Origin of the sequence: Kitasatospora sp. NPDC001603, from assembly GCF_040298365.1 — a bacterium.
Taxonomy (GTDB): Bacteria; Actinomycetota; Actinomycetes; order Streptomycetales; family Streptomycetaceae; genus Kitasatospora.
Window position 1 is genome coordinate 1 of sequence record NZ_JBEPAA010000015.1, and the last position, 56,666, is coordinate 56,666.

The window sequence follows — 56,666 nt, forward strand, 5'->3', positions numbered from 1 at the left end:
GATCGCCGACCGGGACTCGCTCTACGCGTCCCCGATGCACCCGTACACCACCGCGCTGATGTCCGCGGCGCGGGCCGCCCCCGCGCCGCCGCGCCGGAAGACTGGGCTTGACCCTCACGCAACGGGAGGCGGGAGAGTCGTGGCCAACGAGAAGGGAGCGCCCGGATGAGCGGCGGCTACTCGGTCGGTGCCGTGGCGAAGATCGCCAAGGTCACCGTCCGCACCCTGCACCACTACGACGAGATCGGACTGCTCGCCCCGCAGGGGCGTACCCCGGCCGGCTACCGCCGGTACCAGGACACCGACCTCGACCGGCTGCAGCAGATCCTGTTCTACCGCGAACTCGGGTTCCCCCTGGAAGAGATCGCGGCCATCCTGGACGACCACTCGGTCAGCCCGAGCGAGCACCTGCGGCGCCAGCACCGACTGCTGACCGACCGCATCAGCCACCTCCAGGACCTGGCCGCGGCCGTCGAACACGCCATGGAGGCACAGAAGATGGGAATCCAGCTGACCCCGGAGGAGAAGTTCGAGGTCTTCGGCGAGTCCTACCGGGAGGAGTGGGAGGCCGAGGCCGAGCAGCGCTGGGGCGACACCGACGCCTGGGCGCAGTCCCAGCGCCGCACCGGTGGTTACGACAAGGGCGACTGGCAGCGGATCAAGGCCGAGACGGACGCGCTCAACGCCCGTCTGGTGGCGGCCTTCACCGCCGGCGAACCGGCCGACGGCGGTCCGGCCATGGACCTCGCCGAGGTGCACCGGCAGCACATCTGCGACAACTTCTACGACTGCACCTTCGAGATCCACCGCGGCATCGCCGGGATGTACGTCGCGGACCCGCGGTTCACCGCCACCTACGAGGAGCTCGCCCCGGGCCTCGCCCAGTGGCTGCACGACGCGATGCTCGCCAACGCGGCCTTCCGCACCGGAGAGCAGGCGTAGGGCCGCCGGCCCGGGCCGTGTCCTGGCCCGGGCCACGCTGGGCTCCGGGCCACGCCCGGCTTCAGGCCACGCCGCGTCCGAAGCCGCGCCGGTAGGCGGTCGGGGAGGTGCGCATCACCCGGCCGAAGTGGTGCCGGAAGGTCGCGGCACTCTCGAAGCCGACGGCGGTGGCGATCTCCTCCACCGACCCGTCCGGCGATTCGAGCAGCGGCAGGCTGGCCGCGACGCGCTGGCTGATCACCCAGCGCATCGGGCTGGTGCCGTTGCGGGCGGTGAAGTGCCGCAGGTACGAGCGGTCGGACATCCGGGCGGCCCGGGCCAGCAGGGAGATCGTCAGCGGGGCGGACAGGTGGTCCAGCGCCCACTGCATGGAACGGGCGATCCCGTCGTCCTCCTCGTCGACCGGCCGGACCGCCGCCTCGATGAACTGGGCCTGCCCGCCGTCCCGGTGCGGCGGCACCACGAAGCGGCGGGCCACGCTGTTGGCCACCTTGGCACCGTGGTCCCGGCGGACCAGGTGGAGGCAGAGGTCGATCCCGGCGGCGCTGCCCGCGCTGGTCAGGACGGAGCCGCTGTCCACGTACAGCACGTCCGGATTGACCCGGACCGACGGGTGGCGGCGCTGGAGCAGTTCGGCGTACCGCCAGTGGGTGGTGGCCTCGCGGCCGTCCAGCAGACCGGCGGCGGCCAGCGCGAAGGCGCCGGAGCAGATCGAGACGATCCGCGCACCGCGCTCGTGCGCCGTGCGCAGCGCGGCGACCAGCCCGGGGGAGACCTCGCCGCTGAAGGCGTTCGGGACCCCGGGGACCACCACGGTGTCGGCGGCGGCGAGGTCGTCCAGACCGTGGTGCGCCGTCAGCGAGAAGCCGCCGACCGACCGCAGCGCGGTGTCCGGCCGGTCGGCGCAGACCTTGAGCCCGTACCAGGGGGCGGCCAGCAGGCCGCTCAGCTCGGGCCGCGCCAGCCCGAACACCTCGACCACCACGCCGAGTTCGAACGGCGTCATGCCGTCGAAGGCGTACACCGCGACATCGTGCACCGGCGCCGGCCGCCGTCCGATCGCGACGGCCACCGGGCCGGTGGTCTGCTGGTCGGCCATGAGGTCCCCTCGGACTGGGCGGCGGTGGCGGGATGCGGGTGAGTGTAGCCGTTCCGGCCAGGTCGAAATCTTCTGCGAAGCCACCTGCAACCTCCGCCCTCCTCGCACGTCCATCACCAGTGGGGGGCGGGGTCCGCCGGCGGTCGAGGCGATGGCAGGATTCCCGCCGATCACGATCTTGATCATGTGTCATGACGGTCCGGTCCACGCCGGGAACCGTCCCTGGGGGAAAGCAGAACGCGGATGTCCATGGCCATCGGGCCGCTCGTGGGAGGCGGGAGGAGCGGCGGCTTCCTCCGCGCCGGGCTGGTCGGACTGCTCTTCGGCGCGCGGGAGGCGGGCGGGGCGGCGGCTCCCCGGGACGCCTCGTCGGACGGCGCCCCGTCGAGCTCCGAGCAGGAGGCGGTGCAGCGCCGGGCGGGGCTGCGGCTGCTGCGCGGCGGGCGCAAGCAGGAGGCGGAGGAACGCCCCACCCTGACCGGCCTCTACCACGCGCACCGGCTGGGCCTGGTGCGGATGGCCGTCCTGCTGGTCGACCACCAGGACCTCGCCGAGGATGTCGTGCAGGAGGCCTTCACCCAGCTCTACCAGCGCCACGGCGAGCAGCTGGACGACCTCGACAACGCCCTCGGCTACCTGCGCACCAGCGTGGTCAACGGCGCCCGCTCGATGCTGCGCCGCCGCAAGACCGCCCGCGAGTACGTCCCCCCGCACGAGGCCGACGCACCGTCGGCCGAGGACCACGCGGTACTCAACGACGAGCACCGGCGCGTCCTGGTCGCCCTGCAGGAGCTGACCTCCCGCCAGCGCGAGGTACTCGTCCTGCGCTACTGGTCGGACATGTCCGAAGCACAGATAGCGGAAACCCTGGGGCTCTCCCGGGGCGCTGTGAAGTCCACCGCCAGCCGGGCCTTGGACGCCTTGGAAAAGCATCTGGAGAAGGTTCGATGACCGACAAGCTTCCCCGCCGGACCGGCGGTGACGGTGACGGGCCGGACGACACCCCGATGGAACGGCTGCTCCGCGAGGCGATGAACGCCCGAGCGATGCAGATCACCGCACACGACCTGCGCCCGGCCGCACCGCCCAGTCGGCGGCTGCGCCGGCTCAAGCCGGTCTACCTGGCCGCCGTGCCGCTGTTCGGCCTGGCCGCCGCGATGGCGTTCGGCGTGCTCGGCTTCCGCGGCGACACGGTGGCCGACCGGGGCGATCCCGGCCCGGCGGCCACCGTCACGGCCTCCGCCAGCCCGAGCCCCAGCGCGGTCCCGACCGTCGAGCCGACCCCGTCCGAGAGCCCGACGGCGACGGCCACGACCACTTCGCCGACGGCCGGTCCGACGGGGGGCGGCACGACCGAGGCGCCGGTCGGGGTCCCGAGCACGACGGGAACCGCGACCACCAGCACGTCCCCGACGGCGCCCGCGACCCCGTACACGTTCCGCGGCGTGAAGCTGAGGATCCCCGAGGGCTGGCGGGCCGTCACGGAGGGCGCCCAGGGCATCCGGCTCTGCTTGCTGAGCCCGGGCGCCCCGGACGGCGCGGCCTTCAACGACTGCTCCCCGTACGGTGCGGAGCTCACGGTGTACGACGCGGAGCCCGTCACCTGGCCGTCGACGGGCGACCTCGACGCCTCCGGCGGCTGGGGCCACCAGCCCAACTGCCCGGTGTGGGGCAATCCGCATCCCGCGGACGGCCAGCTGAAGAGCGTCGGTCCGGCGAAGAGCACCGTCACCGTGGCCGGCCGCCCCGCGCGCAAGTCGCAGTGGCAGGTCACCTGCAACGCGAAGGACTCCTTCACGGCCCAGATGTGGGTCCTCCCGAAGGACCAGGTCTACGTGTCGGCGATCGGCCTCAAGGCCGACTACCAGAGCGGACTCCAGGCGATCGTCAACAGCCTGGACGTCAGCGGCCACACCTCGCCCTACGCGAACGACGTGAGCGCCTCGGTCACCGGTCTCACCGTCGGCCAGAAGGTGCCGAACGACGGGACCCCGGTCGAGTTCGCGGTCACCTTCAAGAACACCGGCAAGACGAACTACACCGCGACGAAGGCCGTGGTGTACGCGGACCCCTACCCGGGCGCGCCGCCCGGGGTGAAGCGGACCTCCACCCTGGACCGCCGGCAGGGGGGCGCCTGGAGCCCGATGGAGCTCTGGGGGCTCGACGCCTTCTCCGGCCTGGAGAGCGGTCTTCCGGTCTCCGTCGCCCCGGGGCAGAGCGTGACGGTGAACTACCGGCTGACGCTGACCCCCGACTACGGGCCGGGCACCCTTCCGCTGGTCATGCGGCTGGAGGTGCCGGACGGCGCGGGGAGCTTCCGGTTGGCCGGCGAAGGCACCCTCCAGATCCAGGTGGTCGCCAAGTAGCGCACGCGCCACGGGCCCGGCCCCCCACCGGGGAGCCGGGCCCGTGGCGTGCCGGTCGGGCTCAGGCCAGCGAGGCCATCCACGCCTCGACGTCCTCGGCGCGGCGGGGCAGGCCCGCCGAGAGGTTCTCGTTGCCGTCGGCGGTGACCAGGATGTCGTCCTCGATCCGGACGCCGATGCCCCGGTACTCCTCGGGCACGGTCAGGTCGTCCTGCTGGAAGTACAGGCCGGGCTCGACGGTGAGCACCATGCCGGGCACCAGCAGCGCGTCGACGTGCTCCTCGGTGCGGGAGTGCGCGCAGTCGTGGACGTCCAGGCCGAGCATGTGGCCGGTGCCGTGCAGCGTCCAGCGGCGCTGCAGGCCCAGCTCCAGCACCTTCTCCAGGTCGTACACCGAGGCGTCCAGCAGGCCCCAGGCGAGCAGGCGCTCGGCCAGCACGCGCTGCGAGGCGTCGTGGAAGTCACGGAACCGGGCGCCGGGCTTCACCGCCGCGATGCCGGCCTCCTGGGCGTCGTACACCGCCTGGTAGATCTTGCGCTGGAGCTCGTTGAACCGGCCGTCGATCGGCAGCGTGCGGGTCACGTCGGCGGTGTAGAGGCTGTGCGTCTCCACGCCGGCGTCCAGCAGCAGCAGCTCGCCCGGGCGGACCTCGCCGTCGTTGCGCACCCAGTGCAGGGTGGTCGCGTGCGGGCCGGCGGCGCAGATGGAGCCGTAGCCGACGTCGTTGCCCTCGACCCGGGCGCGGCGCCAGAAGGTGCCCTCGATCCAGCGCTCGGAGGTGGCGACGGCCTGGCCGAGCTCGCGCACCACGTCGGTGAAGCCGTTGACGGTGGCGGTGCAGGCGGCCCGCAGCTCGCCGATCTCCCACTCGTCCTTGACCAGTCGCAGGCCGCTCAGGAACTCCTTGAGCCCGGCGTCCTTGTCGGCGTCCAGCACCTCGGCGAGCGCGGACTCCAGGCCGGCGTCGTAGCCGCGCACGATCCGGGTCGGCACGGCGTCGGCCTTGGCGCGCCCGGCCAGCTCCTCGGCGGCCTTGCGGACGTCGCGGACCGGCAGGCCGAGCAGCTGCTCCTGCTCGGTGAGGCTGTGGCGGCGGCCGACCCACAGCTCGCCGTAGCCGTCCAGCCAGAACTCGCCGTTCTCGCGGTCGGAGCGCGGCAGCAGGTAGAGGCCGAAGTCGTGGCCGGCCGCGCCGGTGGGCTCGGCGACCAGCACCGCGTCCTCGGTCTGGTCACCGGTGAGGTGCACGTACTCGCTGGCGGCGCGGAAGTTGTAGTCGGTGTCGTTGGCCCGGACCCGCAGGGTGCCGGCCGGCACGACCAGGCGCTCGCCGGGGAAGGCGGCGGAGAGCCGGGCGCGGCGCTCGGCGGCGTACGGGGCCTGGGCGACCGGGGTGAGGCCGTGCAGCTCGGTGTCGGCCCAGCCGGACTTCATCGAGGCGGCGAGCTCGTCGGAGACCTCCGAGTACAGGCCGTTCTTGCGGCCCTTGAACTCCTGCGGCTCCTCGCCGCCGGCGGCCTCGGGGTTCTCGGCCACTGCCGGGGTGCGGTCCTCGGTCACGTACGTCGCCTCCTTGCGCGGGTGCCGCCCATGGGGGTCCCCCGGGCGAAGGGCCGGGGGGCGTCGGATCGCGACACACGTGGGCGGCCGTGCGTCCATGGTACGGACGCCCGGCCGCCCGGCCTCCGGCGGCCTCGGCCCGGGAAGCCCCGCCGCGGGGCCGCGGCCACGGGCGCGGCCGGCTACTCGAAGCGCGCGGCCAGCACCATCAGGTCGTCGGTGGCGGGCCCGGCCTCCCGGGTCGCGCAGACGGCCAGCAGGTGGGCGCAGAGCCGGTCCGGGTCGATCCGCACGTCGCGCGGGGCGTCGGCGGCGGCCCGGCGCAGGTTGGCCTGTCCGGCGTGCAGGGTCGGGCCGCAGCGGCGGGCCAGGCCCTCGGTGTAGAGCACCAGGGTGTCGCCGCGCCCGGCGGTCAGCTCGACGCCCGGCGCCTCCCAGCAGGAGAGCATGCCGAGCGGTGCGGAGAGCGAGGTCTCCACGAACTCGGCGCCCTGCCGGGTGACCAGCACCGGCGGGCAGTGCCCGGCCCCGGCCAGGGTGATCCGGCGCTCGTCCGGCTCGATCCAGGCGTAGAGGGCGGTGGCGCTGCGGGCCGGCTCGGTGGTCTTGAGCAGCAGCTCCAGGTCCCCCAGGACGGAGACCGGGTCCTCGCCCTCCAGGACGGCGTACGCCCGCAGCGCGGCCCGGACCCGGCCCATCGCGGCGGCCGCGCCGGGGGCGGAGCAGGGGCCGGCGCCCGGACCGTCGCCGGAGACGCTGCCGACGGTCAGGCCGACGGTGCCGTCCGGCAGCGGGATGGCGTCGTACCAGTCGCTGCCGGCCGAGCGGTCCAGCCCGGCCGGGACGAGCCGGGCGGCCAGCCGCAGGCCGGCGGGCTGCGGGAGGCGGTCCGGGAGCAGGCCGCGGCAGAGCGCCTCGGTGGTGCGCCGGACCCGGTCCGCTTCGAGTTCCTTGGCCAGCAGCGGGGCGGCGACGTCGCAGTACCGGCGGACGAGCTCGCACTGGCGCTCGGTGGGCTCGGCGGGCTCGTCGTAGAACCAGAGCACGGCGGCCAGCGGGCCGTCCTCCGCGGTGGCGAGCGGCAGCCCGTGGCAGCCGCCGAGGCGGAGGTGGCCGGCGAGCTCGCGCAGCCGGGCGCCGATCGCGGGGTCGGTGGCGAGGTCGCGCGACTGCAGCCGGTCGGGCCGGTCGTGCTCGCGCAGCAGCCGGGCGAGCGGGCTCTGCTCGGTGGGCACCGTCTCCAGCGCGCCGAGGCTGGCGCGGTCGAGCCCGTACCCGACCGGCTGGCTGGGGCCGCCGCCGGGCAGCGCGGTGACCAGCAGGGCGCGGTCGGCGCCGAGCAGCGCGGCGCCGGAGGCCAGCACGGCCTCCAGGGTGGCCGTCAGGCCGCGGGCGCGGGCCAGCCGCTCGGAGTGCTCGTGGAGGCTGGTGAAATCGGACAGCCGTCCGGCCAAACGGTCCTGCAGCCCGGCCGGGGGTGCCGGGCGGGCCTCCGGGGCGCCGGGCGGTTCGGTGCCGCCGGCCGGTTCGGTACGGGCCGGCGGCTCGTCGGCCGCGCAGCCCGGCTGCCCGGCCGGTCCGGCGGGGGGCGTGGGGAAGCCCGGATGGTCGAGCACCGAGAGCCCGCGGGGGCGACGGGGATCGCCCGGCTCGGAGGCTGTCGACGACGGGTGGGACTCAGTCATGCCGCCACTCCTGACGCGGTGGTACGTGTCATGCGGATCCCCCAGGTACGGCCGATGGGAGCGAGCACGGCCAAAGGGCGTGATTCGCCTCGATTCGCTACTACTCGTCATTGATCGACAGCAATGCCACCACTTCTACACAGGCCATTCGGGGCATGTCCAGATCCATGACGACGCGGGTGGCCGGTTCTCCGCCCCGCCGGGCCCGGCCGGGGCCCGCTCCGTTCGTGCGCGCCCCTGCCGGGCCCGCGGGCATGGAGCGCCGGAGAACGGGCAGAACGGTCAGGACGGCTCTCGCGGCCGTCCGGATCGTATGCTTTCGCCGCCCGTCGGCCGGGTCGGCCGGAAGTCACTCACTCGTACGGTGGAACCAACCGCGCCCGGGCGGCGTCCATCCGGTCGCATACGGGATTCTCGTTCCAAGGGCTGTTCGCATCGCGGCTCTTTCATGTCGTGCTCCACACCGTGCTCCATCCCCGCCACGCCGTCCGCCAAGCCCACCGGCCCGGAACGGGCCCGTGCGGCGTCTCCCCGGCCCCTGGCCGGCGGGGCCGGAGCGACCCGAGCGGTCACGGAAAGGAACGAGCGCCATGCGCGAGAACTCAAGGAGCCGGTCGACAGTCCGTTCCGTCCGGTTGGCCGCGGCCCTGGCCGCCGCCGTCGACCACCGCTGGCCGGTGGTGCCCGGCACGCTGCTGGTCGGCGGCCACTGTTCGTGCGGGGACGCGGACTGCTCCGTCCCCGGCGCCCACCCGCACGACCCGTCACTGCTGGCGGCCACCACCGACGCCCGGATGGTGCGGTGGTGGTGGGAGCGGCAGAGCCCGGACGCGCCGGTGCTCGCGGCGACCGGCGGGACCGTCTCGGCGGTCAGCCTGCCCGCGGCGGCCGGTGCCCGGGCGCTCGCCTACCTCGCCGCGCTGCGGCTCCCGCTCGGCCCGGTCCTGTCGATGCCCGGCCGCTACGCGATGCTCGTCGCCCCCTACTCACTGGAGGCGCTCGGCGAGATGCTCGCCCAACTTCCCTGGGTCCCGGGCTCGTTGCGCTACCACGGCTCGGGCGGCTTCCTGGCGCTGCCGCCGGGCGGCGGCTCGGGCGGCGGGGTGCGCTGGGTGCTGCCACCGCGTCCGGCGGCCGACGGCGGTGTGTGGCTGCCCGAGGTCGGGCCGCTGCTGGGGGAGTTGGTCGAGGCGACGGTCCAGCTGGACAGCGGGCGCTCGGCGTACTGACCGGGGCTTCCGCGCCTCGTCCGGCCCCTGTCGTTCGGCCCCGTGGCCGGTGCGGCGGGGGCCGGTGCGTCGGTCGCGGCCGGGCCGGCGGGCCGATCGGCCGGGGTACTGATCGGGCACGGTCCACCCGTCGGAGCGGGCCGGGGCCGGAAAACAAAAGATCCGGCCGCTGGCGACGGGGGATGCACCAGCGACCGGACTCTTTAGACAGTAACAAGGATCCGCGCCCGCGCCAATTTCCAAGAGCCCCTGCCCGCCCGGAAATTGCGGTACCGGCGGCCAATGTGACGCGTATCACCCGGATCCGAGTCCCCTTTAGTTCAAAGTGACCTGACGGTTCACCAGGTTGGCGCGGGCCCGCCGCTCCTCGCCGGTCAGCGGCGCCGGGTCGGCCAGCGTCGCGGCGAGCCGCTCGGCGAACTCCGCGGCCGGCTTCTCGCAGTCGGTGGCGGTCATGGCGAGCGGCAGGTCCCAGACCGGGACGGTCAGGCCGTGCGCACGGAAGGAGCCGACCAGCCGGGTGTCCGGGCCGAGCGAGGACAGGTCGGCGGCGGTGAGCCGGGCCAGCGCGTCCAGCAGCTCCTCCTCCGGCACGGTCATCACCCAGCGCAGGTGGTTCTTGTCCGGGGTGCCGCACCAGTACGCGGAGTCCACGCCGGTGAGCTTCTCGGTCGGGATCGCCGAGGCGTTGGCGCGCTCCAGGGAGGCGGCCACCTCGCCGGTGGCGGTCTCGGCGTCCTCCAGCCAGAACTCGAAGCCGGTGTGCACGGCGGGCGTGAACTCGGCCGTGGTGTCCAGCAGGTCCTGCAGGCGGCGGCCGCCCGGCACGGTCCGGCGGGCCGGGACGGGCGAGCCGGGCTCGGCGGCCAGCGCCAGCTCCAGGGCGTCCGCCAGGTCACGGCTCAGGTCGCCGGAGGCGGACTGGGTCTGCAGGCCGAGCAGGATCGAACCGTCCTGGCGGCGCAGCGCCGGCCAGGCCAGCGGCAGCACGGTGGCCAGGGTCACGGACGGGACGTCGCCATTGGCGGCCTCGGCCACCCCGGCGGCCAGCGTCAGCGGCACGGTCGCGGCCGGGACCAGCTCGCGCAGCGCCACCCAGTCGGCCTCGCCGGACAGCCCCTCGAACGGGCGGTGCACCAGCTCCTGCACGGCGTGCGAGGCCTCCCGGCCGTGGCAGGCCTTGTACCGGCGGCCCGAACCGCAGGGGCAGTTCTCGCGGGCCCCGACCACGGGGATCTCGCCCGTGACGGCGGTGGTGGACTGGCTGCGCTGCGGCGCCTTCTTGGCGGCCTTCTTGCCCATGGTGCGGCTCTCCCGGTGGCGGTTTCGGTGTGCTCCGGGCAGCCTACTGACGTTCCCCCGGCCCGTGGGCACGCGCCGGGGCGGGGAGCACCCCGTGGGGGCGACGCCCGGACCGCCGTGGGCGGCGCCCCGCGGAGGCCCCACCGGGCCCCGCTCCGACGGCCGCGGGCGACGCTCAGGCGCTGCGGGCGTCACCGCCGGTGCGCCGGGCGTGCCGGGCCCGGGCGGGCAGGGCGGCCCAGACCGTGACCTCGCCGGGCGCGTCGCGCACGCCCCAGTCGCTGGACAGCTGGTCGACGATGCTCAGCCCGCGGCCGCCGCGCGAGGTCAGCGACGGACTGGCGGGGGACGGCCGGGTCTGCGCGCCGCCGTCCGTCACCTCCAGGGTGAGGACCCCGTCCGCGTGCAGCTGCCAGCGGACCAGCACCCCGCCGTTGTCCTCGCCCTCGTCCGGGTGGGCCTGCGGCCGGGCCTGTCCCGCGTCCCGGCTCCTGGCGTGGACGGCCGGGCCGCCCGTCGCGGGAGCACCGGCCGGCCTGGCCGGCTCGGCCGGACCGGAGGGGACGCCGACGAGGATCTGGTCGACGATCTCGGCCCGGGCGCTGCGTCCGAGCACGGGCAGCAGGCCGAGCGGCCGTGCGTAACGACATGCATTGCTCAGCAGTTCGGAAAGGATCAGAACAGCATCATCGATGACCGGTTCCGGTATCTCCCGATCACGTAGATCTCGACGCAGTCGGCGCCGTGCGACCCCGACACTCGATGGGCCGTGCGGCACTGCCATGGTCGATGAAGTCGGCACTTCACGCGCCACCATCAACGCCACCCCCGGACCTCCTTCAGCGTATGCCGAGGGATGGATGCCCCTTGGTAATGGGTCGGAAACGACCGTACGGCGATCCCGCGCGGACATTTCAAGCCGGGCGACACACGGTGCGCTGCAGGTGATTCCCCGCTCACCCTCTGTCGTGAGAACGCGTGATTTCCGTCAGAAAACGGCGGATGAAGGTTTGAGCCCTACCCAAGCGATCGCGGTCCGCCGGGGCGGAAGTGCCGGGTGATTCCGGAGCGGGGCGCGCGGCCACCGGGGCTCAGGGGGCCGGAAATACCCGGAGAAACCCGTGGGGCGCGAGGAACGGCGTTCCGCGGCGGACCGGTTCAGCGACCGAGCTGGGCCAGGACCTCCGCCGGGCGGTTGGTGATGATCCCCGAGACCCCGAGCTCCAGGCAGAGCTCGACGTCGGCCGGCTCGTCCACGGTCCAGACGTGCACCTGGTGGCCGAGCTCCCGCAGCCGGGTCACCAACCGGGGCCGGGCCCGCACCAGGTCGATGCCCGGGCCGGCGATCCGGGCCCCGCCGGGCAGCGAGGCGCCCGGGCGCAGCCGGCCCTGCAGGGGCAGCGTCCGCTCGAACAGGAAGACCCGCGGGTACTCCGGCGCGGCGGCGGCCACCCTGGTCAGCGCCAGCGAGGAGAAGCTCATGATCCGGGCCTGCGGGCGGTCGCCCTCCGGCGCCCCGCCGATCTTGAACCGGTCGAGCATCCGCAGCAGCTCGGACTCCACCCGGCCCCGGAAACGGACCGGGTGCTTGGTCTCGATCGCCAGGTCCACCGGCCGCCCGCAGTCGGTGACCAGCTCCAGCAGGCTCTCCAGCCGCAGGACGCCGCGCAGGTCCGGGTCCGCGCTCGGCTCGCCCGTCTTCCAGGCGCCGAAGTCGTGCGCCTCCAGCTCGGCCAGCGTCATCGAGGAGACCGTGCCGCGGCCGTCCGAGACCCGGCCGATCCGGCGGTCGTGCACGCAGACCAGATGACCGTCGGCCGTCACCCGGACGTCGCACTCGACCGCGTCCGCGCCCTCGTCGAGCGCCCGGCGGTAGGCCGCGAGCGTGTGCTCGGGCAGGGCGTGCGAGGAACCGCGGTGGGCGATCACCTGGACGGGCCGCGCGGTGCGCGCCGCCGCCGGGGAGAGGTCAGGGCTGGTCACGCCGTCCACGATAGGCGGCGGAAGTGACACCCGGGCGAAGACGGCCCCAACCTGCGGGGCCGTCTGCGCCCGCGCGCCTCGTCGTCCGGCCCTCCCGGCGCGCTGCCGCGGGCCCGGGTCGGGCCTCGGGCCTCTCGGGCGTCAGGCGGCGGGGGTCCGGCGGGTGAGCGGGGTGAGCGCCCAGGTGACCAGGGCCGGCACCAGGAAGCCGAACAGGGACGCCGAGGTCCACTCCTGGGGCGTGAAGTGCAGGGCCTCCTGCACGGAGGTCCAGAAGTCCGTCCACCAGCCGGCGATCGCGGTCGGCGCGATCAGCTGGTAGACGGCGAAGCCGAGCGCCCAGGGCAGCAGCATCAGCCAGCGGGACGGGGCGTCGGCGGCGAGGTTCCAGCCGCGCCGGCCGGCGCCGAGGAAGTAGTCGACCGCCAGCACCGCGAACATCGGCACGAACACCGAGCCGATCAGACCGAGGAAGGCGTAGTAGGAGTCGGTGAACTCGGTGATCTGCAGCGCCAGCACGGTGATCAGCAGGCCGGTGGCGCCGGTCAGCGCCCGGCGGTCCACCTTCGGCAGCAGGTTGTGGACCGACATCGCGGTCGAGTAGACGTTGGCGAAGGACTGGTCGGTCTCGCGCAGCACCAGCACCAGCAGGAAGAACCAGCCGGCCCAGACGCCCAGGAACGAGTCGAAGATCCGGGAGGCGTCGCCGTCGGCCTGCAGCAGCGCGAACAGGCCGAGCACGTAGCACCAGACCTGGGCGACGGTGTAGCCGGAGAAGCTGCCCCAGAACGCGGAGCGGGCGGTGCGGGAGTGCCGGGTGTAGTCGGCGGCCAGCGGGACGAAGGAGATCGACACCGCGATCATCGCGTCGGTGGCCCGGAGGAAGCCGTGCCAGTTGCCCGCGCCCGGGTCGGACACGCCGCCCCGGCCGAGCTGGACGGTGAAGTAGACCATCGCCACCGCGACCGCCGCCGCGACGAAGCGGCGCAGCACCGCGATCGCGCCGAGCGGCCAGATGGTCAGCGCGGTGGTCACCGCGCCCGCCAGGACGACGAAGAGCCAGCGGTAGCCGTCGGTGTGCGCCACCGTCTGCGCGCCCATCGCGATGACCAGCAGCTCGTACACGCCCCAGCCGACGCACTGGACGATGTTCAGCACCGTCGGCACGTAGGAGAGCTTCGTCCCGAACAGTCCGCGCAGGTTGGCCATCGCCGGCGCGCCGGTCCGGGCCCCGATCAGCGCGGCCACGCCGAGCATCGCGGTGCCGACCACGGTGCCGACCACGATCGCGGTGACGGCGGCGGCCAGCGACAGCTCGCTGCCGGGTGCGCCGAGCACGGTGGCGGCGGTGGTGAAGCCGATCAGGCTGACGCCGAGGTTCATCCAGAGCGCGAAGTGGTCCCGGAAGCGGAGCGTGCGCGGCGGCTCGGTGTCGAGGACGAACGGGGCCTCGACCCGGTCCGCCCGGTCCGGACGGTCCGGACGGTCCAGGACGGCGGTGCCCGCGCCGGTGGAACCGGCCGCCCCGCCGGTGGCGTCGCAGGGATCGGTCGCGGACGATTCGGGGAAACCCTTGGACGCGGGCGCGCCCGAAGAAGAGGATGGCGAAGCAGGCGGCATGGCCGATACTCCCTACGCCGGCATTACCCGGACAGGTTCCGGCGGTCTGCGCCCCCTCGACGGTCCGTCCACGGAGCTCGTGGCGTACGGTCGACCGGCGCACTCTCAGCCTGGTGGGTCCAAGCTCCCGCGTGTCAGTTTGGAGCGACAGGCTAACCGGCGCGGGAGTGAACGCCAAGGCCAGGCGTCCGGCGGTCCGCATCGCGGGACGCCGCGGGGCGGCCTCGCACGGGGTGCCGGGGGGCCGCCGCGGGGGCCTGCGTGGGGGCCGTTGTCGGGCCGGGCTAAGGATTCTTATGACTTCTTCAGAGGGGTCCTTACGGCAATCGAATCGAGTGTGCGAAAAACTATGGTTGTTGGTCCTGTCAGCTATGGAGGTCGTCCGTGAGCACCGAGCGCGAGGTTGGGCCCACCGGGCCACAGGGGGAGCAGCCCTCCGACGGCCAGGGGGTAGTGGGTCCCGCTCCTGACGGTCGGGCGCAGGTGGCGCCCGGTCCCGTCCAGGCGGCGCCCGAGGCGGACCGGACCGTGACGGACACCGCCGCCGGGGCCGCTCCGGCCGCGCCCGCGTCCGGCGGGTTCACGCCGACGCTGGCGTTCAGCAAGGTCGGCGCCCCGGACCCGGCGCCCGCCGTGCCCGCCGAGCCGGTGGCGGCTCCGGCCGCCGAGGCCGGGTACATCGACGCACCTCCGCCCGTCCTGCCGCCGGCCCCGGCCGCGCCGGCCGCCCCGGTGGCCGCGCCGGTCACCAACCCGTACGCCACACCGGGCGCCCCGGTCGCGGCGGCGTCCCACGACCCGTACGGCGCTCCGGCCGCGCCGGCGCCGCACCACCCGTTCGGCGCCGGCCAGCCGCTCGGCGGCTGGGGCGGCCACGAGGCCCCGCCCGGTGGCCCCGCCGCCCCCGGCGGCCCGGGCTACCCCGGCGGGCCGCTCGGCTACCCGGCCGAGTACCCCGGCACCCCCGGGCCCGGCGGCCCGCGCAAGAAGCGCGGCGGCCTGATCGCGCTGATCGCCGCCGTCGCCCTGGTCGCCGGTGTGGCGGGCGGGGCGCTCGGCGTCGCCGTCGCGGACCGCAACGACAACGGCATCAGCGCCGCGGACGACCACCGGAGCACCACCGTCCAGGCCAGCACCCAGAAGAACGAGCCCGCCCCCGGCTCGGTGGCCGGCATCGCGCAGAAGGCGCTGCCCAGCGTCGTCACCATCAAGGCGCAGGGCAACGGCGAGTCCGGCACCGGTACCGGTTTCGTCTTCGACACCGAGGGCCACATCCTCACCAACAACCACGTCGTCGCGCCCGCCTCCAACGGCGGCAAACTGACCGTCAAGTTCGCCGACGGCACCTCCTACAGCGCCTCGGTACTCGGTCGCGCCGAGGGCTACGACGTCGCCGTGGTGAAGCTCGACAACCCGCCCAAGGACAAGCTGACGCCGCTTCCGCTGGCCGACTCCGACAAGGTCAACGTCGGTGACTCCACGATCGCCATCGGCGCGCCGTACGGCCTGGAGTCCACCGTCACCACCGGCATCATCAGCGCCAAGGACCGCCCGGTCGCCTCCGGCGACGAGACCGGCGCGCAGTCCTCGTACATGAACGCGCTGCAGACCGACGCCTCCATCAACCCCGGCAACTCCGGCGGCCCGCTGCTGGACGCCGGCGGCGCGGTGATGGGCATCAACTCGGCGATCCAGTCCAACGCCTCGGCCAACGGCCGGGCCGGCAGCATCGGCCTGGGCTTCGCCATCCCGATCAACCAGGCCAAGTGGGTCGCCGAGACCCTGATCAAGACCGGCAAGCCCGTCTACGCCAAGCTGGACGTCCTGCGCAACGACGACTACAAGGGCGACGGCGCGCAGATCCAGACCCGCGACATCCAGGGCACCCCGGCCGTCACCCCCGGCGGCGCCGCCGACAAGGCCGGCCTCAAGCCCGGCGACGTCATCACCAAGCTCGGCGGCAGCCCGATCGAGAACGGCCCGGCCCTGGTCAGCAAGATCTGGACGCACAAGCCCGGCGAGACCGTCGACGTCGAGTACACCCGCAACGGCCAGACCAGCACCACCAAGGTCACCCTCGCCGAGCGCGTGGGCGACTGACCCCCACCCCGAAACCGGTGCACCGAACCCCGCCGGACCCGTTAGGCTGACCTCCGCCTGGAGAGCTGCCCGAGCGGCCTAAGGGAACAGTCTTGAAAACTGTCGTGCGGTGACCCCGTACCGTGGGTTCGAATCCCACGCTCTCCGCTGGTGGCGGAAGCCCAGATCAGGGCGGGTATCGGCTACATGCCGATACCCGCTCTTTTCGATCCCGTCCCGGGCTGTCCCACCCGGATGCCCCTCCGGACCACCCTGTGTGGAACGCCTGTGGAACGGATTCGGGCCCTACGCGGCAGGCTCCTCGCCGTCGAGGAACCGCTCGATCAGGCCATTCGCGCGCTCCTGCCGCCCGTTGATGACCTTCGCGTAGAACCGCAGCAAGACCGCCACGCTGTGCCCCGCCCGCCGGGCCACCTCGGTCTGGTCGACGCCGGCCGCCAGCCACCCCGAGACGGCGGTGTGGCGGCAGGAGTACGGCACCTCGGCGAGCTTGGTCCTCAGCTCCTTCGGGGTGAGGGCGATCTCCCGGGCCCGCTTCCAGACGGCCGCGGTCTCCTTGGTCAGCAGCCGCCCGCCCCGCGCCGCCCGGAACAGCCGGCCGTCCGGCGCCACCCCGTAAGCGTCGACGTGCTCGCGGATCAACTGGACCAGCACGGGCGGGATCGGCACCTCCCGGGTGGCGTTCCGGGCCCGCCGCTTGAGGCCGCGCTCCTCGTGCGACTGGCCGTCGTTCGTCCAGCGCGACCCGACCCGGGGCGAGCTGCTGCCGAGCACCAGCTCGCCCCACCCGCTCTCCGGCAGGGTGCAGTCGACCAGCCGCAGGTTCGTCGCCTCCGCCGGCCGGGTGGCGGCGTACAGGATGCACCCGTAGAACGCCCGAAGGTGCCGCCCCCGGGCCGAGATCTGCCCGGCGGCGTCCAGTAGCGCACGGCCCTGCGCCGGGCTGGGCACCCACCGGAAGTCGATCTCGTCGCTCGTGGCCGGCGGCGTCCAGTCGACGAACTGGAGCGGGTTGCTGGGCAGCCGCCGACGCTCGACCGCGTACCGCAGGGCGTTGTTGAACACCATCCGCTTCCGGGTGAGCGTGGTGTCCGCAGCGACGCTCCCGTCCATCAGCCGGGCGATGGCGTCCAGTCCGCGGCGGACGTTCTCGGAGTCGTCCAACTGGTCCAGGGAGATCGACTTCTTGGTCACCCAGGCCAGGGCCGAGGTGATCTCCTCGGGTGGCTCGGCGAGGTGCTCGGAGAAGTTGAACGCCCAGCAGGAGAGCGCACGGCGGAGCACCTTGCGGTCCGGCCTGCCGCGGCGATCCGTCACCAGCGCCTCGGTGAGAGTGGCCAGGGCATCCGCCCGGGTGGCGCGGTTCTTCGCCGACGAGCGGGTCCACTTCGCCTCGGCGTACTCCTTGGCGTGGGCGAACCACGACACCTGGTTCAGCTTCCGGAACTCGGACGCGGGCAGTCCGGTCTCGGTCTCGAACTGCTCGCCCTTCCGCATGGCGGTCAGCAGTTCAGCCCGCCGGCCGTCGGCGAGCGGGAAGGTGGCGAAGGTCGCGGAGTGGGGGTTCTTCCCCACGCGCCAGCGGAGTTGGTGCGGCCGTCGACCGCGTCCGAGATCGCGGATGGCGTGGATCTGGACGTCGTAGGAGAGCAATGGGGCTCCAGAAAGAGAGCAGCCCCCGGCCGAGTCGGCCGGGGGCTGCGAGGGAAGGGCGGGGCGCGGGTCAGGCGGCGGCGTTCTGCTCCTGCACGGCCCACCAGGCGTCGAGGTCGCTGCGGCGGACGCGGATCTGGTGGTTGGGGAGCTTGATGAGCTTCGGGGCCTTCCCGCGGGCGACCATGCGGTAGAAGGCGGAGCGGGACATCTCCAGCTCTTCGAGGACGGCGGCGAGCTTGAGCTTCGGGTCCTGCGTGGCCATGGCGGCGACTCCATCGGCGGGTGCGAATGGTGGTTGCGGAGTGTTACCGGCCCTCTCGCGGGCGGAGGCGGAGGGCGGAAAGTGTCAGGGATGTCAGGGAAAATCACTGACCTGCGGCTTTGGCCCCTGGCAGGGCGTCAGGGATTGTCAGGGATGTCAGGGAAATTCGGCGTTTCCCTGACATCCCTGACGTGCCCTGACAGGCCGTCCGGCGGTGTTTCGGCTGGTCAGGGATTTCCCCTGACATCCCTGACGGTTACGGGGCTTCGGCCCCGTCCGTGGGGGTGCTCACGGCCGGGTGGACACGGAACGTGATGGCCGGGGCCCGGCCGCGCTGACCGCTGGCGGGCGGCTGGTCGGTGCGGAGCCACCCGTGCTGTTCGAGCAGAGCGAGGGCCGGTTCGACGTCGGCGACCTTCTTGAAGCGGCGGCTGCTGGCGACGGCGTCGTGGGCCTTGATGTGGGTGCGGTGGGTGCCGTCCTTCTTCGGGCGCCGGAGCCACTGGAGGAGGGCGTGGGCGTCCTCGGTGGCCGGGTCGGCGGCGATGAGGTCGAACACGGCGAGGGTGTGCGCGGTGTAGTACTCGGCGATCTCGGCGGCCCGGTCGACGGTGGCGGCCTGGAGGGGCGCGCGCCAGTCGCCGCTGACGTTGTCAGCGAGGTGGAGCAGGACGGCGATGCGGGCGATGTGGCCGACGAGCTTGCCTGCCCAGTCCTTGATGTGGGCGAGTGGCTCGTCCGGGCGGAGCTGGACCTCGAACTTCTCCTGCAACTTCTCCACCGCGAGGTCGGCGGCCTCGGTCATGGTGACGGTGACCGGCTCGTCGAGGGCGGTGAGCGTGTGCAGGAGCGAGGTGAGGCGCAGGTCGTAGGCGGCGGCCACCTGCTCCGGGACAGGGGTGGTGCGGATCTTGCGGTAGCCGAGGTTGGACGGGGGCAGGGAGTAGAGGAAGCGGGCGAGCAGGCCGCGGTCGCGGGCGCCGGGGGCGGCGCCGAGTTCCTGGAGGACGGCGGGCTGCGGGGTGACGCCGATGGTGAGGGCGGGCTTGTCGACGGTGGGCTGTTCGCGGGTGATGCGGTCGGCCTGGAGGCGCTCGCCCTTGTGGGCCTGGAGGAAGACGCCGAGGTTGGGTTTGCTGCTGTAGCGGCCGACGATGCTGTCGAACAGGTCGCCCTCGGGGGAGAGCGCGGCCAGGCAGCGGTGGACGCCGAGCTGGTGGGTGACGGTCTCGGGGGTGATGTCCCCGGACAGGGTGAGGCGCGGGCTGGGCGGGACCACGATCTCGTCGGCGAGCATCCGGGCGCCGGCGATCTCGGCGACCAGGTGGGCGCGGTCGAGGTCGGGGTTCTTGCGGGCCTTGGCCATCAGCGCGTCGACCTCGGCGAGCGCGGTCTCCTTGGCGGTCTCGGCCTCGATGATCCGGGCCCGGGCGTTCGTGCGCAGTTCGTCCTCGACGCGGTAGATCGGCGCGGTCATGAACGCGAAGACGTCGGACTTGCGGCTGGCCGGGGGCATCGCGCACACGAGGTAGAGGTTGGACTGCTCGCGCCAGCCGGGCCGGATTTCCACGCCGACTCGCCCGCCGGCCGCGGTGGAGAGGGCGGCGAGGGCCATGGTGGCGGCCATGTCGGGCGGGGTCTGGGTGAACTCCGCCACCGCGTCGACGTAGGCGCCGACCCACTTCGGGAGGGCGTGGACGGGGAAGGTGGGCAGGGTGCCGTGTGAACCGAGCGGGACGGGGTCGAGCCAGGTCTCGCCGGTGGCGAGGTCGGCGAGCGCGGCCAGGGCGGCGGCGCGCACGTCGTCCAGGTCGGCCTGGCCGTCGCCGGCCATGTGGGCGAGGCGGCTGGTGGCGGTGTTGATCCGGCGGCGTTCGGCGGCGGCCCGCACGATCTCGGCGTAGTAGTCGCCGTTCGCCGCGGTCGGGGTCGCCTCGACGCAGGCATGCAGGTAGCCGGGGCCGCCGATCCGGCCGAGGTCGCCCTGCGCGCGCAGGACACCGGTCAGCAGCAGCGGGTCCACCGGCCGCTCGCCGTCCGCCATGCGGGTGATGGCCCGCCAGATCGTCTCGTGCGCGGGGTGGTAGAACACGCCCGGGTCGCCGAGCTGGGCGGCCAGCGCCGGGATCTGGACGGGGTCGAGCAGGGCTGCGCCGATGACGGCCTGTTCGGCGGCCTTGATCTCGGCGGGTTCGGGCCGGAACGGGATCACGTTCGGGTGGGTGGGCTGGGTGCTCAACGCGGCTTCTTTCGTGCGGAGCGGGAGGCCCGCGCCCGGGCGGTGCCGGGCGCGGGCCGAAGAGGAGGGCGGCGGGTCCGGTGCCCGAGGCGGGCTGGGGCCAGGTCCGTTCAGGCGGCGGTGCTGCGGCCGACGATGATCGTCCGCGCCGGGTTGTCGGGGTCGGTCTGCATGACGAACCCCTCTCGGGTGGACCACTCCCGGGTGTTGTTGGCGTTGGCGTTGGCACTCTGACCTGGGCCAACGTTGGCAACAGCGGGGGTCTCGGAGGGGGAGGGGAGCGGGGGGACGTCCTGGTGGTGGACGCCGGGCCCGTTGCCGTCCGGGGTGCGGACCCCCTCGCGGACCGGGACGCCGGCCTGCGAGAGGAGCGCGCGGACAGCCTTGGTGGAGCCCGTCCAGGAGGGGTGTGCGGCACCCAGATCGGCGGCCAGCCGGGTCAGCAGGACGGAGCAGCCGGAGGCCGTCAGGGAGGCGGTCAGGGAGTGGGTCTCGACGGGGGTCGGGACGGTCGCCCGGGGGGCCTCGACGGGGTCCTCCTCGGCGGGCTCCTCCTCGACCGCGGGCACCGCCTGCTCCTGGTCCTCCTCGCCCTCGGCCGGGGCGGCCTTCCTATGGGCGGGGGCGTGGATGAGCGCGGCGATCCACCAGACCCCGAGGAGGAGGCCGATGCCGGGCTGGATCCAGGGGCGGGCGAGGGACCAGATCAGCGGGCCGCCGACGATCAGCAGCAGGGCCGCGGCGCCGGCGGTGTCGCCGAGTTTGGTCCGCTGTTCCTTGCGGGCGGCCTTGGCCTGCTCCAGCTCGATCTGGCGGGCCGTGACCTCGGCGGCTTCCCGGGCCTGGAGCATCGCGGCGCGCTTGACCGGGTCCGCCTCCGCCATGAGCTTGTGGGTGAACGCGGCCTCGGCGGCTTCGGCGGCCTGGGCGGTGATCTCGTCGCGTTTGGCCCTGAGTGCGGCGGCCTCGGCCCGGCGCTCGCGCTGGGGGGCCGTGAGCTTGCGGAGGAGGACGGGCGTGCCGGCGGCGAGTCCGGTGACCGGGTAGAGCAGGGTGGGGATCAGCCTCTCGGTGGGGAAGATCTTCTCGGTCATGGCGGTCAGCCGATGAACGAGGTGAGCACGCCGCTGAGGATGCTGGCCGGTAGGGCCCAGAGTCCGCCGGCGGCGGCGAACAGGGACGGCGCGATCGCGCCGCACAACGCGTCCTTCCACGGCTTCGGCTTGAGCCCGAACACCGCGATCGTCAGGACGGCGGCGGTCGCGCCGGTCTGCCACTCCCCCAGGGCGGCGTTGCCCTGGAAGGAGCTGCTCAGCTGCTGGCCGATGCCCGCCAACTGCTGGAACGCGGTGCCCGCGTTGGCCGACAGCAGGCCGATCCCGAACGCCCAGTAGGGGACGTGCTCGTCGGCGACGTTGATCCTGTTCTTGCCGCGCACGCCGACGTACAGGTACATCGTGGTGACGGTGGCGGCGCCGCCCGTGCCGAGGGCGATGAGGCTGCTCATGGGGTGTCTCCTTCGATCAGTGGAGGGGGAGGGCGGCGAGGAGGCGGTCGAGGCCGGCGGCCACGGCCAGGCCGGAAGCGACCGGGACACGCAGGGCGACGAGGGTGATCAGCGGGAAGGGGCCGGTGACCTCGGAGACGCGTTGGCGGCCCCGGTCGCGGACCTGGAGGTCCAGGGCCCACCCGAAAGCGGCGACCAGCAGGCCGACGAAGGGCCCGCCCGGGGCGATCAGCGGCACCAGGCCGGTCGCCCAGCCGCCGGTGGCGCTGATCGCGGTGAGCACGCACCAGCGGCGGAAGCGCCGGACGCGGTCGGACGGGCCAGCGGTGCGGGCGGCGCGGCGGCGCTGGCGGCGGGCCCGGGTGCGGGCCTCGCGCCGGTCGGCGAGCAGCTGCTCGCGGTGGCGGCGGGTGCGCTGCTCGGGGGTCTCCCCGGCGGCGGCCAGGGCGGCGTCCTCCGGGCGCGGGCCCGCTGCCGGTCCAGCTCGTGTTCGGCCCGGCGTCGGGCGGTCCGCTCCTCGGGGGTCTCGCCGATCCGATCGGCGAGCAGATCGACCATGCCGACCAGGTCGTCACGGCGGTGGCCGGGTGCGAGGACCTGCTCGACGCGGTGGCGCTCGGCCCGCTGCTCGGTGCTCTCACCGGCGGCGGCGAACTGGCTGTCCCGCACAGCGCGCTGAGCGGCGACGACGGCCTCGTACTGGACCTGCTCGCGGGCGTGGCGCTGGGCCTCGGTCTCGGTCATCAGCTGGGTGACCTGCTGCCCGACCTGCTCGGCGATGTGGGGCACCTGCTGGGTGAGGATCTGGCCGACGGGAGCCCAGAACGCCTGCGCGGCGGCCTCGAAGGACAGCCGTCCGGCGGGCTGGTCGCCGCCGAGCGGGACGGGGGTGTGCACGACGGGCCCGGACTTGCGCCACCACTCGTCGACCACCGGCCCGGTGCCGGCCGCAGCGGCGGGCGGGCTCTGGGGCGGGACCGTCGGCATCGGCGGCGCGGAGGGCATCGGCGGAACGTGCGGGGCGGGGGCAGGAGGGGCGAGGGTGACGAGTCTCTGCAGGACGTCGGCGAGGTCGTCGTCCCAGTCGCCGTTGTGCGGGGTGGTCATCGGTTCGACCCCCGGCGGATCAGCTCGCGCACGGCGACGCCGGCGATCGCGGCGTCGAGGAGCACGAGGAACAGGCTCAGCAGGTAGCCCATGGAAACTCCCAGGTCGGAGAGGATGCGCGCCCCGCACACCGGGGGTGTGCGGGGCGCGCGTCGGGGAGTGGGTCAGGAGGAGCGCCACCAGGCGCGGGGGGACTCGGCGCGGTGCCAGGCGGTGGTGGACCGGCTGGTGCGGTGGGAGTCGATCTGGCGCTGCCCGGCCCGGTCCGCCTCACGGCCGGCCTTCGCGCGCCGCTGCTGGCCGGACTCGGGCGGCTTCGGGTCGCGGCCGAACATCAGTCGGTCCTCCGTCCGATGCGGCCGACGAGGACGAACGGCTGGCCGTCGACCACGCACATCGCGGTGAACTCGCCGGGGCAGGCGCCGCCGCTCCGGGCGTCGGTGACGACCAGGCGCGAGCACCACGGCTCGCGGATCAGACCGCTGACCACGTCCAGCGGTACCGGGTCGGCGACGCGGTAGGCGACGCCGTCGCGGCGGACGGTGCCGACCAGCGGCAGGGAAGTGATCGCCTTCACCTCTTCTCACCCTCCCAGGCAGCCTTCGCGGTGAGGAAGACACGGTGGATCGGGTCGCCGACCGGGCACGGCCGCCCGTCCCGGCACAGCTCGCACGTGGCGGTGTGCTCCGTGGCGGCCCGGAAGGCGGCCATGTAGGTGATGAACTGAGGGTCGGACACGGACTCGGTCACGATGCCTGCTCCTCGGCGGTCGTGGCGGGGACGGCGTGCAGGGCGGGCCGGACGGCGGGGTGCTCCTTGTAGCGGGCGGCGATCCAGCCGACGGACCAGCCGGTCAGCTCCACCGCCTGACGCTGCGGCAACCCGGCCTCGACAGCGGCCCTGACCACCTCGCGGGCCCGCTCCTCCGGCATCCGCTCGGCGGCCGGACCGGCGGACAGCAACTCGGCGCGGGCCCGCTCGGCGGCCTCCCGCTCACGGCGCTCACGCTCGGCCCGAGCGGCGTGCTCACGGCGCTCACGCTCGCTCGCCTCCCGCTCACAACGCTCACGCTCGGCCCGCTCGGCGGCCTCCCGCCGGGCCTGCTCCTCGCGCGCCGCGGCCTCCCGGCGGGCGCTCTCCTCGCGCCGGTCGCGGGCCATGCCCGCATCGTGCTCACGCTGCTCACGGGCGAGGCGGGCTTCGTGCTCACGGCGCTCACGCTCGCCCCGCTCGGCGGCCTCGAAGCGCTCCATGCGCTCGGCCCGCTCCTCCCGGCGCCGGGCCTCCGCCCGCTGCTCGCGCAGCTCACGCTCGGCCCGCTCAGCGGACTCACGGGCAGCCAGCGCGGCGCCGATCGCCCGCCGGTAGGCCAGCGACGTCTCCGCCGTGACGATCAGCAGCAGCGGCGCCACCGAGTGGACCGCCACCCCGACCGGATCCCGGTCCAGGGCGGACAGACCTACGTTGAGCAGGACCGTCATGAGGCCGGTCATCCAGCGCAGGACCACCGGCCAGTGCCCGCCGTCGCCGTTCAGGCGGGCGAGCGTGGCGTCCATCCGCACCACGATCACCACCGCCGCGTCGACCACGAGCGGCAGGATCGGCGCCGTCCACTCCCAGCCCTTCGGGGTGTGGCCGGCCATGAGCGGGGTCACCGTGAGCACGCTGTAGAGGACCGCGCCGAACGTGATCGCCCACGTCCCGACGGACAGTGCCCGCTCGGCGGAGCGGATCTGCGCGGGGTTCATCGCCGTCTTCATCGAGGCCCCCGACCCGGTCGCGGTGAGCGGCCGGTGAGCGCGCTCACGGCAGCCGTGAGCGCGGCGAACTCGTTGGCGTTCACGCCGCCACCCGGACGGTGCTCGCGATGCAGCGGACGGCGACCGGGCGCCGCAACGGCACCGGCGCCGACCGCAGCAGGCGCGCGGCGTAGGCCGCCAGCTCCGGGTCCTCCCGGCGCAAGTCCGCCAGCATCGAGTGCGCCGCGTCCATCCGGGCCGCGCGCTCGATCTCGCCCTCACCGGCGACCCCGGCGAACAACTGCTCGTCCACGCCGAGCGCCAACTCGGTGAACTCGTCTTCGTCCGCGGCCGTCTGGCCCGCAATAATCAGCCTCATGGGCCTACCTCTTCTCTGGGGTGTGGGCCCGCGGGGGGTCGCCGCGCTCCGGCCAAGGAAGGCGCGGCGGCCCCGTTCTCACAGGCCCGGCCAACGTTGATCAACAGCACTGGCCGTCCCGGTTGCCCAGGACGGCCAGCAGGTCTGCGCCCTTGAAGGCGGGCGCGGCCTTTTTGATCTAGGTCTCCGATCTGACAAGGCGCCGGGATGCCTCGGCCCGATCTGTCCCGGACCCCTTCGCCCTGGGCACGGCGGAAAGCCGGCCATTTACGGGCGCATTCGTGCAGGTCAGAGCAGCCCAAAGAAGGCCCCTCCGTGTCACTCCTGTCTCACTCGGTGCGACACTCACAACATAGAGAACCTGCCTAGGCAGGTCAAGAGAGTTGGGTTTCTCGCGCCTGTTGGGCACCTGCCCTAGCATTGGCCCATGGCCTTGGACCCGGACGACTCGCGCCCCCCGTATCAGCAGGTCGGCAGCTCTCTGCGGGCCTCGATCCTCACCAAGAAGCCGGGCTTCGAGACCGGCGACAAGCTCCCCTCAGGCCCCGAGCTGGCGAAGCACTTCGGCGTGGCGCGCGGCACGGTGGACAAGGCGCTAGACCTGCTCCGCACCGAGGGGCTGATCGTGACGCGGCAGGGGAGCGGGTCCTTCGTCCGGGAGCGGACCTCTCGGCCGGTCGGGCTGCGGCCTCACCTCGAGGCCGCCTTCGAGCAGCAGCAGGTGACCCTCGACTTCGCCGGGTTCTCCAGCGAGACGCTGCACAACGCGTTGCAGGAGCCGCTCGACAAGGTCCGCTCCGGCCGGCTGGCCCCTGAGTCCATCACGGTCCGCCTGCTGCTGCCGGACACCACCGCGCCCATGGCCGTGCCGGTGCTCGTCGACGGGCTCCAGGACGAGGCCGCCCTCCGGCAGCGCGCACGCCACATCGCCCTGACGAACGCCGGCGGCATCGCGCACTCGGTAGAGATGCTGGCCGAGCTCGGCCTCGTCCAGAAGGCCAGCGTTCAGGTCAAGGTGCACCGGGCGTCCAGCCTGTTCAAGCTCTACATCCTGAACCGGCAGGAGGCGTTCTTCGGCTTCTACCCGCTCCGCGAGCGCACCGTAGCGATCGACGACACCGACCACACCTTCTACGACGTCACCGGCAAGGACACCACGCTGTTCCACCATGCCGCCGGCCCGGACGACGCCTCGCTCGGATCGCAGTACGTCCAGCAGGCCCAGATGTGGTTCGACAGCGTGTGGAGCACGATCGCCTACGAGCGGCAGCCATGACCGCCACCTCTCAGCAACTCGCCGACGTGCTGCGGCCGGTGAAGCACGTGCTCCTCGACTTCGACGGCCCGGTGTGCTCGGTCTTCGCTGGCCTCCCTGCCCCGGAGGTCGCACGGCGACTCCGTGAGGGCCTGCTCGCCACCGGCGCGCAGCCCCCGGCCGGGGCAGAGGGGCAGGGCGACCCGCTGGCCCTGCTCCGCCTGGTCTCGGATGCGCGCCCCGATCTCACGGAGATCGCGGACGCCGCGCTGGCCGAGCTGGAGACCGAAGCCGTCCGAGTTGCCCGCCCAACCCCGGGCGGAGAATCGGTTCTCCATGCGTGTGCCCGCTCTGGCCGCCTGATTTCAGTGGTCAGCAACAACGCGGGCGCGGCCATTGAGGCGTACCTTGCCGAGCACGGCCTCCGCGACTATGTGGTGGGCATCTTCGGCCGCGCCCCCGGTGACCCCTCATCTATGAAGCCGAACCCGAGACTCCTGCTCGAAGCCATTGAGACCGTAGGCGCAGGGCAGGAGCACTGTGTCTTCATTGGCGACGCTGCCCGAGACGTGGAAGCAGGGAACGCGGCTGGCGTTCCCACTATCGGTTACGCAAACAAGCCAGGAAAGAACCTCAAGCTCGCTACTGCTGGAGCAGTCGCCGTGGTGGAGTCAATGTATTTCGTGGCAGAAGCTCTTATCGAGAGCAGGAGTTAAGAGACCGGGCGGCCTGTGGTAGCTCTTCATTCTAAACTAATCAGATGGGCATCCCGCTGTTGTGGCGGGATGCCCATCTGATTGGGAGCTATGAGAGATCCGAGATATCGCGTAACCTCGCGCCCTCCGGGCCGTCGAACCATGACCAGGCTAGGTCGCGACCGTATGGAACCTCTGGGATAGCTGAAGTTCTTAGAATTTCACCAAGGGGAAGAACCTTATCGTTCTTCCATGAGGGCGATGAAATGCGAAGAGACGCCGACCATCGGTAGCGTCCAAGCAATGTTTCCCCGACAATTTTCAGCAAGTGGATCTCGCCGGGCTTCAGATCTATTACGTGATCTTCAAAGTATGGCCTGATGGCGATTGTTTCAACTCCGTCGCCATAGGTTATTTCTCGGGCGATGGGGTCGCTTTCGTCTAGATTTACCAAGACTGCGGTGACTCGCGAAGCGCCCCCGCCAGGATAGCCGATGGATACAGCGTCCAACGGTCGCCCCTCGCTGATCTTTTCGATTTCAATTGATCGAATCTGAAAAGCCGCGTCTGTGGTGTTTTCTATGTCGACTGTTATTGCGCTGCGTTCCACGTCGTATGGAGTGAATCGTGCGAACCAGCGATAGAGCGCCACATATGGAGGTTCGTCGTCAGGAGTTCGGGAGATAGCTGTAACCTGTGGCGGCACCTGGTGCTGCAGAAATTCGGTGTCGGCTACGGTCAGTCTCCAAGTCTTTGATATCTGCTGGCGAACTGATAGTGCAACCGGTGACCGCAGGCTCCGCCGACGTCGCTGAATAGCCCAAAGTGCCAGAAATGTGGCTACGGCGAGCGATGCTGCGATACTCGCAGCAGTATCGCTGGCGAACGAGTCAAATTTCAATCGATAATCCCTCTGGCGCAGCCGCGAAATATCCGTTCGTGGGTTTAGACTATTCCGGATGCCCTATCCTTTGACAAGGTGGAGACTTGGCCTCTCTCGTAGGGTCAATTCTCCGCCACCATCGATCGCCAGAGGAATCAGGCCGAATACATATTCATTCAACTCTTCGGGGAATACATTAATCGCCTCGGCGACTTCGGCGGGAGAGAATCCCTGAGAGCGGAGAGCCTCGAATACTTTAGCGAGAAGCTGGCTGCTTTCGCGTACCATGTGGGAGCCAGGCTCCGAGCGCCTGAAACCCATCTGAGAGAGCTGCTTTGCCGTCGTCCGATAGCTCCACTCGGAGATCAAGCCAAGGTCGTTCAGGCGATACGTAAGAGCCATTGCGGCAACGCCCCATTTGCGCTTGGCGCTGAGAATTCGTTCGATTGTTGCCCCGTTGAGTTTCTGGGCCAAGATTCCGGAGCGCGGCATTAGGAACGAGGAGGCGAATTGCTGAGCTTCCTGCTCGGCTTCTACGCCGTGCGGAATTCGATGCTCCGAGTGCATTACGAGGTGGCCGAGTTCATGAGCGGCATCAAATCTTCCTCGCTCACCACTCTTGCGTGTATTTAGAAAGATAAACGGAGTGCCGGAGCGAGTGGTAGAGAATGCGTCGGCATCAAGGCAGTCGCTAGGCAGGGAAAAGACCCGGACCCCATTGGCTTCAAGCAGGTGGACCAGGTTTGGCACTGGGGCCTCTCCGAGCCCCCAGTGTGCCCTGATCCTTTCCGCTGCTTCATCTGGCCTAAGGTGCGGGTATGTTGGAACATTTGGCCGGGGGAGTCGAAACTTTCCTTCAAGCCAAGTGTTTAGAGATGCGGCTACCGCGCCCGAGCTGAGTGCGCTGTCCCGTTCTAGTGCACTCATTTTGGAAGGGGCGCGGAAGCTCACGGCGTCCGCTTGCATAACTGGAATTGCAGGCGCCTCAAGAAAGGACTCGGGGACTTTCAGCGCTGCGGCGAGTGTGGAAAGTGTCTCCTGGGATGGCTTCTTATGGCCGTTCTCATGTGCCGTCAAGCTTCTAACGGAGATCCCGGATTCTCTACTGAGAGCTGCTAGCGTCATCCGTCGACGCTTACGAGCCAGGATCAGCCGAGCCGGCGTAAACACTTTCCTCAACTCCTACCAGTAGTTGCCTGCTTTAGCTCCCCCCGAGGAACTCGACCAAAACGTCAGGGCCGTCGTTGTCCCCCGGGTCATCGAGAAGCGAGATGTCAGAGCCCGGGTCGTCAATGTCCGGCAAGTCCCAAACGTTTCGGTACTTCCACTCATCGACGAACTTCCCGTTCATCTTCACGGGGAGCGACAGTTCGGCCGAGATGCCCGACCGCTTGCTTCGCTTGTAGAGGAAACACCAAGTCGGCATCTCCTCAAGCTGCCGACCGTACCTGACCTCGTCGGCAGTGAAGAAGGCGCCCTGACCGTTGCGGTCGACAAGTCGCGCCATAGCGGGGCCCTTCGGGTTCTTCGACCGCGGGCGAGCCTCCAGATCTCCGACGCCTCCTGCCCCACTCAGGGCGGTGACAGCAAACTCCAGGCTGGGATGGATGACCCGAAGGATGCTGTCGCGCTGCGTGTGCTTCCAGCCGCGAGGGATGAGCTCTTCCGCCAAGTAGCGGTTGCAGCGACTCCAGAACATGAACCCAGGAGCTGCCGGAGCGTCGAGCTCGGTGCAGCTCCGTACGTCTGCCACGGTACGAGCCAAGATGTCGTTCAGCAGCTCGGCCGGCAACTCCAGATCCTCGAGTCGGTGCCGCTCGGGCTCCCCAAAGGTGGTACGCGTTGCCACAACCCCTCCCCAGCTAGTCGGTTCCAAAAACTGTACCTCAACTGAGGCGCAGATTTTGGAACCGCGCCAATGATCGCACGTCAGTTCGATATTGTCATCGGGGAGGCGAAGTCAGCTCGGGTGGGGCTGTGGAGCACTCCTGGAACGCGCTCGGGGGTCATGCGGGGCCGCATCAGTGTCTGTGCAGCTGGCGGGCCGGTTGGGGTGGAATGCTCTGGCGATCTTGAAAACTGTCGTGCGGTGACCCCGCACCGTGGGTTCGAATCCCACGCTCTCCGCTGGTTGGAGAACCACCTGCTCAAGGCGGGTGCCGACGTCGAGTCGGCACCCGCCTTCTGCGTTTTCGGGGGTGGAATTCACCTGAACGGGGGGTTTGGGGTGGGGGTGTGCTCGTGAGGGGGTGAGGGGTTCGTGTGTCGGGCGTAAGGGGCGGACTGCCCTGGGCCCGGCGAGGAGAGACTGATGGCCTGGTACCCCGGCGCTGAGAAGCTGGAGCTTCAGCCCGAGTCGGACGACCAGCCGGCGATCGTGCCGACGCAGGTGATCTTCCACAGCATCGCGGCGCCGTGGGCGCCGCGCCGAATCTACGAGTACTGGCGGGACTCGACCAATCTGGAGTCGCACTTCGGGGTCGGATACGACGGCAGTGTGGGCCAGTTCATCGGGACGGAGACCCGGGCGGACGCCAACATGGGGGCGAACCGCAGGGCGGACGGCACGGGGGCGGTGAGCGTCGAGTCGGCCAGCAACGACCAGAACACCGATCCGTGGACGGACGCGCAGGTCGCCGCCCTCGTCGCGCTCGGCGTCTGGCTGCACGGGCGGCACGGGATCCCGGTGCGGGCCTGCCGGAGCGCGAACGACCCGGGCTTCGGCTTCCACCGGCTCTTCCCGGAGTGGTCGGACGGCGGTACGTCGTGCCCCGGGGACGCCCGGGTGCGGCAGTTCTACGACATCGTGCTGCCCGGGATCGCCGCCGCCGCGGGCGGCGGTCCGTTGCCGCCGCCGCCCCGGTCCGACACCGCGCCGGTCCGCCGGCGGGTGACGATCAACGGCCTGGAGTACGGCTACGGCGCGCACGGGCCGCAGGTCCGCGAGGTGGGCGAGGCGCTGGTGGCGGCCGGGCACGGTGCGCACTACACGACCGGTCCGGACGAGGACTGGCGGGACGCCGACACCCTCAACTACCAGGAATACCAGCGCAGTCTGGGGTACTCGGGCAGTGACGCGGACGGCGTCCCGGGCGAGCAGTCGTTGCGCCGGCTGCTCGGCCGGCTGCCCTCGCCGCGCCGCGTCTCGCTGGCCCACGTCGTCGCGGCGGCCCGGACCGACCCGGGCGCCGAGCAGGGCCACCAGACCTACGGCGGCGAGGTCCGGATCGTCGAACAGGCGCTGGTCGACGAGGGGTTCCTGGAGCAGCGCTGGGTGGACGGCTCGCTGGGCAGCACGACGGTGCAGGCGTACGCGGCCTTCCAGCGCAGCCTCGGCTACGCGGGCTCGGACGCCAACGGCATCCCCGGTCAGCGGAGTCTGCGGGAGCTGGGGCAGCGGCGGGGGTTCGACGTGACGGACTGACGGACTGACGGGGCGGACGGACGGAAGCGCGGACGGGCGGACGGCCGGGCCGGGTTGCCCGACCCGGCCGTGGGCGCCGGTGCTTGACCATGACACGGTGTGAGGCTCTGCACTGGAGGCATCATGTTCAACATCGGAGACTTCGCCAAGCACGGCCGGGTGTCGGTCCGGATGCTGCGCCATTACGACGCGATCGGGCTGTTGCACCCGGCCCGGGTCGACCCGGTCAGCGGCTACCGCTCCTACGAGGCCGCCCAGCTCGCCCGGCTCAACCGCGTCATCGCCCTCAAGGACCTCGGCTTCACCCTGCAGCAGGTGCGGGCCGTCCTGGACGAGCGGGTGGACGCGGCCGAGCTGCGCGGGATGCTGCGGCTGCGGCAGGCCGAACTGGCCGCCGCGATGGCGGCGGACGCCCAGCGGCTGGCCCGGGTCGAGGCGAGGCTCCGGACGATCGAGAGCGAGGGAACCATGCCTGCACAGGACGTCGTGGTGAAGCGGGTGCCGTCGGTCCGGGTGGCGGAGCTGACCGCCGTCGCGGCCGGCTACGAGCCGGAGGACATCGGACCGGTGATCGGGCCGCTGTTCCAGGAGCTCTGCCGACGGCTGGCGGAGGCCGGGGTGGCGGAGGCCGGGCCGTCCGTGGCCCGCTACGAGGACATCCCGGAGGGGGACGGCGCGGTGCTGATCCGGGTGGCGGTGCCGGTCGGGGCGACGGTCTCCGGCGCTGCGGAGCACGGCTTCGAGGTGGTCGACCTGCCGGAGATCCCGGAGGCGGCGACCATCGTGCACCGGGGGTCGATGGACGACGCGCTGGGCGCCTTCCAGACGCTGGCCCGGTTCATCGACGAGAACGGCTACCGCTCCACGGGCTACGCGCGGGAGCTGTACCTGGAGTGCCCGGACGCGCCGGCGGACTGGGTGACGGAGTTCCAGGAGCCGGTGGTCCGCCTGTAGTCAGGCGAGGAGGGAGGGGAGGGGAGGGGAGGAAAGGTGAGGGGAAGGGAGGGGAGGGGGCGCGGCGGGGCCGTCGGCGGCCTTGCCCTCGACCTGGTCGAGGCCCCTACGGTCGGCGGCCATGGCCACCGACACCGGCACCACGCCCGCCGACCCACCCGCGACGGACACCGGCACCACGCCCGCCGACCCACCCGCGACGGACACCGGCACCACGCCCGCCGACCCTCCCGCCCGGGCCGCGCTCCCGGGCCCGTACCTGCTCTGGCTGGCCGGCACCCAGGCCGGTCTGCTCGGCGACGCCGCGCTGTACCTCGCCCTGGGCTGGGCGGCCTCCGCGCACGGCGGGAGCGCGGCAGGTCTGGTGCTGACCGCGATCACGCTGCCCCGCACCGTCCTGGTCCTGCTGGGCGGCGCGGTGGCGGACCGGTTCGGTGCCCGCCGGGTGATGCTCGCCGGGGACGCGGTGATGCTGGTGGCCGCCCTGGCCCTCGCGGCCGCCGCGGCGCTCTGGGGCACGCCGCTCCGGCTGCTGCTCCTGGCGGCTGCCGTGATCGGCACCGTCGACGCGTTCTACCTCCCGGCGAGCGGATCGATGCCCTGCCGTCTGGTGGGCGCGGCGCAGCTGCCGCGGGCCCTCGCGCTGCGGCAGGCCGGCGGGCAGACCGCCGCCCTGCTGGGCGCACCGCTCGGCGGTGTCCTGGTCGCGGCGGGCGGCCTGCCGGGGGCGGCCCTGGTGGACGCGGCGAGTTTCGGGGTGCTCCTCCTGGTGCTGCTGAGGATCCGGCCGGTGGAGCCGGCGGCGGCGCGGCCGACCGACCGGGAGACGGCGGGGCGCGGACCGTCCGCGCCGGGGCTGCTGCGCGAGGCGGCGGCCGGGGTCCGGCTGGCCCTGGCGGATCCGCTGCTGCGCGCCGCGCTGCTGCTCACCGGTGCCGCGGCCGGGGCGCTGCTGCCGGTGGTCCCGCTCCTCGCGCCGCTGCTCGCCCGCGCCCACGGCTGGGGCGCCTGGTCGGCCGGGCTGTCCGCCGGTGGACAGGGGGCCGGGGTGCTCGCGGTGGCGGGGCTGGTCTCCTGGCGGGGCGGCCTGCGCAGGGCAGGAGCCGGGGCGGCGGCCGGGCTCTGCGTGGCCTCGGTGGGGACCGCGGTGCTGGCCTGGGCGTCCGCACCGGCCACGGCGGTGGCGGGCAGCGTGCTGGCCGGGGCGGGGTCGGGGATGTTCGCCTGCCACCTCGGACCGCTGGTGCTCCGCGGTGCCCCGGTCGACCATCTCGCCCGGGTCCAGGCCCTGTTGACGCTGGTCCAGAGTGCGGCGCTGGTGCTGTCCACCGGACTGCTCGGTCTCCTCGCCGAGGTGGCCGGCGCCAGGTGGCCGACGACGCTCTGCGCGCTCGCCGCCGGCGGAGCGGGGCTGGCGGCCTGGGCGTCCTCCGCACTTCGCCGGGTCTGAGCCGCGGCCCGCGCCGTCGCTTCGTGGACCGAGGGCCGAGAACCGGACAGGGGCGGGCCGGAGCGGCGTACTTGCCGGTCGTGCGGTGGCGGGGCAGAGTGCGGGCAGAGGCGATGGGCGGCGTACGGCTCGATCTCCTACGACTCGGCGGCGTGCGGCGCGACCGCGTACGACCGGCGGCGTGAGGCCGGGGCGGCGTGTGCCGGGCGGCGATCGGAGGCGGCGATGAGTGATCTGACGGACCGACTGGCGACGGGGCTCCCGGGCGGGGCCCTGGTGGTGGACCCGGACGTGATGGCCGCCTACAGCCACGACATGGCGGGCTTCTGCGCGGCCGGCAACCCCGCCGTGGTGGTCTTCCCGGAGACGGTCGAGCAGGTGCAGCACGTCCTGCGGACCGCCACCGAGCTGCGCGTACCGGTGGTGCCGCAGGGCGCCCGGACCGGGCTCTCCGGCGCGGCCAACGCGGTGGACGGCTGCATCGTGCTGTCGATGGTGAAGATGAACCGCATCCTGGAGGTCGATCCGGTGAACCGGATCGCGGTGGTGGAGCCGGGCGTGGTGAACGCGGAACTGTCCAGGGCGGCCGGAGAGGTGGGGCTGGCCTACCCGCCGGACCCGTCCAGCTGGGAATCCTGCACCATCGGGGGCAACATCGGCACCGGCGCGGGCGGGCTCTGCTGCGTCAAGTACGGCGTCACCAGTGAGTACGTGCTGGGCCTCGACGTGGTGCTGGCGGACGGGCGGCTGCTGTCCACCGGTCGTCGGACGGCCAAGGGGGTGGCGGGCTACGACCTGACCAGGCTGCTGGTCGGTTCGGAGGGCACGCTGGGCGTGGTGGTGGGCGCAGTGGTGGCGTTGCGGCCGGCTCCGGCACCGCAGTTGGCGCTGGCCGCGGAGTTCCCGAGCGCGGACACGGCGGGCGCGGCGGTCTGCGAGGTGATGGCGCGCGGCCTCACGCCGTCGCTGATGGAGCTGATGGACACGGTCTCCGTGCGGGCGGTCAACGAGCTGGGGCAGATGGGGCTGCCGGAGTCGACCCAGGCCCTGCTGCTGGTGGCCTTCGACGGGCCGGACCCGGCGGCCGAGCTCGCGGTGGTGGGCGAGATCTGCCGGGCGGCGGGCGCGACCGAGGTGGTGCCGGCCGAGGACCAGGCGGAGTCCGAACTGCTGCTGCAGGCACGCCGGCTGGCCCTGCCCGCGATGGACCGGCTGGGGACCACGATGATCGACGACGTGGGGGTGCCGCGCTCGCGGCTGGCCGAGATGCTGAACGGCGTCGCCGCGATCGCCGAGCGGCACGCGCTGACCATCGGGGTGGTCAGCCACGCGGGCGACGGCAACACCCATCCGATCGTCATCTTCGACGCGGACGATCCGGAGGAGTCGGCCCGGGCGCAGCGTTCCTTCGACGAGATCATGGCGCTGGGGCTGGAGTTGGGCGGCACGATCACCGGGGAGCACGGGGTCGGGCTGCTGAAGCGGGAGTGGCTGGCACGCGAGCTGGGGCCGGTGGCGCTGGAACTGCAGCAGCAGCTGAAGGCGGTCTTCGATCCGCTGGGCATTCTCAACCCCGGCAAGGCGGTCTGACAATCAGCCCTGAGCGACTTTCCAGGGCCTTCGGCTGCCGCATTCCCCTGGGCTAAGTAGGATAGTGGAATAGTCGCAGGATGGCTGGATATATCGACAAGGTCGAGTGGCCCTCCGCAAAGGGGGCGCATTCGCCTATGTCGTGCGCCAGGGTGGTGCGCCTGGTTCTTCGTGTGCTCCCCGCGCGCCGCTCCCCAACGTCGCGCCAGGCGCCACCGTTCGGGCGAAATGCCAGGTGAGTGCCGGTGTGTCGGCGCACTGTCCGCTGGAGCGCTCGTTATTCACCGTCGCCCTGGATATCACGCTAACGGGCGAAAACGGGGGCGCTAGGTGGCGCTTTGTCGATTTGTTGCGGAAGTCTGTCTCTCGGCGTCGCAGCCCGCAGGGGTTCGTCTGGCCGACGAACTCCCGCACACAATGCACGATTTACAGCTTTCTTGGAGGCTTTCATGGTTCGCACTCGCCACCGCCGGCTGGCCGGTCTTCTGGTCGCGGCCCCGCTTGCGGCCGGTCTGCTGCTGGCGGGCGCCGGCGCCGCCGCCGCCGACAACGGCGCGCTGGCCAACGACGGTTCCAACAGTGGTGTGGTGTCCAACGTCGGCACGGGCAACGTCTTCGGCTCCGTCGACGGCAACTACGTGTCCACCCAGCAGACGGCCACCGGGTCCGGTGCCTCGAACCAGGCCAACACCCTCGCGGTGAAGGACAACTCGGGCACCATCCTGGCCGGTCAGTCCAACAAGAACTTCAACATCGTCTTTGCTCCGGTCTTCAACTGACGGGAACGGGTGCCACCGCCGGCGGGGGCGCCGAAGGTGGGTGACCGCGAGTGGGTCGAGCGCTCGCGGTGGGGCTCGAAGTGAGACAACTCGATGCAGGGAACCGGGTAGCGGAAAGGGTCACCGCAAACCGGCCTCGTGGGCGGTGCCGTCGATCGGCACCGCCCACGAGCGCGTTCACGCACCCAGCCCGGAAGGCGCGGCCCCGGAAGGCGCGGCCCCGGAGCGCCGCGCCCCGGAGCGCCGTGCCCGGAGCCCCGGACGGAGCGCGGCCGCCACCCACGCGCGCCGGAAGCCGCCTCCGGCCGGCTCGCGCCGGTCCCCACGCCCGCTCCCGACGAGGGCGCGCACCGAGCGGTCACCCGTCGGCGGTACGGTTGCGCTCCGACAGCGCACCTCGCGCCCGGGGCCCCGACGGCCCCGACGGCGAGGGGCTGCGTCCGCGGCAACCGGAAGGAAGGGCGCGATGGCAGCGGAGGAGGAGGGCCTGAGCGGCCCGGGCGAGGCCAGGCCTGCCCCGGGACCGGAGCCGAGGCCCGAGTCGAGGCCGGCGCCCAGGTCCGTACCCGAGCTGTTGCTCGGCCGCCCGCCGATGGCCCGCCCGCTGCCGTCCTTCGATGCCGAGTCGGCACCGGCCGAGCCCGGCCTGCTCTTCGCCGAGTGGCTGGCGACCGCGCTCGCGGCCGGTGTGCTGGACCCGCAGGTGGCCACGCTCTCCACGGTGGACGCCGACGGTCTGCCGGACGCCCGGGTGCTGGTGCTGCGCGATGTCGACGCCTCCGGCACCGGCTGGGTCTTCTCGGCCGCCGCGGACAGCCCCAAGGGCCGCCAGCTCGCCGATCACCCGGCCGCCGCGCTCACCCTCTACTGGCCGCCGCTGGGCCGTCAGGTCCGGGTCCGCGGCACGGTCGAGCGGGCCGCCGACCAGGTCGCGGCGGCCGAGTTCGCCACCCGCTCCCCGGCCGCCCGGGTCGGTGCGCTGGTCGGCCGGCAGAGCGAGCCGCTGGCCTCGCTGGCCGAGTACGACGAGGCGGAGGCGGTCGCCCGCCGCCGGCTGGAGACGACTCCGGACACCGTCGCGGCCGGGCACGCCGTCTACACGCTCTGGGCGCACGAGGTGGAGTACTGGCAGGGCGACGCCAACCGCCGTCACGTCCGGCTGCGCTACACCCGGACGGGCCCGGTCCGCACCCCGGAGTGGTCGCGGACCCTGCTCTGGCCGTAACGGACGCCCGACGGGGCCCCTCCGTGCAGGAGGCTGCCCCGTCACTCCGCCCCCGTCACTCCGCCCCCGTCACCGCCGCCCGGTGAGCGTGGCCCCCACGCTGGCGGCCACCACGCAGCCGATACCGGCCAGCTGCACCGCGCCGAGCAGCTGGCCCAGCACCACCAGGCCGACCAGCGCGCTGACCGCCGGTTCCAGGCTGACCAGGACGCTGAACACCCGCTGCGGCATCCGTCGCAGCGCGGTCATCTCCAGCGCGTACGGGATCACCGGCAGCAGCAGCGAGACCCCGGCCACCGCGAGCAGCAGGGTCAGCGGCGAGGCGCCGGGCGCGGTCAGCCCGTCCCAGGCCTGGCCGAGTCCGAACGGCGCCAGGGTCAGGGCGCCGACCGTCATCGACACCGCCAGCCCCTGGAACCCCTGGAACGCGGCGCCGACCTTGTCCGTGAACAGGATGTACGCCGCGTAGCAGGCGGCCGCGCCGAAGGCGTAGGCCAGGCCGACCGGGTCGAGCGACGATCCGCCGCCGCCCTCGCCGAGCAGCGTCAGCAGGGCCACTCCGCCGGCCGCGAGCAGCGCCCAGACCAGATGGCTGGCCCGGCGGGCGAAGATCAGCGCGACCGCGAGCGGGCCGAGGAACTCGATCGTCGCGGCGGTGCCCATCGGCAGCCGGTCGATCGCTCCGGCGAAGAGCAGCGTCATCCCGGCGGACGCCACCCCGAGCAGACCGGCGGCGGCGAGGTCGCGCGGCCGCCGGCCCCGCAGCCTGGGGCGGGTGACGGCGAGCAGGATCACCGCCGCGAACCCGAGCCGCAGGAAGGTCGTGCCGCTCACCCCGAGCGGGTCGAAGAGCGGCTTGGACAGCGCGATGCCGAGCTGCACCAGGAACATCGCGGCCAGACACAGGAACGGCGCCGGGATTCGCTCCGGGCGCCGCACGAGCTTCGAGTACCGCCGGCCGGACGGCTCGGCGGGTCGCCTGCCCGGTGACAGCCCTTGGCCCGGGGCCCCGCCTCGTCGCCAACCACCGCGCTCGCCGGCGGGCTCGCCCTTGGGGGCGGGCGGCATGGCAAGGGCCTCGGCGACGGCGGCGGCCGGCGTCGGGGAGGTGGTTTGGCCGGTGTGGGACGTGGGCATAGTGGCGAGTTTGCCGTAAGGAGTGACGCGGGGGCAAGCTCGTTACCAAAATGCGGACGGATGCGGACGGGTGCGCCCGAAAGGGTGAGCTTCTCCGGGGCATGCGGCGCGGTTGCCGTATTCGTCCGATGGCCCGTCAGTATCAAGGCGGGGTGCGCTATCTCCGCCCCGCGGCCCTGGCCGCCGCCTCCCTCGTGCTCCTGCTCGCGATCGACGGGGCAGGCGTGAGCGCCGGGGCGACCGCTCCGGTGGCCGCCGCGGCACCCCGCATCCGGGCCACCGTCCTGCCCGACCGGTCCGGCCCGCCCGCCCAGCGGGTCCGCGACCTCTACAGCGGCGCGGCCTTCGACGCCTGCACCGCACCCCCGCTCGACACCCTCCGGGCCTGGCGCGGCACCTCCCCCTACGGCGCGGTCGGCATCTACACCAGCGGGTCCCAGCGCGGCTGCGCGCAGCCGGGGCTCACCGCCGACTGGGTCCGCCAGGCGCGGGCGATGGGCTGGCGCTTCCTCCCCGTCCACGTCGGGCTGCAGGCGCCGTGCAGCGAGCTCAAGGGCAAGCCGCAGCGGATCGACCCGGCCCGTGCGGCCCAGCAGGGGCGGGCCGAAGCGGCCGAGGCGGTCCGCGGCCTCACGGCCGTCGGACTCGGCATGGGCAGCCCGGTGTTCCTGGACATCGAGTCGTACCCGACGCAGGACCCGGCCTGTGGCCAGGCCGTCGTCGACTTCGCGCTCGGCTGGACCCAGGGGCTGCACGCGGTCGGCTACCGGTCCGGCTTCTACTCCAGCCTCGACTCCGGCGTCGCCGACCTCGCCGCGGCCGCCCGCGCGGGCAGCTCCCCGCTGCCCGACACGCTCTGGTACGCCCGCTGGGACGACCACGCGGACACCGCCGACAGTGGCGCCCTCACCTCCGACCTCTGGGCCGACCGCCAGCGCGTCCACCAGTACCGGGGCAACGTGACGGAGACGTACGGCGGCGCCACGCTCACCGTCGACCGCAACCAGGTGGACGCGCCGCTGGCGGGCTGACGGGCCGGGCACCCGGGCCGGATAGGGTGTCCCGTCGATCGGCCGCACGGAGGGGGACGGGCATGTCGGAGGGTCAGGGGCACCACGCCGGAGCGGGTGGGCAGGGCGCGATCCCACCGCCCGGGCCGTACCCGCAGAGCGGCCCGTACACCGGCCCGAACCCGTACGCCCAGCCGCAGCCGTACCCGCAGCCGCAGCCGCAGCCGTACCCGTACCCGCAGCCGTACAGCCCGGCCGCCGCCGGCCCGTACGGGCAGCCCCAGCCGTACCCCCAGCCCCAGCCGTACCCCCAGCCCCAGCCGTACGCCGGGCCGAACCCGTACGCCCAGCCGCTCCCCTCGCAACCAGCGCCCGCCGGGCTCGCCGCAGCCGCCGCCGCGTCCTTCGACGACGGCTTCCCCGGCCCCCGGCCGCGCCGCAGCCGGATCGCCGTGCTGCTGCAGTTCACCCTCCAGTGGATCTACGCACCGGTCTGGATCGCCGCCCTGGTCGCCCTGTTCGCGATCCTGCTCTGGACCGGCGCCAGTGGCCCGTCCGGCCCCGAGTCCGACTCCTGGCTGAAGGTCAACCGCACCTTCGTCCCACCGCGCCGCCTCAAGGCCGAGCTCACCGGCCGCCCGGAGGACTGGGAGCGGTACGTCGGCCCGATCCTGGAGCGCCGGATCCGGCTCGCCGAGGCGGGGTACGCCGCCGGTGACGGCGACGTCGGGGCCGACTTCGGCCGCACCGTCGGGGTCAAGCTGGCGGTCCGCCTCTACCGGGGCCTGGGCGCGGCCGGGGTGGTCCGGCTCGCGGAGCGCTACGGCTGGCAGGGCGTCCCCGCAGGCGGCGACCTGGGGCGTGTCCGGCTGAGCCGCCGGTACCCCGCCCCGGCCCGGGTGTCCGCACCCGGGCCGCAGGATCCGCCGGCCGCCCCGGGCACGCCGTGGGGCGCCCGACCGGGCCGGTCCGCGTTCCTGCTGCCGTTCATGCTCGTGCTGCAGATCGCCTACGTCCCCGTCTGCGGGGTACTCAGCCTGCTGGCCTTCTGGGTGAAGCACCCCGAGCCCGACTACTGGGACCGCTGGGGTGCCCGCTGGGCGGTCGGTCCGCGCGCCTTCCGGGCGGAGTTCACCGGCAGCGCCGCCGCCTGGGACCGCCACGTCCGCCGCATCGTCGCGCGCGAGGTCCGCCCGGGCAACGGCAAGGGCGCCGAGGCGCCCCGGCGGATCCGCGTCAACCTCGCGACCTACCGTGGCGCGGGCGCCCAGCACGTCCTGCGGGTCGCCGCCGAGCAGGGGTACGTCCTGGACCCGGCCTACCTGCCGGACCCCGGGGTCTGCGTCCGCCTGTACCGCCCCGACCGGCAGGTCTGACCGGTCGCTGCCCCCGCCCGCCCGCGCGGGTACGGCTCACCCGCCGGCCCCTGCCCGGCCACCCGGTGCGGTTCCGCGGCTCGGGCCGGCGGGCGCGGCTCAGTCCCGGAGGCCGAGGGAGAGCCAGCCGCGCCCGTCGCAGTCCCGGCAGGTCTCCGGGATGTGCCCGGTACCCGAGCGGTCGGCCCGGACGCCCAGCCGCGCCCGCGTCCGCACCCCGTCGGAACAGCACGGGCACGGCACGCGGAACCCGGCCGGCTCGGGCTGTACCCGGCGATCGTCATGACTGTCGCTCATGCCGCCCAGTATCGCGTGCCGCTGTCGGTGCGACCGGCCGCGGCAGTGTCAGCGCGGCCCGCTACAACAGGGCTGACCGATCGACCCGATCACGGAGGACTCATGGGCACCTGGGGCAGCGGCAACTTCGACAGCGACACGGCCGCCGATCACCTCGGCGAGTTCACGGCCCGGCTGATCGGCGAGGTCGAGCAGGCGATGGCCGGTGACCGGGTCGAGCTGGAGGCGGACGAGTACTGGGGCACGGCCGTCCCGTGCAACCTCGAACTGCTCCACCTGATCGCCTCCCGCCACTACGTCGGCGCCGGTCTGCCCGCCGCGGCCACGATCGAGGGCTGGAAGGCGGACTTCATGGCGGTCTGGGAGCAGAGCATCGACGGGCTGGAGCCCGCCCCCGGGCACAAGGAGGAGCGGCGGGCCGTCCTGCTGCGGACCTTCGACGACCTGGCGGCCCTGGCCGGCGAGCGCGAGCGGGACGGACTGGCCCCGTAGCGTCACGGGCGGCGGGCACGGCCCACGGACCCCGCCCCCGGCCGACGCGGCCCACGGACCCCGCCCCCGGCCGACGCGGCGAATCCGTGACCCGTGCAACGGCGCCGGAATGCTGACAGCGGGCAGGTGGAGAGGCACAATCGGGCTCGACTGCCGCTATTACCGCCCAGTAGCCGCCCGGTGACCGTCGCAGTCGCCGCCGCAGTGCCGCCCGGTCAAGGAGGACCCGTGTTCAGCACGATGCAGGACGTCCCGCTCACCGTCGCCAGGATCCTGGAGCACGGGTCGACCATCCATGGGCGGTCGACCGTCACGACCTGGGACGGCACCGGCCCGGTCGTCCGGACGTACGCGGAGGTCGGCGCGCGCGCCGCGCAGCTCGCCCACGCGCTGCGGGACGAGCTCGGGGTGACCGGGGACGACCGGGTGGCCACGCTGATGTGGAACAACGCCGAGCACCTGGAGGCGTACCTCGCGGCGCCGTCCATGGGAGCGGTGCTGCACACGCTCAACCTGCGGCTCCCGCCGGGCCAGCTGTCGTTCATCGTCAACCACGCCGCCGACCGCGTGATCATCGTCAACGGCACCGTGCTGCCGCTGCTGGCGGCCGTCCTGCCGGAACTCGCCCCCACCCTGAAGCACATCGTGGTCAGCGGCCCCGGCGACCGGTCCGTGCTGGCCGGCTTCACCGGCGCCGTGCACGACTACGAGGACCTGATCGCCGGACGGCCCACCACGTTTCCGTGGCGGACCGACATCGACGAGCGCCAGGCCGCCGTGCTCTGCTACACCTCCGGCACCACCGGTGACCCGAAGGGCGTGCTCTACAGCCACCGCTCGGTCTACCTGCACGCCCTCCAGGTCAACACCGGCGACAACTTCGCCTTCACCCCGCGCGACATCGCGCTGCCGGTCGTCCCGATGTTCCACGTCAACGCCTGGGGCATCCCGCACGGCGCCTTCATGTCCGGTGCCGGCATGCTGATGCCGGACCGCTTCCTCCAGCCGAAGCCGCTGGCCGAGATGATCGCCCGGGTGCGGCCCACCGTCAGCGCCGCGGTGCCGACCATCTGGAGCGGTCTGCTCGACGAGCTGGACGCGGGCGACTACGACACCTCCAGCCTGCGCATGGTGGTCATCGGCGGCTCCGCCTGCCCGCCCGCCCTGATGAAGGCCTTCGACGAGCGGCACGGCATCCGGGTCGTGCACGCCTGGGGGATGACCGAGACCTCGCCGCTCGGCGCCTTCGCCCAGGCCCCCGGCGGCCTCACCCCCGAGGAGGAGTGGCCGTACCGGGTCACCCAGGGCGTCTTCCCGGCCTCCGTCGAGGCCCGGCTGACCGGTCCGGGCGGCGAGCGGATGCCGCACGACGGCGTCTCGGCGGGCGAGTTGGAGGTGCGCGGGCCGTGGATCGCCGGCGCGTACTACGGCGGCGCCGGCCACGACCCGGAGCGCCCCGACGATAAGTTCTCCGAGGACGGCTGGCTGCGCACCGGCGATGTGGGCACCATCACCCCGGACGGCTACCTGACCCTGACCGACCGCGCCAAGGACGTCATCAAGTCCGGCGGCGAGTGGATCTCCTCGGTGGACCTGGAGAACCACCTGATGGCCCACCCGGAGGTGGCCGAGGCCGCCGTGGTCGCCGTCCCGGACGAGAAGTGGGGCGAGCGCCCGCTGGCCACCGTGGTGCTGCGGCCGGGCGCCACGGCCGGACTGCGGGAGCTGCGCGCGTTCCTGGCCGAGCGGATCGCCTCCTGGCAGCTGCCGGAGCGCTGGGCGATCGTCGACGCGGTGCCGAAGACCTCGGTCGGCAAGTTCGACAAGAAGGTCATCCGGGCCGGCTACGCGGCCGACGAGCTGGACGTCACGGTGCTCGGCAAGGAGTAGCGGACAGCGGCGGGAACAGCCGGGCCCGGGGGCCGGCCACCACGGGTGGCCGGCCCCCGGTCGTGTCAGCCGGCGGCCGCGACGCCCGCCTCGCCCATCGCGCCGATCCGCCCGAGCAGGTCGACGATCCGGGACTGGACGTCGGCGCTGGTGGAGCGCTCGGCGAGGAACAGCACCGTCTCGCCGGTGCGCAGCCGGGGCAGTTCCCGCGGGTCGAGGTCGACCGAGGTGTAGACGACCAGCGGGGTGCGGTGCAGCCGGTCGTTGGCGCGCAGCCAGTCCAGCAGGCCGACCCGGCGGCGGCGGATCTGGAAGAGGTCCATCACCACCAGGTTCGGCTGCACGCTGCTGGCGCGGGCGACGGCGTCGGTCTCGTCCACCGCGTGCTCGACGTGCATGCCGCGCCGCTCCAGGCTGCTGATCATGGCGGCGGCGATGTCCGGATCGCCCTCGACCAGCAGCACCCGGGGGGCGTGGTTCTCGCCGTCGCGGGGGGCGAGGGCGCGCAGCAGCACGGCGGGGTCGGCGCCGTACGCGGCGTCCCGGGTGGCCTGGCCGAGGCCCGCGGTGACCAGGACCGGGACCCTGCTGTTGAGGGCGGCGGTGCGCAGCGACTGCAGGGCGGTCCGGGTGATCGGGCCGGTCAGCGGGTCGACGAAGAGCGCGGCGGGGAAGCCGGCGATCTGGGCGTCCACCTCCTCGCGGGAGCGGACGATCACCGGCCGGTAGCCGCGGTCCTGCAGGGCCTGCCGGGTGGCCGGGTCGGGCTCGGGCCAGACCAGCAGCCGGCGCGGGCCGCCGTCCCCGGCCGGGACGGGGCGTGCGGGGTGCTCGACGGGGTCGTCGTGACCGGCGGCGGGCAGTTCGGCCATCGGGCGCGGCGCCGTCCTGGCCTCGGGCGCGGCGGGCAGTTGCGGTGCGGCGGCCGGCGCCGCCGGGGCGGCCTGGAAGGCCTCGGCCGGTCCGGCCGGAACGCCCGTACCGGAGCCGCCCGGAGCACCGGGGGCGCCGAGCGGGCGCGGCGGAGCGAGCTCGGCCAGGCCGGTGCCGACCGGCTGCGGGCCGTCCGGGCCGGTCGTGGCCGGTCCGTCCGAGCCGGCGGCGGGCAGCGCGGGCCGGGCGAGCTCCAGGGCGCCGGGAGCGCCCTCGGCCGTTCCGTGCGCCGACGGCGGCTGCGCGGCGGCCTCCCGGGCCTCGGTGTCGGGGCCGGGCGGAACGGCCAGCCGGCGGCGCCGGCCGGTGGGCGGGGCGGCGGGCGGCTGGGGCGGGGCCGGCGCGGGACCGGCGGGCAGCGCGTGCTCCAGGCCGGGGTAGACCGGGGCGGACTCGGGCATGCCGGGCAGCGCGAACCCGCCCGACGAGTCCTCGTTGGCCGGCAGCGCGCGGCGCCGCCGGGACGGCTTCGGCTCCTCCGCGCCGTCGCCCTCCGCGCCTGGCCGGCCGAAGGCCTCGGCACCGGCCGGAACGCCCTCGGCCGGGCCGACCGGTACGCCGGTCGCCGGGGTGCCGCCGGCCGGCGTACCGGCGGCGGGGGTGTCGGCCGGAGCCGGTGGGGCGGGGTCGGCGGGTGGGGTGCCGGGTCCGAGCGCGAACGGGCCGCGCGGCGCCGCCGGAGCGGCCGCGGCGGGCTCCTCCGGGAGGCCGTCGACCGGCACCGCGTACGCGGTGCCGGACCGGCCGTCGTCCTTGCCCCACGGGTCGCTCGGCTGGGCGGTGGTGGCGCTCGCGCCCTGGCGCCCGTAGGCGGGGTCGTTGCCGGTGCCGTTCCACTGCTCGGGGACGGCCCGCTCGACCCGTGCCGGGGCGTTCGGCCAACGGTCGGCGGCGGCCGCCGCGTCGGCCTCGGGCAGGGCCTCGGGCACGGCCTCGGGTTCGGCCGCCGGCCGGCCCCGGCGCCCGCGCCGCTCGGCTACCGGTGGCTGCGCCGGCTCCTCGTTCACGGCCTGCTCCGGTCCGGGCGCCGGGTCGGACGCCCCGGCGGGCGCCGGGCCGTCGGCCGGTGCCTTCTCGGTGTCGTCCTCGGGGCGCCGGGCCGCGGGCAGCTGCGGGATGCCCGGCAGGTCGGGCAGCACCGCGCTGTCGCTCTCCTTGGGCCGGTCCGACCGGCCCTCGGCCGAGGCGCGTTCGGCGGCGGCCTTCGCCGCGACCGGGTCCAGCGGCAGCTCGACGACGTACGTGGTGCCGGCCTTGCCGGGCAGCTCGTGCGGCTGGAGCACGCCGCCGTGGCGCTCGACCACCGTGCGGGCTATCGGCAGGTGGACGGGGCTGCCGCCGCGTCCGGGGCCGCGGATCTCCACCCGGGCGACGTCGCCGCGCTGGGCGGCCGCGAGCACCACCATCGGGGCGTCGCCCTCGGCCGGGGCCGGCGCGGCCGTCCCGGCGGGGTTCAGTCCGGGGGAGCCGACGGCGGGCGGGGCGTCGAGCGAGAGCGCCACCCCGCTGACGTCGGCGACCAGGTGGGCCAGCGCCTGGGCGAGCCGCTCCCGGTCGGCGATCACCTCGACGGCGGCGGCGTGCACGGAGAACCGCACCCGACCCGCGCCGACCAGCTCGCCCGCGTGCTCGACGGCCTTGCGGATCACCTTGTCCAGGCCGACCGGCACCCGGTCGGCGGCGGGCTTCGCGCCGTCCTTGTCGTCGGCCGGGCCGCCGGCCGCGTTCTCGGCCTCGGAGCGCTGGTGGGCCAGGACGCCGTCGATCAGCTTGCCGAACCGCCGGCACTCGTCGGCCAGCCGTCGCAGCGTCCAGTTGGCCTCCGGCCAGAGCTGGCCGGCCGGGTCGGCGGCGAGCGCGTCGATCCGCCGGTGCAGCGCGGTCAGGGCGCCGCCCAGCTCGCTCTCCAGAACGGCGGTGAGGTGTTCGTTGCGGGCGACGAGGGCCAGCTCGCGGCTGCGATCGGTGAAGGTCATCACCGCGCCGACGAGCTGGTCGCCGTCGCGCACCGGGGCGGTGGTGAGGTCGACGGTGACCGGACGGCCGTCCTTGCGCCAGAGCACGGTGCCGCGCACCCGGTGCTTGCGCCCGGAGGTCAGGGTGTCCAGCAGCGCGGACTCCTCCAGCGCCAGCGGGGTGCCGTCGGCCCGGGAGTGCTGGATCAGCGGGTGCAGCTCACGCCCGCCCAGCTCGCTCGCCCGGTACTCCAGGATGTGCGCGGCGGCCGGGTTGACCAGCACGCAGCGGCCTTCGAGGTCCACGCCCAGCACGCCCTCGGCGGCGGCCCGCAGGATCATCTCGGTCTGCTTGTGCTGACGGCGCAGCTCCGCCTCGACGCCGAGCCGGCTGGAGAGGTCGCGGACCAGCAGCAGGAGCAGGTCGCTGCCGGAGGGCCGGGAGCCCTCACGGTACGGGTCGTAGGGGACGAGCGGGGAGAGCGCGTAGCCCCGCCCCTCGCTCGCGCCGTCGTCGGCGAAGTCGTTGCCCGAGACCTCGACCGGGAACGTGCTGCCGTCGGTACGGCGGGCGGTCATCCGGACCGGGCGGTCGAGGGCGTCGTCCTCGCGCGGTTTCGGCCGCATCGAGCCGGGGATCCGGCTCGGGTCGAACTCCGGCAGCAGGTCCAGTACGCCCATGCCGACCAGTGAGGTGCCGGGTGTCTGGAGCGCCTGGACCGCTGCGCTGTTGGCATCGACGACCGTGCCGTTGCTGTTCACCAGCAACAACGCGTCGGGCAGGGCGTCGAGTATGGCGGCGAGGCGAGCAGCGCCTCGGATCGGCCTGCTGCTCACGTCGACAGGTCTCCTCGGCTCAGGGCAGCTCCTCCGGAGAAGGCAGTATCTCATTCTTCTTTGCGGCGGGGACGACCCGCCTAGTAACGTTGGCGGTGGTTGGTGCCGGGCCCTCGGGTTGTGGCATCATCACTGGCACACGGAGCGAGTCCGCCACGCGGGCGCGATCCATGTGGGGAGGCTTCGCCTAGTCCGGTCTATGGCGCCGCACTGCTAATGCGGTTTGGGTCTTAAAGCCCATCGAGGGTTCAAATCCCTCAGCCTCCGCCAGCCGGGAGCCCCGTCGACGATCACGTCGGCGGGGCTTCTCGCATGTCCGGGGCCCGGTCGGGGCCGGGCCGGACGCCGAGCGCGCCCGGTCGCGGAGCGCCGGGGGATCGGGCCGCCGCCCGGTCGTTCCGGGGCCCGGATCAATCGATTTCGCCCCGCGTCGCAGGTCATGTAATGTTGTCCCCGCAACGCCCCGCTGGCACGTTCACCAGGGCGAGCGCTCATAGCTCAACGGATAGAGCACTTGACTACGGATCAAGAGGTTGCAGGTTCGAATCCTGCTGAGCGCACCAAACCTTCGCAAGACCGGGTTCTGCCCGGCACTTGCGCTCATAGCTCAACGGATAGAGCACTTGACTACGGATCAAGAGGTTGCAGGTTCGAATCCTGCTGAGCGCACCAGCGAGAAGCCCCCGGCCACCGGCCGGGGGCTTCTCCGTTTTCCGGGCGCGTGTCGGCCATCGGCCCCCGCTCGGCCCGGGCGCTCGGCCCGGCTCCGGACCGCCCGGCCGTCCGCCGCGGCCGGACTGAGGGCTCCGGGTTCCGGTTTCCGGGTTCCGGGCGGCCGGGCCGTGGGCGCCACGGCCGGGCTCGGACGGCTGCCGGTGGAGCCCCTCGGCGAAGCCGGTCCTGTGGGCGAACGGTCGCGAAGTCGCTCCCGGCGTGGATAGGTGCGGGCGCCGGCTCCGCCGAGCGCACCGGTCGTTCGCACCGGTCGTCCGCACCGGTGGTGCGCAACGGTCGTGCGCAACGGAGCGCTCGACGCACGGTCAGGTACCGGTCCGCGGCGCCCGATCGGAATCCCCCGGATTCCCCGCGATACGCCGCTAATGGATGAAATCCATTCCCTTCGGGTACATCCTTTCCTGCCGGTCGGATGACCGCCGAACGGGTGGGACCCGGCCGATAGCGCAGGTGTCGCAGTATGACCGGCCCAGGATCGTGATTCCGTTTTGTCAGATCTTGTGCCCAGACTGCCCGGCCACCCCGGCAGCCGATACCGAAGGAGAGCCGGATGAGCCGACAGTTCCCCCGCGATGCCGCCCTGTCCGCCCCGGCCCCGGCCCGGCCCGCGCACCGGACGGGAGGGATGCGGCGGCCGCGTCTGGTGGCGGCCGGTGCCTCGGCGGCTCTGGCGGCCGCGCTGCTGATCGGCTGGAACCCGCCCACCTCCGCCGCCCAGCAGTCCCCCGACACCTGGTCGGGGGACCGGAGTGCCGTCCTTCCCTCCGGCCTCACCGTCCACATCGATTTCTCCGCCGCCCCGGGATTCGACGTCGCGGCCGAGCCGGGGGAATTGGCCGAGCGGTTCGGCGGCGGTCGGGCGGCTGCCCTCTATACGGACGGACTGCGGCCCGGAGATCCCGCGCAGACCTTCCGGATCACCGACAACCGTCCGCAGACGGACGGTTCCTGGCGCACGGTCGGAACACTCGGCATCGCCTTTTCCCGGCCGGTCCGCAATCCCCGCCTGCACGTCAGTGGACTCTCCGCCGTCGCCACCGGAAAGGGCGGGGCCACCAGCACCGTCTCGCGTCTGTCGCTCACCGGCGGCTCACCGGGCGCACCCGCCCTGGTCAACCGGACCGACTGGCCGGGCTGGACCGTCGACGGCAACAGCCTGGCCCCCGCCGGAGCGGGCGCCGCCGCCGACGCCGGATCCGCCGCCGAGGGCAGCCTGGAGCTGGCCGGGACCTTCCGCACGGCCGTCTTCCGGGTCGAGCAGCGCTCCACCGCCCGGGCCGGCTCCACCGCCGCGCCCGCGCCGGCGCCGCTCCTCCAGGCCTACACCGTCACCCTGGACGAGGGCGTCGGCACCGCCCCGCAAGGCTACGACAATGCCTCCCACCTGCTCTCCGACCTCTTCCTCGGAGCGGACGCCGGCGGCGCCGCCCGGCTCGGCCGGCGGGCCGCCACCACCGGCACGACCCCGCTGGTGCCGCCCGCCACCCCGGCCGGGGGTAGGGACGCGGCCGGCGAGCCGCTGGTCCAGCTCGACCACGGCGCCGGCCGGCGCAGCGTCTTCTCCAGCCCGGCACCGCCCCGGCTCCAGCCCGGGCGCGGCGAGTACCAGGGCGGCGATCCGGCCGTCGGCTACCCGGCCGAGGCCGCGATCGGCCGGTACTACCGGGTCACCGTCCCGGTCGCGGTGGGCGGCGCCCCCGCCACCCTGGCCGGCTGGGTCGACTTCGACCGCAACGGCCGGTTCGACCCCGCCGAGCGGGTGCAGACCGAGGTCCCGGCCACGGCGGACAGCGCGACCCTGGAGTGGACCGTCCCCGCCAACGCGTCGTCGGGGGAGACCTGGGCCCGGCTGCGGATCGGCCGCGACGCGGCCCAGTTGGTGTCGGCCGGCGGCTTCGCCGACTCAGGGCAGGTCTCGGACCAGCGGATCAGGTTGACGGTCGGCGCCGCCCGGCCGGAGATCGCCACTCCGGTCGACGGCACCGTCGTCGCGGACGCCCGCCCGCAGGTGCGCGGTGAGGGGGCGGTGGCCGGAGCGACGGTCGAGGTGCGCGACGGGGACGCGGTGGTCTGCAAGACCCGGGTCGAGAAGGGCGGTGACTGGTCCTGCCGGCCGAGCGGGCCGCTGACCGCGGGCGCGCACACCCTCACCCCGGTCGAGACCACCAGTGGCGGGCTGGTGCTGCGCGGCGATCCGGTCCGGGTCACCGTGAAGACCGCCCCGCCCACGGCTCCCGTGCTCACCCTCCCCGAGTACACCAACGACCCCGGCCTCCAGCTGACCGGCACGGGGGAGCCGGGCAGCACCGTCTCGGTCACCGACCGGCCGGCCGGGGCACGAGGCGGCGCCGGCGCTGGTGCGGGCGGCGAGCTGTGCAGCACGGCGGTGCGGTCCGACGGCGGGTGGTCCTGCCTGCCGGTGGAGAACCTGCCGGACGGGCGCCACCAGCTGACGCCGAACGCCGTCGACGCCGCCGGGAACCGGACGCCGGGCCAGGTCTTCACGCTGGTCGTCGACACCGTGCCGCCGGACCGGCCGGTGCTGACCACGCCGGCGGCGGGCGAGACGGTCCGGGTGGCGCGCCCGAAGCTGGGCGGCCGGGCCGAGCCCGGGGCCCGGGTGATCGTCACCGCCCGGGCCGGCAGCTCGGCCTCGGCGGAGCGGATCGTGGCCTGCGGTGCCACCGCCGCCGTCGACGGCAGCTGGACCTGCGCGGCCAACCGTGACCTGACGGACGGCGAGCAGTGGCTGGTCGTCACGGCGACCGACCTGGCGGGCAACGGGACGGCGGCGGACGCGGTCACCGTCCGGGTCGCGGCGGCCGTCCCGCCCGCGCCGGGGACGCCGTCCCCTGCGCCGTCCCCTTCGGTGGCCTCGCCGTCGCCCTCGGCGCCGGCGTCCACTCCTGCGGCGGCGTCGACCGTCCCGGCGGTTCCGGTGCCCGGCGCGCCGTCACCGTCCGCTCCCTCACCGTCCGTTCCGGCACCGTCTGTTCCCTTGGCGTCGGGGCCGGCGGTCGCGGTGCCGTCGCCGGTGGTGCCGTCCTCCGCGCCCGCCGTGGTGGCGCCGTCCGCGTCCGCGGCGGCTCCGGCTCCGGCGGCGGCTCCCACACCGCCCGGGCCCGCCGTCTCGCCCTCGGCCGACCGGCCTACGGCGACGGCCCCCGCCGTGCCCGTGCCGACGGTCTCGCCGTCGGTGCCCGCCCCACCGAGCCCGTCCGTTCCCACTGCCCTGTCCGTCCCCGCTGCCCCCACCGCCCCCGCCGCCGAGCCCGTCCTGGAGCCTGTCCTGCCCGGGCTGCTGCCGATCGTCGTCCCGCCCGCCGCCGGGACGGTGCCCCCGGCCAGTGCGAGTGCGAGTGCGAGCCCGGGCGCCGGACCGGCCCCGAGCCCGAGTGCCGGGGCGTCCGCCTCCGGTGCGACCGGCACGGCCACCCCGGCGGCCCCGGCGGTGTCGACCTCACCGGCCGCTTCGACAACTCCAGCCACTTCGGCCGTCCCGTCGACCGCCCCCACCGCAGCCGTCCCCACAGCCGCCGCCACCGCCACCCCGACCGCCGGGGTCGCGCCGGCGGTGCCCGCCGGGCAGGTCTCGCCCGAGACCTCCCGGGCCCTGGCCGCACCCCCGGCCGAGCAGTCCGCGGAGCCCTCCCCGGGGAGCGGGGCGACGCAGGCGCAGCCCGCGTCCGACCACTCCCGGTCGGAGGGCTGGCGCGCTGGGCTCGCAGGTCTCCTGCTGCTGCTCACCGGGGTCGGCCTGATCACCCGCCGGGTCTTCGCCCGAGGCCCCGGTGCCCGACGACGCTGAACCGCTCCGACCATCCGCTCATGTGCCTGCGCGTCAGATCGGCTACGGATGATTCGTCAGTAAATGTCGACACGCTCTATCGCAAATGTCGCATTTGATGACGTATGAACTTAGCCTGACTCTGGCACTGCCCGTCAGATCCGGGCCGCCCGTTGCGCGACACACCGAACCCGAGGATCCGTGCATGGACGTCACCCGCGATTCTTCGCAGCGACCCGACAATCTGCCCAAGGCGTTGCCACCGACCCTGCGGGAACGTTCCGCCTCCGGCTCCAGCCCGATGGCGAGGGCGCCCAAGACGGGCAAACCCGTCGACAACGGGCCGGCGACCACGCCGCTGGCGGTCGTCCCCGGTCCGGCGGTCACGCCGGTCGACCTGCGCGACCCGCTGGAGACGGCGGTCCTGGAGGCGGTGGAGCTGCCGGAGGCCGCCCCGGCGGCCCCGGCCGACGCGGTCACCGCGACCACCTCCCGCCGGCCCCCGCGCGCCGACCAGGCGCTGCGCGAGCACGGAGCCGCGGTGCTGCCCGGCTGGATCGCGCTGCTGGCGCTGCTGGCGGGGGTGACCGCCGTCGTGCTGGTCCTGCTGAACGACGGCGTCATCCCGTCCTGGGAGGCGCTGCCCGATCTGCGCGGTGCCGCCGCCCGGGCCAGCGGCGGGGCGGAGGTGACGGTGCGGTCCGGCGTCGCGGTCGGCGCGGCCGGTCTGCTGATCGTCCTCGCGCTGGCCGGGCTGCTGGCCAACGCGGGCGGTGAGACCAGGGTGCTCAGCCGCTGGGGCCGCTACCGCGGCACCGTCCGGCGCACCGGTCTGGTCTGGGTCAACCCGCTGCTGCGCCGGCGCCGGGTGGACGTGCGGCTGCGGCACTGGCGCAGCGAGCCGGTCAAGGTGGTCGACCGGACCGGTACGCCGATCGTCGTGCGGCTGCTGATCGTCTGGCGGGTCAAGGACACTGCCCGGGCGCTGCTGGCGATCGAGGACCACGAGCACTACCTGCGCGAGCAGGTGCAGGCGGTGCTGACCCGGACGGCGTCCATGCTGCCGTGCGACAGCAACGCGGCACCCGGCCCGGCGCTGCGCGACGGCCAGTGGTTCGCCGACGAGCTGACCAGGGCGCTGGCCGCCGAGGTCGCCCCGGCCGGGCTGGAGGTCTACTCGGCGCAGCCGCTCGCGCTGGACTACGCGCCCGAGGTCGCCGAGTCGATGCGCCGGCGCCGGCTGGCCGACCTGGACGCGGGCCTGCGCACGGTGCTGGTGGACGACGCGGTCGAGGCGGCGGCGCTCGCCGTCCGCCGGCTGGAGCGCGCGACCGCGCACGAGCTCGACGAGGCCGCCCGCAGCGCTCTGATGGAGCAGTTGCTGGTCGCCTTCGTCGCCCCGGCCGGAGTGGCCGCTTCGGTACCGTCCCCGGCCGCCCGGGCCGGGCGGAAGGAAGGACGACCGGCATGAGGATAGCCATCGGCACGGAGACCGGTTTCGAGACCGACGTCGAGGCCGAGTTCGAAGCCGACTTCGAGGCGGAGTTCGCCGGTGCCGGCGCCGCGCTGATCGGTTTCGAGGAGACCCTCGGCAGCATCCCCGCCGTGGCGGGCTGCGGCTGCCCGAACTGCGCGGCCCGGCCGCGCACTGCCCGCCCGGCGGCCGGGACGTCCGGTGGCGCGCGAATACACCGCGCCGTGCGGACCACCTGCCTGGCCACCACCGTGCTGGCGGGAGCCGGCGTGGTCGGTCTGACGGCCGGTGCCGGGTCCGCGCACGCCGCGCCCGGCAAGCAGGGCTGGGACGGCTCGAAGTACTGGTTCAAGGCCGCGAACGGCACCTGGCGCTGGACCGGCCACTACGACGTCTACGCCGCCCGTACCGGCGTGACCGGCGCGACCGGCGCGTCCGGCAAGGCGGCCGTTTCCAACGGCGCCGCGTCCACGCCGGCGCCCACCTCGTCGAGCTGGTCGTCCTCAGGTCTGCGGCAGGGCTGGGACGGCTCGAAGTACTGGTTCAAGAACGGCAGCGGCGAGTGGCGGTACACCAGCCACTACGACGTCTACCTCAGCCGCACCGGCGGGACCGGCGGCGGGTCGGACCCGGCGCCCGACCGGCCGGCCGCCGGCAGCGGGCCGTCCTCCCGCAGCACGCAGTCGGCGATCGACTACGCGCTCGCCCAGCTCGGCAAGCCCTACGTCTGGGGCGGTGACGGCCCGTCGGGCTTCGACTGCTCGGGGCTGGTCCAGCAGGCCTACCGGCGCAGCGGCATCAGCCTGCCGCGGGTGGCGGACGACCAGTACGCGGCCACCACCCCGATCACCGCCGGACAGCTGCACCGCGGTGACCTGCTGTTCTGGTCGGACAGCGGCCGGGCCTCCGGGATCCACCACGTGGGGATCTACCTCGGCGGCGGAAAGTTCGTCGAGGCGCCCCGCCCGGGGAAGACGGTGCGGGTCTCCACCCTCAGCAGCGGCTTCTACCCGACCCATTTCGGGCGCCCGTAACGGCGGGTCCGGCGCGGCGGCCCCCGAGCGGATCGATTCCGCCGGGGGCCGCCGCGCCGGGGTCAGGCGGAGGCGGCGTCCAGCAGGGCGAGCTGCTCCGGGGTGAGGCGCAGCGAGGCGGCGGCCAGCAGCGGCGGCAGCTGCTCGACCCGGCGGGCGCTGGCGATCGGCGCGGCGACCGTCGGGCGGGTGGTCAGCCAGGCCAGGGCCACCGTGGCGATTTCCGCCTCGTGCTCGGCGGCGACGGTGTCCAGCGCCTCCAGCACCTTGGGGCCGCGCGGGTCGGCCAGGTAGCGGGAGGCACCCTCGGAGCGGGCGCTGGCCACCTCGCCGCCGCCGAGCCGGTACTTGCCGGTCAGGAAGCCGGAGGCGAGGGCGTAGTAGGGCACCGTGGCCAGGCCGTGCGCGGCGACCACGTCGGCGAGCGGGCCCTCGAAGGTGGCGCGGGAGACCAGGTTGTAGTGCGGCTGGACGGCGACGTACGCGGCCAGGCCCTCGCGCTCGGAGAAGGCCAGCGCCTCGGCGAGCCGCTCGGCGCCGATGTTGGAGGCGGCGATCTCGCGGACCTTGCCCTCCTTCACCAGGTCGTCCAGCGCGGTGATGAACTCCTCCACCGGGGTGTCGTCGTCCTGGTGGGTGTAGTAGAGGTCGATGTGCTCGATGCCGAGCCGGCGCAGTGAGCCCTCGACCGAGGACTTGATGGTGGCCGCGCCCAGGCCGCGCGCCTCGGGGTGGAGGCCGACCTTGGTGGCGATCACCAGGTCGTCGCGGTTGCCGCGGCTGCGCAGCCAGTCGCCGATGATGCTCTCGGACTCGCCGCCGGTGTTGCCGGGCACCCAGGAGGAGTAGGTGTCGGCGGTGTCGACGAAGTTGCCGCCGGCGGCGGTGTAGGCGTCCAGGACGGCGAACGACTGCTGTTCGTCGGCCGTCCAGCCGAAGACGTTGCCGCCCAGGGAGAGGGGGTGGACGGCGAGGTCGGAGGTGCCGAGCCGGACCCGGCCGGGGGCGTCACTGTGGATTCCGGTCATGACCCGAGTCAACCGGATCGCCCGGACCGGCATTCCGTGGTCGCGGCAGAGTTCACGTGCCTGTCGTACTCGCCCCGCCCCGCCCCGCCCCGCCCGGGCCGGCGGGTGGGGCGGGGCGCCGGAGGAGGGTCCGGGGTGTCGGCGGGGTCGGCGGATTCGTTAGAGTCCGTGCCATGGCTGACAACGACTACGACCCCGCCGGCAACACCCAGATGTTCCGGGCGTTCGTCGACGAGACCCCGGCACCCCAGGCTCCGGGCTCCGTCTCCACCTATGGCAGCAGCAGCGGCGGCAACCGGACCGGCCTGATCGCCGTGATCGCCGTCGTCGCGCTGGTCGTGGTGGGCGCCGTCATCTGGCTGGCTGTCAAGTAATCCGTCCGACGGAGTGCCTGGCGGGCCGGTCCGCCCTGCTGCCCCGACGGGGCCTCAGCAGGGCTTCCGCCAGGCGTCCAGCTCCAACTTCTTCTGCATGGAGCTGAGGCCCAGCGACTTGGTCCGGGCACAGAACTTCTCCGTGCCGAGCTTGTACTCGACGTGGAAGACCGCTTTCCCCGCCTGGATGAAGGGCGAGAGCCGGGCGCACTCGTCGAACTGCGCGCACTCCTCGTTCACGGCGAAGTCGAAGTCGGGCAGCAGGGCGGGGATCTGGTCCAGGTCGTTCTTCAGGCCGATCGCCATGCCGCGCTCATGGGCGAGCGAGGCCAGCATGCGGTTGTACCGCAGCTGGTCCTCGGCGGTCAGGGGGAAGCCGCTGTTCTGGTTGTAGGCCTCAATGGTGTCCGGTTCGACGGCGTCGAAGCCCTTGCTCCGGCACATGTCGAACCGGGCCGCCATCAGCGGCTTCAGCTGGTCCAGCTTGCGGATGTCGAACCACTTCTCGCCCTTCCAGCCGTTGCCGGAGCCCTGGAGGGCCTTGGTGAAGGCGGCGGCGTCGGGGCGGAAGTCCTCCCAGGAGCCGGCGTTGATGTAGCAGATCACCTTCCGGCCCTTGGCGTGCAGGGCGGCGACCACGGCGGCGTCGGTCTCGAAGCCGTCCACGTCGTAGACCGGGACGTCAACCGACTGGTCGACCCCGCCGCCGAGTTGCCACTGCCAGGCGAGGCCGGGGGTGGGCTGCCAGCGGGCGCCGGCGGGCTGCGCCGGCGTGCCCGGGGTGCCGGGCACCGAGGGGGTGCCCGGGGCCGGCGGCGTGCCCGGTGTTCCCGGGGCGCTCGGCGTGCCCGGGGTGGTCGCGGGCGCCGGGGTGCCGGGGTCGCTCGGCGTCCCGGGGTCGGTCGTCGCGGGTGCGGACGTGGTGCCCGGGACGGGTGCGGCGGTGGCCGCGGGCGGCTGGGAGCCGGTGGCGTCGGCCGAGGTGTCGTCCTCGTCCTCCTGGCCCGAGCTGCTGCACGAGGTCAGCACCAGGGCGGTGGTCAGGGCGAGGGCGGCCAGCAGGGGCCGGGTGGGACGGGTCACGGTACTCGAACTCCGGGTGGGGTCAGGTCGGTTCGGTGACGGCCAGGGCGTGCGGCAGGGTGCTCCAGGGGTTCTCCCCGGCGCCCGGGACCGCGCAGCCGACGCCGGCCCGGCGGGCGGTGATCAGCGCGGCGGCCTCCCCGGCCTCCTCGGCGGGGACGTCGTACACCAGGTGGCAGAACCGGGCGGCGGC

At 73.5% G+C, this 56,666-nt stretch carries 49 protein-coding genes, 4 tRNA genes and 1 pseudogene (1 of these 54 running past the window's edge); 25 read left to right on the forward strand and 29 right to left on the reverse strand.

Going from position 1 to position 56,666, the window contains the following annotated elements; all coding sequences use genetic code 11:
* Positions 1-165 precede the first annotated feature (165 nt).
* Positions 166-942 carry a MerR family transcriptional regulator gene (locus tag ABT263_RS12470; RefSeq protein ID WP_352290416.1) on the forward strand — a complete coding sequence of 259 codons (777 nt, stop codon included), beginning with the start codon at positions 166-168 and terminating at the stop codon, positions 940-942.
* Positions 943-1,003: 61 nt separating this feature from the next.
* Here ABT263_RS12470 and ABT263_RS12475 read toward each other — a convergent pair whose 3' ends face one another.
* A complete protein-coding gene (locus tag ABT263_RS12475; RefSeq protein WP_352290418.1) occupies positions 1,004-2,041 on the reverse strand; it encodes a helix-turn-helix domain-containing protein in 1,038 nt (345 codons plus the stop codon).
* Positions 2,042-2,284: 243 nt separating this feature from the next.
* On the opposite strand from ABT263_RS12475, the gene ABT263_RS12480 reads away from it, so the two are divergent.
* Together ABT263_RS12480 and ABT263_RS12485 are read left to right on the forward strand one after the other, a co-directional pair.
* Positions 2,285-2,992 carry an RNA polymerase sigma factor gene (locus ABT263_RS12480; RefSeq protein WP_352290420.1) on the forward strand — a complete coding sequence of 236 codons (708 nt, stop codon included), beginning with the start codon at positions 2,285-2,287 and terminating at the stop codon, positions 2,990-2,992.
* On the forward strand, positions 2,989-4,407 hold the full coding sequence (locus ABT263_RS12485; RefSeq protein ID WP_352290422.1) for a hypothetical protein: 1,419 nt from the start codon (positions 2,989-2,991) through the stop codon (positions 4,405-4,407). Before ABT263_RS12480 ends, ABT263_RS12485 begins: the two co-directional genes overlap by 4 nt.
* Before the next feature lie 61 nt (positions 4,408-4,468).
* Here the strand turns inward: ABT263_RS12485 and ABT263_RS12490 are convergent, their stop codons facing one another.
* Positions 4,469-5,968: an aminopeptidase P family protein gene (locus ABT263_RS12490; protein ID WP_329488678.1), complete on the reverse strand. Its 1,500-nt coding sequence runs from the start codon at positions 5,966-5,968 to the stop codon at positions 4,469-4,471.
* A gap of 182 nt (positions 5,969-6,150) precedes the next feature.
* On the reverse strand, positions 6,151-7,653 hold the full coding sequence (locus tag ABT263_RS12495; RefSeq protein ID WP_329488677.1) for a PP2C family protein-serine/threonine phosphatase: 1,503 nt from the start codon (positions 7,651-7,653) through the stop codon (positions 6,151-6,153).
* Between the two features lie 590 nt (positions 7,654-8,243).
* Here ABT263_RS12495 and ABT263_RS12500 point away from each other — a divergent pair.
* Positions 8,244-8,882 (forward strand): bifunctional DNA primase/polymerase, encoded by a 639-nt coding sequence (locus ABT263_RS12500; RefSeq protein WP_329488676.1) that lies wholly within the window; start codon positions 8,244-8,246, stop codon positions 8,880-8,882.
* A 315-nt stretch (positions 8,883-9,197) separates the two neighbouring features.
* Here the strand turns inward: ABT263_RS12500 and ABT263_RS12505 are convergent, their stop codons facing one another.
* The 4 genes from ABT263_RS12505 to ABT263_RS12520 form a co-directional block, all read right to left on the reverse strand.
* Positions 9,198-10,184 carry a DUF5926 family protein gene (locus tag ABT263_RS12505; RefSeq protein ID WP_329488675.1) on the reverse strand — a complete coding sequence of 329 codons (987 nt, stop codon included), beginning with the start codon at positions 10,182-10,184 and terminating at the stop codon, positions 9,198-9,200.
* A gap of 175 nt (positions 10,185-10,359) precedes the next feature.
* On the reverse strand, positions 10,360-10,800 hold the full coding sequence (locus tag ABT263_RS38890; RefSeq protein ID WP_380388214.1) for a hypothetical protein: 441 nt from the start codon (positions 10,798-10,800) through the stop codon (positions 10,360-10,362).
* Between the two features lie 542 nt (positions 10,801-11,342).
* Positions 11,343-12,167, reverse strand: a complete 825-nt coding sequence (locus ABT263_RS12515; RefSeq protein ID WP_329488673.1) for a glycerophosphodiester phosphodiesterase family protein — start codon at positions 12,165-12,167, stop codon at positions 11,343-11,345.
* A gap of 141 nt (positions 12,168-12,308) precedes the next feature.
* Entirely contained in the window at positions 12,309-13,787 is a 1,479-nt protein-coding gene (locus tag ABT263_RS12520) for a purine-cytosine permease family protein (RefSeq protein ID WP_352290426.1), read from the reverse strand.
* 528 nt (positions 13,788-14,315) lie between these two features.
* Between ABT263_RS12520 and ABT263_RS12525 the strand changes: the two genes are divergently transcribed.
* On the forward strand, positions 14,316-15,887 hold the full coding sequence (locus tag ABT263_RS12525) for a S1C family serine protease (protein WP_352290428.1): 1,572 nt from the start codon (positions 14,316-14,318) through the stop codon (positions 15,885-15,887).
* 59 nt (positions 15,888-15,946) lie between these two features.
* Positions 15,947-16,034 (forward strand) — tRNA-Ser (locus ABT263_RS12530).
* Between the two features lie 138 nt (positions 16,035-16,172).
* Here the strand turns inward: ABT263_RS12530 and ABT263_RS12535 are convergent.
* The 12 genes from ABT263_RS12535 to ABT263_RS12590 form a co-directional block, all read right to left on the reverse strand.
* On the reverse strand, positions 16,173-17,462 hold the full coding sequence (locus ABT263_RS12535; protein WP_352290430.1) for a tyrosine-type recombinase/integrase: 1,290 nt from the start codon (positions 17,460-17,462) through the stop codon (positions 16,173-16,175).
* A gap of 148 nt (positions 17,463-17,610) precedes the next feature.
* A complete protein-coding gene (locus ABT263_RS12540) occupies positions 17,611-17,805 on the reverse strand; it encodes a helix-turn-helix transcriptional regulator (protein WP_352290431.1) in 195 nt (64 codons plus the stop codon).
* Positions 17,806-18,061: 256 nt separating this feature from the next.
* Positions 18,062-20,044 (reverse strand): DUF3987 domain-containing protein, encoded by a 1,983-nt coding sequence (locus ABT263_RS12545; RefSeq protein WP_352290433.1) that lies wholly within the window; start codon positions 20,042-20,044, stop codon positions 18,062-18,064.
* A 110-nt stretch (positions 20,045-20,154) separates the two neighbouring features.
* On the reverse strand, positions 20,155-21,138 hold the full coding sequence (locus tag ABT263_RS12550) for a hypothetical protein (protein ID WP_352290435.1): 984 nt from the start codon (positions 21,136-21,138) through the stop codon (positions 20,155-20,157).
* Positions 21,139-21,143: 5 nt separating this feature from the next.
* Complete coding sequence (locus ABT263_RS12555) at positions 21,144-21,551, reverse strand: hypothetical protein (RefSeq protein ID WP_352290436.1); 408 nt, start codon at positions 21,549-21,551, stop codon at positions 21,144-21,146.
* 16 nt (positions 21,552-21,567) lie between these two features.
* The gene (locus tag ABT263_RS12560) at positions 21,568-21,834 is read right to left on the reverse strand and encodes a hypothetical protein (RefSeq protein WP_352290438.1); all 267 of its coding nucleotides are present in this window, start codon (positions 21,832-21,834) and stop codon (positions 21,568-21,570) included.
* Entirely contained in the window at positions 21,780-22,658 is an 879-nt protein-coding gene (locus tag ABT263_RS12565; protein WP_352290440.1) for a hypothetical protein, read from the reverse strand. The genes ABT263_RS12560 and ABT263_RS12565 overlap by 55 nt, the downstream gene beginning before the upstream one ends.
* 164 nt (positions 22,659-22,822) lie before the next feature.
* Positions 22,823-22,993, reverse strand: coding sequence for a hypothetical protein (locus ABT263_RS12570; RefSeq protein ID WP_352290442.1), 171 nt, complete (start codon positions 22,991-22,993; stop codon positions 22,823-22,825).
* Positions 22,993-23,235, reverse strand: coding sequence for a hypothetical protein (locus ABT263_RS12575; RefSeq protein WP_352290443.1), 243 nt, complete (start codon positions 23,233-23,235; stop codon positions 22,993-22,995). The genes ABT263_RS12570 and ABT263_RS12575 overlap by 1 nt, the downstream gene beginning before the upstream one ends.
* Positions 23,232-23,408 (reverse strand): hypothetical protein, encoded by a 177-nt coding sequence (locus tag ABT263_RS12580; RefSeq protein ID WP_352290445.1) that lies wholly within the window; start codon positions 23,406-23,408, stop codon positions 23,232-23,234. Before ABT263_RS12580 ends, ABT263_RS12575 begins: the two co-directional genes overlap by 4 nt.
* On the reverse strand, positions 23,405-24,406 hold the full coding sequence (locus tag ABT263_RS12585) for a DUF2637 domain-containing protein (RefSeq protein ID WP_352290447.1): 1,002 nt from the start codon (positions 24,404-24,406) through the stop codon (positions 23,405-23,407). The genes ABT263_RS12580 and ABT263_RS12585 overlap by 4 nt, the downstream gene beginning before the upstream one ends.
* A gap of 91 nt (positions 24,407-24,497) precedes the next feature.
* Positions 24,498-24,776 carry a hypothetical protein gene (locus tag ABT263_RS12590; RefSeq protein WP_352290449.1) on the reverse strand — a complete coding sequence of 93 codons (279 nt, stop codon included), beginning with the start codon at positions 24,774-24,776 and terminating at the stop codon, positions 24,498-24,500.
* A 427-nt stretch (positions 24,777-25,203) separates the two neighbouring features.
* Between ABT263_RS12590 and ABT263_RS12595 the strand changes: the two genes are divergently transcribed.
* Both ABT263_RS12595 and ABT263_RS12600 read left to right on the forward strand, forming a co-directional pair.
* Positions 25,204-26,052, forward strand: a complete 849-nt coding sequence (locus tag ABT263_RS12595) for a GntR family transcriptional regulator (protein ID WP_352290451.1) — start codon at positions 25,204-25,206, stop codon at positions 26,050-26,052.
* A complete protein-coding gene (locus ABT263_RS12600; RefSeq protein WP_352290453.1) occupies positions 26,049-26,747 on the forward strand; it encodes an HAD family hydrolase in 699 nt (232 codons plus the stop codon). The genes ABT263_RS12595 and ABT263_RS12600 overlap by 4 nt, the downstream gene beginning before the upstream one ends.
* 88 nt (positions 26,748-26,835) lie before the next feature.
* Here ABT263_RS12600 and ABT263_RS12605 read toward each other — a convergent pair whose 3' ends face one another.
* From ABT263_RS12605 to ABT263_RS12620, 4 genes and pseudogenes are all read right to left on the reverse strand, one after another.
* Entirely contained in the window at positions 26,836-27,378 is a 543-nt protein-coding gene (locus ABT263_RS12605) for a hypothetical protein (protein ID WP_352290455.1), read from the reverse strand.
* A 312-nt stretch (positions 27,379-27,690) separates the two neighbouring features.
* Complete coding sequence (locus ABT263_RS12610; protein ID WP_352290576.1) at positions 27,691-28,359, reverse strand: ImmA/IrrE family metallo-endopeptidase; 669 nt, start codon at positions 28,357-28,359, stop codon at positions 27,691-27,693.
* Between the two features lie 249 nt (positions 28,360-28,608).
* Positions 28,609-28,779: pseudogene (locus ABT263_RS12615) on the reverse strand (helix-turn-helix domain-containing protein); the annotation flags it as partial.
* Between the two features lie 31 nt (positions 28,780-28,810).
* Positions 28,811-29,458 (reverse strand): hypothetical protein, encoded by a 648-nt coding sequence (locus ABT263_RS12620; protein ID WP_352290457.1) that lies wholly within the window; start codon positions 29,456-29,458, stop codon positions 28,811-28,813.
* Between the two features lie 462 nt (positions 29,459-29,920).
* Between ABT263_RS12620 and ABT263_RS12625 the strand changes: the two genes are divergently transcribed.
* The 6 genes from ABT263_RS12625 (at position 29,921) to ABT263_RS12650 (ending at position 37,031) form a co-directional block, all read left to right on the forward strand.
* Positions 29,921-31,033, forward strand: a complete 1,113-nt coding sequence (locus tag ABT263_RS12625) for a peptidoglycan-binding protein (protein WP_352290459.1) — start codon at positions 29,921-29,923, stop codon at positions 31,031-31,033.
* A gap of 123 nt (positions 31,034-31,156) precedes the next feature.
* A complete protein-coding gene (locus ABT263_RS12630; protein WP_352290461.1) occupies positions 31,157-31,987 on the forward strand; it encodes a MerR family transcriptional regulator in 831 nt (276 codons plus the stop codon).
* A gap of 121 nt (positions 31,988-32,108) precedes the next feature.
* Positions 32,109-33,437 (forward strand): MFS transporter, encoded by a 1,329-nt coding sequence (locus tag ABT263_RS12635; protein ID WP_352290463.1) that lies wholly within the window; start codon positions 32,109-32,111, stop codon positions 33,435-33,437.
* 225 nt (positions 33,438-33,662) lie between these two features.
* Positions 33,663-35,027: an FAD-binding oxidoreductase gene (locus tag ABT263_RS12640; RefSeq protein ID WP_352290465.1), complete on the forward strand. Its 1,365-nt coding sequence runs from the start codon at positions 33,663-33,665 to the stop codon at positions 35,025-35,027.
* 449 nt (positions 35,028-35,476) lie between these two features.
* Entirely contained in the window at positions 35,477-35,806 is a 330-nt protein-coding gene (locus tag ABT263_RS12645; RefSeq protein WP_329488666.1) for a hypothetical protein, read from the forward strand.
* 466 nt (positions 35,807-36,272) lie between these two features.
* Entirely contained in the window at positions 36,273-37,031 is a 759-nt protein-coding gene (locus ABT263_RS12650; RefSeq protein ID WP_352290467.1) for a pyridoxine/pyridoxamine 5'-phosphate oxidase, read from the forward strand.
* A 69-nt stretch (positions 37,032-37,100) separates the two neighbouring features.
* Here ABT263_RS12650 and ABT263_RS12655 read toward each other — a convergent pair whose 3' ends face one another.
* Positions 37,101-38,168: an EamA family transporter gene (locus ABT263_RS12655; RefSeq protein ID WP_329488664.1), complete on the reverse strand. Its 1,068-nt coding sequence runs from the start codon at positions 38,166-38,168 to the stop codon at positions 37,101-37,103.
* 152 nt (positions 38,169-38,320) lie between these two features.
* Here ABT263_RS12655 and ABT263_RS12660 point away from each other — a divergent pair, with 152 nt between their 5' ends.
* Both ABT263_RS12660 and ABT263_RS12665 read left to right on the forward strand, forming a co-directional pair.
* Positions 38,321-39,199, forward strand: coding sequence for a DUF1906 domain-containing protein (locus ABT263_RS12660; protein ID WP_352290469.1), 879 nt, complete (start codon positions 38,321-38,323; stop codon positions 39,197-39,199).
* Positions 39,200-39,261: 62 nt separating this feature from the next.
* Positions 39,262-40,554 (forward strand): hypothetical protein, encoded by a 1,293-nt coding sequence (locus tag ABT263_RS12665; protein WP_352290471.1) that lies wholly within the window; start codon positions 39,262-39,264, stop codon positions 40,552-40,554.
* 99 nt (positions 40,555-40,653) lie between these two features.
* Here ABT263_RS12665 and ABT263_RS12670 read toward each other — a convergent pair whose 3' ends face one another.
* Positions 40,654-40,851 (reverse strand): hypothetical protein, encoded by a 198-nt coding sequence (locus ABT263_RS12670; RefSeq protein ID WP_329488661.1) that lies wholly within the window; start codon positions 40,849-40,851, stop codon positions 40,654-40,656.
* A 102-nt stretch (positions 40,852-40,953) separates the two neighbouring features.
* Here ABT263_RS12670 and ABT263_RS12675 point away from each other — a divergent pair, with 102 nt between their 5' ends.
* Together ABT263_RS12675 and ABT263_RS12680 are read left to right on the forward strand one after the other, a co-directional pair.
* Complete coding sequence (locus tag ABT263_RS12675; RefSeq protein ID WP_352290473.1) at positions 40,954-41,343, forward strand: DUF4259 domain-containing protein; 390 nt, start codon at positions 40,954-40,956, stop codon at positions 41,341-41,343.
* Between the two features lie 228 nt (positions 41,344-41,571).
* Complete coding sequence (locus ABT263_RS12680) at positions 41,572-43,233, forward strand: long-chain fatty acid--CoA ligase (protein WP_352290475.1); 1,662 nt, start codon at positions 41,572-41,574, stop codon at positions 43,231-43,233.
* Between the two features lie 65 nt (positions 43,234-43,298).
* Here ABT263_RS12680 and ABT263_RS12685 read toward each other — a convergent pair whose 3' ends face one another.
* On the reverse strand, positions 43,299-46,958 hold the full coding sequence (locus tag ABT263_RS12685; RefSeq protein WP_352290477.1) for a hybrid sensor histidine kinase/response regulator: 3,660 nt from the start codon (positions 46,956-46,958) through the stop codon (positions 43,299-43,301).
* Positions 46,959-47,134: 176 nt separating this feature from the next.
* Here ABT263_RS12685 and ABT263_RS12690 point away from each other — a divergent pair.
* The 6 genes from ABT263_RS12690 (at position 47,135) to ABT263_RS12715 (ending at position 53,988) form a co-directional block, all read left to right on the forward strand.
* Positions 47,135-47,228: transfer RNA gene (locus ABT263_RS12690), tRNA-Ser, on the forward strand.
* 217 nt (positions 47,229-47,445) lie between these two features.
* Positions 47,446-47,521, forward strand: a tRNA-Arg gene (locus ABT263_RS12695).
* A gap of 33 nt (positions 47,522-47,554) precedes the next feature.
* Positions 47,555-47,630 (forward strand) — tRNA-Arg (locus tag ABT263_RS12700).
* A 613-nt stretch (positions 47,631-48,243) separates the two neighbouring features.
* Positions 48,244-51,501, forward strand: a complete 3,258-nt coding sequence (locus tag ABT263_RS12705; protein ID WP_352290479.1) for an Ig-like domain-containing protein — start codon at positions 48,244-48,246, stop codon at positions 51,499-51,501.
* A gap of 184 nt (positions 51,502-51,685) precedes the next feature.
* On the forward strand, positions 51,686-52,951 hold the full coding sequence (locus tag ABT263_RS12710) for an SPFH domain-containing protein (protein ID WP_352290481.1): 1,266 nt from the start codon (positions 51,686-51,688) through the stop codon (positions 52,949-52,951).
* Positions 52,948-53,988 (forward strand): C40 family peptidase, encoded by a 1,041-nt coding sequence (locus ABT263_RS12715; RefSeq protein WP_352290483.1) that lies wholly within the window; start codon positions 52,948-52,950, stop codon positions 53,986-53,988. Before ABT263_RS12710 ends, ABT263_RS12715 begins: the two co-directional genes overlap by 4 nt.
* Positions 53,989-54,050: 62 nt before the next feature.
* Here the strand turns inward: ABT263_RS12715 and ABT263_RS12720 are convergent, their stop codons facing one another.
* Complete coding sequence (locus ABT263_RS12720; protein ID WP_352290485.1) at positions 54,051-55,016, reverse strand: aldo/keto reductase; 966 nt, start codon at positions 55,014-55,016, stop codon at positions 54,051-54,053.
* Positions 55,017-55,189: 173 nt separating this feature from the next.
* On the opposite strand from ABT263_RS12720, the gene ABT263_RS12725 reads away from it, so the two are divergent.
* Complete coding sequence (locus ABT263_RS12725) at positions 55,190-55,390, forward strand: hypothetical protein (protein ID WP_329488653.1); 201 nt, start codon at positions 55,190-55,192, stop codon at positions 55,388-55,390.
* 54 nt (positions 55,391-55,444) lie between these two features.
* On the opposite strand, the gene ABT263_RS12730 is transcribed toward ABT263_RS12725, so the two are convergent.
* Together ABT263_RS12730 and ABT263_RS12735 are read right to left on the reverse strand one after the other, a co-directional pair.
* Positions 55,445-56,473, reverse strand: a complete 1,029-nt coding sequence (locus ABT263_RS12730; protein ID WP_502885793.1) for an endo alpha-1,4 polygalactosaminidase — start codon at positions 56,471-56,473, stop codon at positions 55,445-55,447.
* 22 nt (positions 56,474-56,495) lie between these two features.
* Positions 56,496-56,666, reverse strand: partial view of a spherulation-specific family 4 protein gene (locus ABT263_RS12735; protein WP_329488652.1) — the final stretch only. It continues 525 nt past the right edge of the window; the window shows 171 of its 696 coding nt (coding positions 526-696); its start codon lies off the right edge, out of view — the gene reads right to left on this strand; the stop codon is at positions 56,496-56,498.

Bases quoted from the DNA above. Each gene is read 5' to 3' on its own strand.
- ABT263_RS12470 (WP_352290416.1), top strand. From the start codon at position 166: ATGAGCGGCGGCTACTCGGTCGGTGCCGTGGCGAAGATCGCCAAGGTC.
- ABT263_RS12475 (WP_352290418.1), bottom strand. From the start codon at position 2,041: ATGGCCGACCAGCAGACCACCGGCCCGGTGGCCGTCGCGATCGGACGG.
- ABT263_RS12480 (WP_352290420.1), top strand. From the start codon at position 2,285: ATGTCCATGGCCATCGGGCCGCTCGTGGGAGGCGGGAGGAGCGGCGGC.
- ABT263_RS12485 (WP_352290422.1), top strand. From the start codon at position 2,989: ATGACCGACAAGCTTCCCCGCCGGACCGGCGGTGACGGTGACGGGCCG.
- ABT263_RS12495 (WP_329488677.1), bottom strand. From the start codon at position 7,653: ATGACTGAGTCCCACCCGTCGTCGACAGCCTCCGAGCCGGGCGATCCC.
- ABT263_RS12500 (WP_329488676.1), top strand. From the start codon at position 8,244: ATGCGCGAGAACTCAAGGAGCCGGTCGACAGTCCGTTCCGTCCGGTTG.
- ABT263_RS12505 (WP_329488675.1), bottom strand. From the start codon at position 10,184: ATGGGCAAGAAGGCCGCCAAGAAGGCGCCGCAGCGCAGCCAGTCCACC.
- ABT263_RS12520 (WP_352290426.1), bottom strand. From the start codon at position 13,787: ATGCCGCCTGCTTCGCCATCCTCTTCTTCGGGCGCGCCCGCGTCCAAG.
- ABT263_RS12540 (WP_352290431.1), bottom strand. From the start codon at position 17,805: ATGGCCACGCAGGACCCGAAGCTCAAGCTCGCCGCCGTCCTCGAAGAG.
- ABT263_RS12550 (WP_352290435.1), bottom strand. From the start codon at position 21,138: ATGACCGAGAAGATCTTCCCCACCGAGAGGCTGATCCCCACCCTGCTC.
- ABT263_RS12555 (WP_352290436.1), bottom strand. From the start codon at position 21,551: ATGAGCAGCCTCATCGCCCTCGGCACGGGCGGCGCCGCCACCGTCACC.
- ABT263_RS12565 (WP_352290440.1), bottom strand. From the start codon at position 22,658: ATGACCACCCCGCACAACGGCGACTGGGACGACGACCTCGCCGACGTC.
- ABT263_RS12570 (WP_352290442.1), bottom strand. From the start codon at position 22,993: ATGTTCGGCCGCGACCCGAAGCCGCCCGAGTCCGGCCAGCAGCGGCGC.
- ABT263_RS12585 (WP_352290447.1), bottom strand. From the start codon at position 24,406: ATGAACCCCGCGCAGATCCGCTCCGCCGAGCGGGCACTGTCCGTCGGG.
- ABT263_RS12590 (WP_352290449.1), bottom strand. From the start codon at position 24,776: ATGAGGCTGATTATTGCGGGCCAGACGGCCGCGGACGAAGACGAGTTC.
- ABT263_RS12595 (WP_352290451.1), top strand. From the start codon at position 25,204: ATGGCCTTGGACCCGGACGACTCGCGCCCCCCGTATCAGCAGGTCGGC.
- ABT263_RS12600 (WP_352290453.1), top strand. From the start codon at position 26,049: ATGACCGCCACCTCTCAGCAACTCGCCGACGTGCTGCGGCCGGTGAAG.
- ABT263_RS12625 (WP_352290459.1), top strand. From the start codon at position 29,921: ATGGCCTGGTACCCCGGCGCTGAGAAGCTGGAGCTTCAGCCCGAGTCG.
- ABT263_RS12630 (WP_352290461.1), top strand. From the start codon at position 31,157: ATGTTCAACATCGGAGACTTCGCCAAGCACGGCCGGGTGTCGGTCCGG.
- ABT263_RS12635 (WP_352290463.1), top strand. From the start codon at position 32,109: ATGGCCACCGACACCGGCACCACGCCCGCCGACCCACCCGCGACGGAC.
- ABT263_RS12640 (WP_352290465.1), top strand. From the start codon at position 33,663: ATGAGTGATCTGACGGACCGACTGGCGACGGGGCTCCCGGGCGGGGCC.
- ABT263_RS12645 (WP_329488666.1), top strand. From the start codon at position 35,477: ATGGTTCGCACTCGCCACCGCCGGCTGGCCGGTCTTCTGGTCGCGGCC.
- ABT263_RS12650 (WP_352290467.1), top strand. From the start codon at position 36,273: ATGGCAGCGGAGGAGGAGGGCCTGAGCGGCCCGGGCGAGGCCAGGCCT.
- ABT263_RS12655 (WP_329488664.1), bottom strand. From the start codon at position 38,168: ATGCCCACGTCCCACACCGGCCAAACCACCTCCCCGACGCCGGCCGCC.
- ABT263_RS12665 (WP_352290471.1), top strand. From the start codon at position 39,262: ATGTCGGAGGGTCAGGGGCACCACGCCGGAGCGGGTGGGCAGGGCGCG.
- ABT263_RS12670 (WP_329488661.1), bottom strand. From the start codon at position 40,851: ATGAGCGACAGTCATGACGATCGCCGGGTACAGCCCGAGCCGGCCGGG.
- ABT263_RS12675 (WP_352290473.1), top strand. From the start codon at position 40,954: ATGGGCACCTGGGGCAGCGGCAACTTCGACAGCGACACGGCCGCCGAT.
- ABT263_RS12705 (WP_352290479.1), top strand. From the start codon at position 48,244: ATGAGCCGACAGTTCCCCCGCGATGCCGCCCTGTCCGCCCCGGCCCCG.
- ABT263_RS12710 (WP_352290481.1), top strand. From the start codon at position 51,686: ATGGACGTCACCCGCGATTCTTCGCAGCGACCCGACAATCTGCCCAAG.
- ABT263_RS12715 (WP_352290483.1), top strand. From the start codon at position 52,948: ATGAGGATAGCCATCGGCACGGAGACCGGTTTCGAGACCGACGTCGAG.
- ABT263_RS12720 (WP_352290485.1), bottom strand. From the start codon at position 55,016: ATGACCGGAATCCACAGTGACGCCCCCGGCCGGGTCCGGCTCGGCACC.
- ABT263_RS12725 (WP_329488653.1), top strand. From the start codon at position 55,190: ATGGCTGACAACGACTACGACCCCGCCGGCAACACCCAGATGTTCCGG.